Below are 57,343 nucleotides of genomic sequence, written 5' to 3'. Positions count from 1 at the left end.
TCCGCCGCGGTCGCCTGCGGATCGGTAACCACCGGGTGGCCGACGAAATCGCAGCGCATGCCAGCGGCTTCCATGTAGGGCGGTTCGAACGGGAAGAGCGCCAGCACCTGATCCACGTGCCGCGCCATCTTTGCCGCGCGGCCCGGACGCCAGGCCCAGACCGTAGGCGCCACGTAATGCACCACGCGGATGTCGCTCTTTTCCTTCACCAGCCTGGCCACGCGCAGCGAAAACTCCGGCAGGTCGATGGTCACCAGCACATCGGGTTTCGCCGCTATCACCGCTTCGGCGGTTTCGCGAATGCGGGCCTTGAGCGCGAAATACTGCGACAGGATTTCCGAGATGCCCATGATCGAGATCTCGTCCATGGGAAACAGGCTCTGCAGCCCCTCCTCGATCATCCGCGGCCCGCCGATGCCTTCAAAGGTCACGTTGGGGCGCAACGCGCGCAGCCCCTGCATCAGCGCCGCGCCCAGCTTGTCGCCCGACGCCTCGCCTGCGGTGACGAAGACCCGCATCAGGCCCGCGGCTCCCTAACCCAGAGAAAAAGTCCCGCGCGGTCGCATTCGCCCACCAGCCGCGGCAGGTCGAGCACGATGACGCCGCCGGCTTCGATCACGATACCGGTGAGCCCCGCCCGTGCAGCAGCGCGCGCGGTCGCGGGGCCGATTGTCGGCAGATCGGCGCGGCGGTCCTGGCCCGGCTTCGGCGCCTTGTAGAGCAGACCGCTGCGGCCCGCCGCAGGCCCCGACAGCCAGTCCGCCGCAGCCCCCAGAAGATCGCCCGCGCGGTCCATCATCCAGCTCGCCGGGTCGGTGGCATCCTCGCCGCCGCCCGGCCCTGCGCCCTGCGCGACGTCGCGCAGCATCGCATCGGTGCCGCGCGCATCTTCGCGCGCCACCACCCGGCCGTCGCGCACGACACAGGCCTGACCCAGGTCGGCCGCGCCCATCTCTTTCAGCGCCGCCTCACCGGCGCGGGCGTCGGCCTCGGCGCTGTCCAGCTGTGTCAATTCGGTCGGCACGCCGGACTCCGGCAGCAGCCCCGGCGCGGCCTCGTGCGCGGCCACGATGGCAAAGCCTGCCTCTTCGAAAATCGCCATTACCGCGCGCAGCGCGCCATCGTCGCCCTCTTGCAGCGCCGCATGCAGGCGCGCCACCAGCGGCAGCGTGGCGGCGTCGATGCGCGCCAGTTCGACCTCGGGCCGCCTGATCCGGCCGCAAAGGCAGATGCGCGTGACGCCGCGGTGGCGCAGGTCTTCAAGCAGGCTGCCCAGAGTCTCGATCCGGAAGGTCAGGTCGGCGTCGAGCCCCCGGGGCGCGAACCCCGACAGCACGCAGACCAGGGGCGGGCTGTCTTGCGCCCGGGCCACGGCGCCCGGCAGGTCGCCCTCGCCGCAGATCAGGGCCAGCATCGCATTCTCACCCCGGTGTCAGGAAATGGCGGTCCGACTCGCCGAGGATGAAATCGACGATTTCGCGCACGTAGTCGCTCTGCGTCTCGTCGCCCAGCCGCCGGGCGCGGTCGGCAAAGGCGCCTTCGCCCTGCGCCAGCATCTGAAAGGCGGCGCGCAGCGCGGTGATGTCGGCGCGGCTGACGCCCTTGCGTTTCAGCCCGACAAGGTTCAGCCCGTCGAGCACGCCGCGCGGCGCCTGCACGAGGCCATAGGGGATCACGTCGTTGGTCACCATCGTGACCGCACCGATGATCGCGCCGCGGCCGATCCGCACCCATTGGTGCACGCCGGAAAGGCCGCCGACGATCACGTCGTCCTCGATCACGCAATGCCCCGCGAGCGCCGAGTTGTTCACCAGGATCACCCGGTTGCCGACCTGCGCGTCGTGCGCCACGTGGCAGCCCGCCATGAAAAGCCCGTCGTCGCCCACGCGCGTCACGCCGCCGCCGCCCTCGGTGCCGGCATTCATGGTGACGTGTTCGCGGATGCGGTTGCGGCGTCCGATCTCGAGTCGGGTCTTTTCACCCTTGAACTTGAGGTCCTGCGGCACCTCGCCGATGACGGCGAAGGGAAAAATCATCGTGTCGTCGCCGATCACCGTGTCGCCGGTCACCACTACGTGGGATTTCAGCGTCACGTTCGCGCCCAGCACGACCTCGGGCCCGATGTGGCAGAACGGGCCGATCGTGCAGCCCTCGCCGATCCGGGCACCGTCCTCGACAACGGCGCTTGGGTGAATATCCATGCTCACTTCGGCAGGTCCATCATCGCCGTGAATTCGGCCTCTGCGGCCATCTCGCCCTCGACCGTGGCCACGCCCTTGAACTTCCAGACCTTGGCCCCGGCCTTGCCGCGCAGGGTGGTCAGTTGCATCTTCAGCTGGTCGCCCGGCACCACCTTGCGGCGGAACTTGCAGCCGTCGATGGACATGAAATAGATCAGCATCTGCTTGTCCGCGAGGTCGAGCGCCACGCCCACCATCACTGCGGCGGTCTGCGCCATCGCCTCGACAATGGTGACGCCCGGCATGATCGGGGTGCCGGGGAAATGGCCCTGGAAATGCGGCTCGTTCATGGTGACGTTCTTGAGGCCCATGGCGCTGGCGGTGCCGTCGATCTGCTCGACCCGGTCCACCAGAAGGAACGGGTAACGATGCGGCAGGATGCGCTGGATCATCTGGATATCCGCGCTTTGAAGCGTGTCGGTCATGGGCAGTCCTTTGCAAGTGCTGCATCTTGCTAACAATCTGGCGCCGCCGGAGCAAGCGCGTCAGGGCTGGTCCGCAGAGCCTTCGCCCAGGCTGGCGTCGATCCGCTGGATCGCGGAATCGGTGATGTCGATCACGTCGGCGCTGATGAAGACGATGCGCCGCTCGACAATCAGAGCCGCACCGGTTTCGCGCATGATCTCTCCGATCACCGGCTGGGCGGCGTTCAGGAACCGGCGCCGGGCCTCTTCTCCGCGGGTGCCGATGGCGCGAGCTTTCTCTTCCTGCTCGTTGCGCAGGTTCTGCACCTTGGTGTCGAAGGCATCTGCAAGCGCCTGGAATTCGTCCGCGGGAATCGTGCCGCGCAGGTCGGTGAGCCGCTGCTCTTCGGCGGTCAGCTCTTCGGTGATGCGGTCGTTTTCCTCGGTGATGGCGGTGCGTTCGGCCTCGATCTCGCGGGCGATGCGGCGGCCAAAGGCGCTTTCGGCGAACAGCCGGTCGCTCTCGATGGTCAGGATCGGGCTTTGCACCCGTCCCGCGGCGAACGGTTCCGGCGCGCGGGTCTCGGCCTCCTGCGCGCGTAGGCCGGGCGCCGGCAGCGCCAACAAGAGCGCCGCCGCAAGGGCGGCGCAGGTCGCGCGCGCCCGGACTGGCATCAGAAGCGCGTCGAGACGGTCAGCTCGAACTGCTGTTCGCGGTCGAACTCTTCCTTGACGAGCGCATCGGTGAAGTTGAACCGCAGCGGACCGATGGCCGTGTCCCAGAACAGCGACACGCCGATGACGTGGCGCAGGCTGGCATCCTCGTAAAGGACGTTGGCATTGGTCTTGTCGAGGCCCCAGAGCGTGCCGACATCGTAGAAGACACCGGCGCTGATGCCGTATTCCTCGGGCAGGCCCAGCGGAAACTCGGCTTCGAACCGGGCCACGGCGAAGAAGTTGCCGCCAAGGCCGTCGTCGATATCGTTGGCCTCGTCCACCTCTCGCGGGCCGATCCCGGCGTATTCAAAGCCGCGCATCACCGAAGAGCCCATGAAGAAGCGGTCGGTCACCCGGCTGCTGCCTTCGTTGTAGTTGAGCGCCCCGCCCTCGAAGGTCGCGCGCAGCGTCACCTCTTCGCTGAAGACCAGCTTTTGCGCGATGGCCCGCACCCGGGTCTTGATGAAGGAGGCATCACCGCCGAGGCCGGCAAAGTCCTGACCGAATTCCAGCAGCACACCGGCGGTCGGATCGAGCCCGGTGCGGCGGGTGTCGTAGCTGTAGGTATAGCCGATGGAGCTGTCCCAGATCGCGCCTTCGTCCGCTTCGGCGGTGACGATCTGGCCCGCATCGCTGCGTACGTCGGTGATGTCGGTGTAATTCGCCGTGTAGCGCACCGAGAACCGCCCGTTTTCCGAAACCGGGAAAGTCAGCGAGGGGCTGAAGGTGCCGGTCACAAGCTCGTATTGCGCGGTGTCGCGCTGGCTTTCGAAGTAGTTGAGGTTGAACCCCAGCGCCAGGTCGCGGCCCAGCAGGCCCGGCTCGACAAAGTTGAACGTATAGCGGCGGTTGTCGACGCCGGTATTGAAGCCCAGCGTCAGCTGCTGGCCGCGGCCCAGGAAGTTGTTCTCGCGGAATTCGATGGCAAGGCCGAAACCGTCGTTGGTTGAAAACGAGCCGCCGAAGCTCAGCGAGCCGGTCGGCTGTTCCTCGACATCCACGTCGACGATGACCTGCTGCGGGGTCGAGCCTTCGCGCGCCTCGACCTCGGCATTGGCAAAGTATCCGAGCGCGCGGATGCGCTCGGCGCTTTCGCGGATTTCGCGCGGGTTGAAGGGGTCGCCCTCGACCACCCGGAACTGGCGGCGGATCACCCGGTCGAGCGTCGTGGTGTTGCCCTCGATGTCGATGCGTTCGATGAAGATGCGCGGCCCGCGGGTCAGCTGGAATTCCACGTCCAGCGTCAGGTCGCGGTCGTTGCGGTTCACCCGCGGTTCGACCCGGACAAAACTCAGACCTTCGCGGATCGCCAGCCGTTCGAGGCGGGCAATCTGATTCTCGACCAGGCTGGGCGAATAGACCCGGCCACTGCGCAGGTTCACCTCGGACTGAAAGAGCGCGGCATCGACCTCGGGCAGGTCCGACGTCACGGTGACATTGCCGACCCGGAATTGCTGGCCTTCCTCGACGTTGAAGGTCACGAAATAGCCGTCGCGTTCCTCGGCCAGCTCGGCATTGACGCCGGTGATGCGGAAATCGACATATCCGCGCGAGGCGTAGAAATCCTGCAAAAGCTGCCGGTCGAACTGGATTCGGTCCTCGACAAAGGTGTCACTGCCGATGATCGCGCGGAAAAGGCCCGCCTGCTTGGTTTCCAGCACGCGGCGCAGGCGCCGATCGTTGTACTGCTGGTTGCCGACAAAGCCGATGCGCTCGACCTCGGTCACGGCGCCTTCGAAGATCTCGTAAACGAGGTCGACGCGGTTGTCGCTGCGGCGGATGATCTTGGGCTGCACCCGCGCCGACACCCGGCCCTGCTGCAGATAGGCTTCGGCGATGTTCGACGCATCGGCCTCGGCCTGGCTGGGGCTGTAGACCCGGCGCGGCTGCGCCTGCACGATGGCCTGCAGGTCTTCGTCGTTGATGCGGCGGTTGCCTTCGAAGTTGATCGCGTTGATCGTCGGGTATTCCTTGACCCGGATCACCAGCTGGCTGCCCTGCGGCACGATCTCGACCGTTTCGAAAAGCCCGGACCCCAGGATACGCTGGTAGGCGTCGTTGAGTTCGGCCGCCGAGACCGTTTGCCCGCGCCCGATGCCGGCGTAGGTCAGGATGGCACCCGGTTCGATCCGCTGGTTGCCTTCGATGGTGACGCTGTTGAACTGGTAGTTCTGCGCAGCGGCGCCCTGCGGAAGTGCCGTTGTGCCAAGCACCAGCGCGACGGACATGACCGTGGCCAGATGCTTTGCCCCGCGCGGCGCGCGTTTACCTGTCGTGTCGGTCATGCAGCCTACCCATCCATACAACCCGTTGTGGGACGTGAGTAGCGGGATTGCAGGATGATGTCAAAAGCCTCGCGGCCCTTGGCCTGCTGGTTTTTTCAGGCTGTGTTCAGCCGACCCAGAGCGAGCCGAGAAAGGCGCCGAAGAACAGCGCAAAGATGATGGTGCAGATATAGAGAAGCCGGTCCCAGTTCAGATTGACCAGAAGGCTCAGGCTCCGATATCCGCTCGTCAGCGTCTGCATGTCAGGTGCCCTTGGCTAGCATGAATTCTTCTGTCGCTAGCGGAGCAATCCGGCGAAATTACGGCGAATTATGGCTTAATTGTGGCATTTTGCCGGGGCCGGGGCTGGCCGCCCTGCCCCGGCGCGGTGCGATCAGGGGCAGAAGATGTCGTTGGACAAGGCAAAGACCATCAGGCCCAGCACCAGCGTCAGCCCGATCGACATCAGCACCTTGAGCGCGCGGTCGCTGGGCGGACGGCCCGACACCGCCTCGTAGGCGAAAAAGCACAGGTGGCCGCCGTCGAGCACCGGCACCGGAAAGAGGTTCAGCAGGCCCACGGCGGTGCTCAGGACCGCGATGAACCAGATGAAATTGCTGGTGCCCTGGCTCGCCATCGCGCCAGAGGTTTCGGCAATGCCGATGGGGCCGGACAGGTTGCAGGTGCTGATCGCACCGGTCACCATGTGCCACAGGCCCGAGATCGAGCCCTCGATGATGCGGCCGGTCTGCGACACGGCGCCGCCCAGGGCCTCGAAGACGCCGGGCGTTTCGGTGGCCGGCTCGAAGAACATGCCCGCGGCGATGCCGATGCGGTAGACGGCGCGGAAGGAATTGTCGGGCTGCGGCTCGTCGGTGCGGCGCGGCTCCAGCGTCAGGTTCAGCACCTCGCCATCGCGCCAGACCTCCAGCGCCAGAGGCGCGCCTTCGGAGGACTCGACCTTCTGCTTGAGCTGGTCGAAGGCAAAGATCGGATCGCCGTCGATGCTCTGGATCACGTCGCCGGCGCGCATGCCGGCGTCATCCGCGGCGGACAGCGGAATGATCTGGCTGGCCAGCGGCGGGTAGACATAGGGCCCCTCGACCACCTGCTCTGCCCCGTTGCGCTGCACCGTGTAGTCGAGCACCGGCTGTTCGGGCAGATTCAGCAGGAAGGAATCGAAGGACACGCCGTCGTCGAAGGCGGGCGGCGCCCGGCCCTCTATCTGCGCGATGACGTCGCCGGGCTCCAGTTCCTGCACGCTGGGCAGCGGGCGCAACTCGCCCACGGTCAGCGGTTCCGACACGACGCCGCGGGCGAGGAAGATGCCCGAGAAGATCAGGATCGACATGATGAAATTGAAGACCGGCCCCGCCGCCACGGTTGCCGCGCGCGCCCAGAGCGGCGCGCCGTTCATGGTGCGGCGCCGTTCCGCTTCGCTGAGGCCCGCCATCGCCGCCTCGTCCTTGCCGCCCGAGGCATTGTCGTCGCCCTTGAACTTGACGTAACCGCCAAAGGGCAGCAGCGCGAACTGCCATTTCGTCCCGCGCCGGTCGACGCGCGAGAAAAGCACCGGCCCGAAGCCGAGCGAGAACACGTCCGCATCGATACCCGACCACCGGCCCACGATGTAATGGCCGTATTCGTGCACGGCGACGATCACCGAAAGCGCCACGACAAAGGCCAGCAGGGTCCAGATCAGCCCGCCGAACTGCGGGATCAGTGTCACGATATCCAAATGCTCAACCTCTTGGTGCGCGTTCAATCAGCTTGTCCGCGGTCTTACGTGCGAAATGGTCCGCGGCCAACACGTTATCAAGTGAAACTTCGGCATCAATGAGACCATTCTGAGCCGATTGCATAGTCAGAACCTCTTCGACAACCTCGGCCATCTGCAGGAACCCGAGCCGTCCGGCGATGAAGGCGTCGAGGCTGCGCTCCTTCGCCGCGTTGAAGACCGCGCCCGCCAGCCCGCCCGCCGCCATCACCTCGCGCGCCAGCCGCAGCGCCGGCCAGCGCGTCTCGTCCGGCGCGCGAAAGCTGAGCTGGCCGATCCGCACGAGGTCCAGCCGCTCCACCGGCAGGTCGCGGCGTTCAGGATAATGCAGCGCAAAGCCGATGGCGTGGCGCATGTCGCTTGGCCCCACGTGAGCCATGAGCGCGCCGTCGCGGAAGCCCACCAGCGCGTGGATCAGCGATTCGGGATGCACCACCGCCTCGATCTGCCCCGGCTCCAGCCCGAAGAATTCGCGGGTTTCGATCAGTTCCAGCGCCTTGTTGAACATCGACGCGCTGTCGATGGTGATGCGCTGGCCCATGACCCAGTTGGGATGGGTCGCGGCCTGGGCGGGCGTGGCGTTGCGAAGCTGTTCCAGCGGCCAGTCGCGGAAGGCGCCGCCGCTCGCGGTGATGATCACCCGTTCGACTGCCGACATTTCCTCGCCGATGAGCGCCTGGAACACCGCCGAATGTTCGCTGTCCACGGGCAGGACCGTGCCGCCGTGTTTGCGGGCCGTGGCCATGACCAGCGGCCCGGCGCAGACCATCGATTCCTTGTTGGCAAGCGCCAGCGCCGCCCCCTGCTCCAGCACCTTCAGGCCGGGCGCGAGCCCGGCAGCGCCGACGATGGCCGACATCACCCAGTCGGCGGGACGGGCGGCCGCCTCGCAGATCGCCTCTGCCCCCGCCGCGGCCTCGATGCCGGTGCCGGCCAGCGCGGCGCGCAGCGGCTCCAGGCAGCTGTCATGCGCGGTGACGGCGACCTGCGCCTTCAGCCGGATCGCATCGGCCGCCAGTCGTGCGATGTTGTTGCCGCCGGTGAGCGCCACGACCGCGTAGGCGTCCGGGTCGCGGGCGATGAGGTCGATGGTGTTCTGCCCGATGGACCCGGTCGCACCCAGGATCGACACGCGCCGCGTCATGGCGTGGCGGTCGGCAGCCCCACCAGCTGCCCCACGAACAGGATGAAGAGGGCTGCGCCCAGCATCCCGTCGAAGCGATCCAGAAGACCGCCATGGCCGGGAATGAGGTTAGAGCTGTCCTTGACCTCGGCCTTGCGCTTGACCGCGCTTTCGGCGATGTCGCCGATCTGGCTGGCCATGGCGACCGCGATGCTGATGCCCATGAGCCCACTGCCCGCGGTGGTCGCGGCGGCAAAGCCCAGCCCCACCAGCGCCGCCCCGACCCAGCCCGCGACGGTGCCCGCCCAGGTCTTTTTCGGGCTGACGCGGGGCCAGAACTTCGGCCCGCCGATGGTACGCCCGGCGAAATAGCCCGCGATGTCGGTGACCACCACGACCGACACCAGCCAGGCCATCCAGACCAGGCCGAAATCGTCGCGCAGCGCCATCATCCCGTAGCCCGCGAGCATGATCGACGCGGTAAAGACCGCGTAGCGCACGCCGCCCTGCTCCATCCGGCCGAAACCGGCCATGGAGGGGAACAGCAGCAGCGGCAGCGCGAAGGAGATCGGCACCTCGATCGCCACGGCAAGGCATGCCCCGGCGATCAGCGCAAGCACCAGCGGCGCCTTGGACCGTGCGGCATCCAGCATGCCCACGAGTTCCCAGACCATGATTGCGCTGATGATGACCACCAGCCCGTGAAACCACAGCCCGCCCAGCCAGACGCCCAGCATCCCGATGCCGACCATCAGCGCGCCCGAGATCAGGCGCGGGGTCAGGTCGTCCCAGCGCGACGCCGTCATGCGGTCACCGCGCCGTAGCGGCGGTCGCGCAAGCCGTAGGACCCGGTGAGGCGGGCGAATTCCTCGGCGGTGAAATCCGGCCAGAGCGTGTCGATGAACTCGTATTCCGAATAGGCTGACTGCCACAGCAGGAAATTCGAGATCCGCGCCTCCCCGCTGGTGCGGATCACCAGGTCCGGATCGGGCAAAACGCAGGTATCCAGGTACTTTGGCAGCGTTTCTTCATCCACATCCTCGGGTTTCAGCCGGCCCTTGGCCACGTCCTCGGCCAGCCGCTTGGTGGCGCGCGCCACCTCGTCGCGGCCGCCGTAATTCAGCGCGATGGTGAGGTTGGTGCCGGTGCAATGGGCGGTCATCGCCTCGGCCTCGTCCATCAGGCCGATCAGCTTGCGGTCCAGCTTCACCCGGTCGCCGATGAACCGCACCCGGACGTTTTCCTTCACGAAATCCTGCATCTCCTTGAAGATGTAGCGCCGGAACAGGCTCATGAGCCCCGCCACCTCGACCTGGGTGCGTTTCCAGTTCTCGGTCGAGAAGGCAAAGATGGTCAGGTAGTCGACGTTGAGGGCCGGACAGGCCTCGACGATCTCGCGCACGCGGCGGGCGCCGGCGTGGTGACCGAAAAGCCGGGGACGGCCGCGCTGGGTGGCCCATCGGCCGTTGCCGTCCATGATGATCGCCACGTGCCGGGGTCCCGGGCCATTGCGTCCTGTCTGGGCCATACCGGCGCCTTTCGCTCGCAAAATCCGCTCAGACCTGCATGATTTCTTCTTGCTTGGTCTCCAGAGCCTGGTCGACCTTGGCGATGTAGGTGTTGGTCAGCTCCTGCACCTCGTTTTCCCAGAACTTCTGGTCGTCCTCGCTAAGGCCGTCGGCCTTGGCCTTCTTGATCTGATCCATGCCGTCGCGGCGCAGATTGCGGATGCTGACGCGGGCGTTCTCGGCATAATGGCCCGCGACCTTGGTCAGCTCGCGGCGGCGTTCCTCGTTGAGTTCGGGAATCGGCAGCATGATGATCGTGCCGTTGAGCTGCGGGTTGATGCCCAGGCCGCTTTCGCGGATCGCCTTTTCGACCTTGCCCACCAGGCCCTTGTCCCAGACGTTGACGGTGACCATGCGCGGCTCGGGGACGTTGACCGTGCCGACCTGGTTGATCGGTGTCATGGCACCGTAGGCATCGACCATCACCGGCTCCAGCATCGATGCCGAGGCGCGCCCGGTGCGCAGAGAGGCGAATTCGGTGCGCAGGTTGGCAATGGCCCCATCCATGCGTCGCGTGAGGTCGTCGGTGTCGAGTTCGAAATCGTCAGCCATCTGCTCTGTCACTCCGGCAGTTTCCGTTTTGCACGGGTTTAGTGCAGGTCAAAGGCCAAGTACAGACCGGGGCTGCAATTCCGTACCGGGACGCGTCCTGCCGCCAAAGCGCGCCAAGCCGACGGCGCGGACCGGTCACGGCACCTGAAGCCCGCGCAGAAGCCGGTGCCGAACCGGCACCGGCGGGGACCGCAGCAGCGGCTGGCCGTTGCGTGCATGACGCGCAACCAGTTCCGACCGGCGGCCCTTCGGCACCACCACGCGGCAAAGCGCGAGCGGCGCCCCGAGGCGGTCGAGGATGCCCAGCAGGTCCGCGGCGTCCCGCGTCGACAGGGCGCCGATGCTTGCCGGGCCGGGAAAGAAACTTTCGGCCGGAGCGCCTTCGGCCAGCAGCACCGCGTGCCGGGCCAGTAGGACGTGATGGTAGCTGACCGGAGCGAAGTCCGGCGCGCGCACGATCCCCGGCAGCCCGCAGAGCCATTTCGCCGCCACGAACGCTTCGCCATGGCCCACCACCCGTTGCACGATCGGCGACCTGAGCAGGATGCGGTGCTGCGGCGACACCACCAGCGGTGACCGCGGCAGACCGGAGCCGAGCGCGCCGGCGGCAATGCGCACCGGCGCGGTGGCGCCGAAGCCGGCGGCGCGCGTCCGCGCGGCCCAGATCACCGGCTGCGCGCCCATATCCAAGGTCTCGACCAGATCTCCGGGGCGCAACGCCTCGACCCGCGCGGTGCCGCCCGGGACGCTGATGCGCGTGCCGCGGCCGAAACAGACCACCTGCGCGCCATCGACGCTGCGGGCGGTGAACCACCCGCTTGCGTCGTCCTGCACCACAGTGCCGAGCGTGATCGACTGGATGTTCAGTCCGTCCAGCACCACGCCACCGCTGTTTTCGTTGATGAAGGTTGCACCGTCGGTCAATTGGATGACGTTGACGACCGTCGACAGTGTGCTGCCGTCGCCCAGCAGGATATCGACCGTGTAGGATGCCACCGAATCCTGCAGCGCCGTGACCGGACCGCCGCCGAGGTCATAGGTGATCTGGCTGGCGGACTGCCCCAGGTCGTCGTCATAGGCCACGCCATCGCCTTGCGGTGTGGTCACGTCGATGCGCAGCGATCGCAAAGCGGTCTTGCCGTGGGTTCCGGCAAAGACCCCGTCGTTTTCGTTGGTCCAGTTGCCTTCATCCGTGTCCGCGGACAGGAAGGTCCCGATGTAGATGACGCCGACATTGGCCATGGCACGCGCGTTTCCCTGAGAAAGCCCAGCGTCCGCCTTGCCACGAATGTATCAAGATTTCCTGAAAACCCGCCGCGCCGGGGCGCGCGGCTCACGCGCCGACGCGGGTATAGGTCCCCTCTCCCGCGAGGATGCCCTTGAACCCGCCCGGTTCGTCCAGTGAGAAGACGATGATCGGCAGGTTGTTGTCGCGCGCCAGAGCGATGGCGCTGGCGTCCATGACCTTGAGGTTCTTCTGCAGAACGTCGTCGTAGGAAATCCGGTCGTAGCGTTTGGCCTCGGCGTGCTTCATCGGGTCCATGTCGTAGACGCCGTCGACCTTGGTGCCCTTGAAGATCGCCTCGCAGACCATCTCGTTGGCGCGCAGCGTCGCGGCGGTGTCGGTGGTAAAATAAGGGTTACCGGTGCCGGCGGCGAAAATGCAGACGCGCTTTTTCTCCAGGTGCCGCACGGCGCGGCGGCGGATGTAGGGTTCGCAGACCTGGTCCATCGGAATGGCGCTGATGGTGCGCGTGTGGATGCCGAGGCCTTCCAAGGCGGCCTGCATCGCCAACGCGTTCATCACCGTGGCGAGCATGCCCATGTAATCGGCGGTGGTGCGCTCCATGCCTTGCGCCGACCCCTGCAAACCGCGGAAGATGTTGCCGCCGCCGATGACCATGCAGATCTCGACGCCCATGTCGTGCACGCTCTTGACCTCGCGGGCGATGCGCTCGACCGTGGGCGGGTGCAGGCCGTAGCCCTGGTCGCCCATCAGCGCCTCGCCGGAAATCTTCAGAAGCACGCGTTTGAAGGCGGTTTTCGAGGGATCGGTCTCGGACATGAGGGGCTCCGTTTCGCAGGCTCTGGAATTCCGCTCTTCAATGTCGCAAAACCGGCGCCACTGCAATGCCGCGCGGGCCGCTTGCCGCCCGCCGGCCCGGTTTCGCCGAAAGGCTCCGCATGACCCCGCTGTCCCGGATCGACCCCGACCGCCCGGTGCTGATCGCCGGCCCAACCGCCAGCGGCAAGTCCGAACTGGCGCTGCGCATCGCCGAGACGCAGGGCGGCACCGTGGTCAATGCCGATGCGATCCAGGTCTATGCCAACTGGCGGGTGCTGACGGCGCGGCCTTCGGCGGCGGACGAGGCGCGCGCGCCCCATGCGCTTTACGGGCACGTTCCGGGCGACGCCGCCTATTCCGTGGGCGCCTGGCTGCGCGATCTCGAACCGCTGCTGACCGGCTCCAGCCGGCCGATCATCACCGGTGGCACCGGGCTCTATTTCACCGCCCTGACCGAGGGACTGGCGCAAATCCCTCCGACCCCGCCCGAGGTGCGCGCAGACGCCGATGCGCTGTTGCGCGACCACGGGCTGGACGCGCTGCTGGCGGCGCTGGACCCCGAGACGCTGTCCCGGATCGACCGGCTGAACCCGATGCGGGTGCAGCGCGCCTGGGAGGTGCTGCGCACCACCGGACGCGGGCTGGCGGACTGGCAGGACGACACCCCGGCCCCGCGCCTGCCGCTGGCCGGCTGCCACGCCTTCGTCGTCGCGGCCGAAAAGGACTGGCTGACGCCGCGGATCGAACGGCGCTTCGGCCAGATGCTGGCGCAGGGCGCACTGGACGAAGCGCGCGCCAACCTGCCGGGCTGGGACCCCGCCGCGCCGTCCTCCAAGGCCATCGGTGCGCCCGAGCTTATCGCCCATCTCAGGGGCGAGATCACGCTCGAACAGGCAGCAAACCGCGCAACCATCGCCACCCGGCAATTTGCCAAACGCCAGCGCACGTGGTTTCGTGCGCGGATGAAAGACTGGCAGTGGCTGACACCTGGGGATCTGTCCGCATGAGCGCACCACCGGCATTCCTGCAGAAACCCGGACGGATCAATTCCGATCCGCGTGATATCCATGCGGCGACGCTGGCGCATTATACCGGCGGCGCGACATGGAAGATCACGCAGTTGCACGACCGGCCGCGCAACCTGCTGATCTGGGTCACCCGTGGTCAGGGCCGCGTGGTGCTGAACGGCGTGCGGCGCGGTATCGGCACGCATAACGCGCTCTTCGTGCCCGCCGGGACGCTCTTCGCACTGGACTTGGGCGCGCAGGGGCTGGCGCAGGTCGTGGACAGCCCGCCGGGTCTCACCGGTCGCCTGCCGACGAAGCCGGTGCACCTGCGCATCCGCGAGGGCCTCGCCCAGGCAGAGCTCACCGGTCACATCGAGGCGATGCAGCGCGAGATCTCGCAGAACCGCCCGCTCATCCAGGATGCGCTCGAAGGCTATGTGCGGCTGATCGCCGTCTGGCTGCGCCGCCAGCAGCAGGCCGGCACCATCGACGCCCCGCGCGAAACCGCGAGCCACCGGCTGGCCGTGCGTTTCGCGCAGCTGCTGGTGCGGGATTTCCGTAGCGACCGCAGCATGGCCGACTATGCCGAGGCGCTGGACGTGACGCCCACCCACCTGAGCCGCGTCTGCCGCGCCGCCTGCGGCAAGACCGCCGCCGACATGCTGACCGAACGGCGGCTCTACGAGGCACGGCTGCTGCTGGCGCGTCCACAGCCGTCGATCCAGGAGGTGGCGGCGAGCCTCGGGTTCCACAGCCCGGCCTACTTCACCCGCTTCATCCAGACCCACACCGGCCATACGCCCTCGGGCCTGAGACGGGCGGCGCTCGGCGCCGCGCGGCCCGCCTGACGCCTGCCCCGCGCGCAGCACGGCGATCCCACCACGAAGAAAATCGGACGATCGACCGGAATTGACCGCCGCACCAGCCGGATGCGGCACTGCCTTGTGCACCGCAGCAAGGACGTTGGTGCCTGCGCTCAATTGTCCCGATCCGGCGCGTCATGTCGCTTTTGTCGCAGGAGGATGTCGCTTTTGAAGAGGGGCGATGTCGCTTTTCGAGGCCAAATGGCCGAAACAAGTCGTTGACGCCATGCATATTCTCATGCGGAATGACCTAAAGTTCGGCATGGCGGCACGCTCCAAGGATATGCAGCGGCCGCCACACACGACCGGATTGAATAAAGACATAAAGACCATGTGTCACAGGGAGAGAACGATGACGCACCAGACCAGAACCGGCCGGGTCCACCCGGCCGCAGAAATGTACGCCGCCGAGCTGCGCAAGGGTCAGATCGACCGTCGCGAATTCCTGACCCGGGTCACGGCGCTTGGCGTCACGGCGACGGCGGCCTACGCTCTGGGCGGGCTGGCCGGACCAGACCGCGGTGCGGCTCAGGCGCAGGAAGGCGGCACGCTGCGCATTCAGCAGGAGGTCCGCGCGGTCAAGGATCCGCGCACCATGGACTGGACGCAGATCTCCAATTTCACCCGCGGCTGGCTGGAATACATGGTCGAATACAACCGCGACGGATCGCTGCGCGGGATGCTCATCGAAAGCTGGGACACCAACGACGACGCGACCGAATATACCCTGAACGTGCGTCAGGGCGTGACCTGGAACAACGGCGATGCCTTCACCGCCGATGACGTTGTTCGGATGTTCGAATACTGGTGCGATAAGGACGTCGAGGGCAACTCCATGGCCGGGCGCATGGCGACGCTGATCGACGCCGATACCAACAAACTGATCGAAGGCGCCGTGACCAAGGTCGACGACATGACCGTGAAGGTGATGCTGCCCGCGCCCGACATCTCGATCGTCGTGGGCATGGCCGACTACCCGGCCGCCGTGGTGCACAGCTCGCACAATCCCGACACGATGCTGGACAACCCCGTCGGTACCGGTCCCTACCTGCCCGAGATGCTCGAGGTCGGGGTCAAGGGCGTGCTGGTCAAGAACACCGACCACACCTGGTGGGGCGCCGAAGCCGACGGCATCGGCGGCGCCACGCTCGACCGGATCGAGTTCATCGATTACGGCACCGACCCGTCGGCCTGGATCGCGGCGATCGAATCCGAAGAAGTCGACATGCTCTACCAGAACGTCAACGAGTTCATCGAGATCGGCGACGCCATCGGCTGGGAAAAGTCCGAGGTCGTGACCGGCGCCACGGTGGTGCTGCGATTCAACCAGCAGACGCTGGTGGGCGACAAGCCGCCCTATGCGGACCTCAAGGTCCGCAAGGCGCTGCAGATGGCGGTCGACAACCAGATCTGCCTTGAACTGGGCTATGCCGGCCTGGGTGTCGAGGCCCACAACCACCATGTGGCCCCCGTGCACCCGGAATACGCCGATATCGGCGGCACCGAGCTCAACCCCGAAGGCTCCGTCCCGATGCTCGAAGAGGCCGGGATGGCCGATTTCGAACACGAGCTGATCACGCTGGACGACGGGTTCACCAAGAACACCGGCGATGCGGCGGCGGCGATGATGCGCGACGCGGGCATCAACGTGCGGCGCACCGTGCTGCCCGGTTCGACCTTCTGGAACGACTGGGCCAAGTACCCGCTGTCGATCACCGAATGGAACCACCGCCCGCTGGGCGTGCAGGTTCTGGCGCTGGCCTACCGGTCGGGCGAGGCCTGGAACGAGGCGGGCTATGCCAACCCCGAGTTCGATTCGAAACTCAACGCCGCCATGTCCATCGCGGATGCCGACGCCCGCCGCGAGGTGATGGCCGAGATCGAACAGATCCTGCAGGACGACGCGGTGATCATCCAGCCCTACTGGCGCTCGCTCTACCGGCACTACAAGCCCGGCGTGGTCGGGGCAGAGATGCACCCGAGCTTTGAAATCCACGTCTACAAGCTGGGCCTCGCCGCCTGACCCGACACGACACCGCCGGAGGCCGCGCGTGCGGCGGCCTTCGGCGCATGGCGTCCGGCAGGACACACTCTAGGGACACCGACCGGGACCGTGCCCCGGCCGAACCGGAGAGGAACAAGACGACATGGGACTGTTCATTCTGAGGCGGCTGTGGGTGATGATCCTCACCGCGCTGGCGCTGACCTACATCGTCTTCTTTCTGACGAACCTCTACCCGAACCTGGAAAAGCTGGCGAAAAGCCAGGGCAATTTCCGCATGACCGACGCACAGGTGGAAACCTACCTGGGCAATCGCGGCTATCTGCAATCGACTCCGCTGAAATACGCCCAGTGGCTTGGCGTGGCGCCGGGCTGGGTCATCACCGGCACCGACGGCGAGACCCGCGCGCGCTGCGCCGCACCCGGCGCGGCCGCCGAAACCGCCACCACCTTCTGCGGCATCCTGCAGGGCAACTGGGGCTTTTCGACCGTCTTCAAGGACGGTGTCGGCAGCATCGTCGCCACGCGGCTGGCGCTGACCGGCAAGCTGATGTTCTGGGTCATGGTGCTGATGGTGCCCTCGGCCCTGCTTCTGGGCGTGCTTGCCGGGATGCGCGAAGGTACGCGCACCGACCGGGCGCTGTCCACGGTCGCGATCACCACCACGGCGACGCCGGAATACGTCTCGGGCGTGATCCTGATCGCGGTCTTTTCCTCGAGCGCCGTGGGTCTCAAGTGGTTCAAGGGCACGGCCACCAGCGCCATGGAGAACGCGACCTTCGAGAATTTCTTCCTGCCGGTGCTGACCATCGCGCTTTACGGCATGGGCTATATCGCCCGGATGACCCGCGCCAGTATGGCCGAGGTGATGACCGCGCAATACATACGCACCGCGCGGCTCAAAGGCGTGTCCTTCCCCAATATCGTGATGAAACACGCGCTGCGTAACGCGCTGATCGCGCCCTTCACGGTGATCATGCTGCAATTCCCCTGGCTGCTGAACGGCGTCGTGATCGTCGAGACGCTCTTCAACTACAAGGGCTTCGGCTGGACCCTGGTGCAGGCCGCCGGCAATAACGACATCGAGCTGCTGCTGGGCGTCTCGGTCGTGTCGGTCTTCGTCGTGCTGGTGACGCAGCTGATATCCGACATCGGCTATGTCTATCTCAATCCCCGAATTTCCGTGTCCTGAGGAGCGCTGCCATGGAACCGCTGAGCTGGGCTGACATTCTGGGCCGCATCTTCGTGCAATTCACGCCGGTCTGGATCGCGCTGGTGGTGGTTTTCGCCGCGTCGATCTGGTTCAAACGCAACCTGGGCCTTTACGGCAAGCTCTTCGATTCGACCATCGGCATGATCGGTTTCGCGCTGGTGATGTTCTGGGTCTTCACCGGCATCTTCGGCGCCATGGACATGGTGGTGACCCACGACGCGCTGAACCAGATTTCGGTGATGAAGAACAAGGCGCCGGGCACGCCGGTCATGGGCGCGGGCGAAGATGTTTATCCCTACTACCTGCTGGGCGGCGACAACCTGGCGCGGGATGTGTTCAGCCGCATGGTCAAGGGCGCCTGGGTGGTGGTGCAGATCGCCCCTCTGGCGACGCTCTTCGCTTTCATGGTGGGCATCACCCTGGGCCTGCCCGCGGGCTTCTACGGCGGCAGGCTCGACACGCTGCTGTCGTTTCTGGCGAACCTCATCCTCGCCTTCCCGGTGATCCTGCTCTTCTACCTGCTGGTCACGCCCGAGATCATCGCCACGGGCATCCCCAACTACATGGCGACCTGTCTCTTCGTCTTTCCGCTGATCTTCGTCGCGATCCTGCTCAACTCGCGCTATCACACCCAGCCCGCCCTGCGCACGCCGCTGCTGATCGGGGTGCTGGGGGTGCTGGGCTGGCTCTACCTGTCGCTGATCTCCGAGGTCGGGTCCAAGGTCCAGGTGATCCCGGGATTTCTGGACCTCTTCGACGTGCCGGGCGGCATCTTGGTGGTCTTCGTTTCGGTGGTCTTCGTCAACTCGCCCACGGTGTTCCGCATCGTCCGGGGCCTGACCATGGACATCAAGACCCGCGACTATGTCGCTGCCGCCCAGACCCGCGGCGAAGGCCCGTGGTACATCATGCTGTGGGAGATCCTGCCCAACGCCCGCGGGCCGCTGATCGTCGATTTCTGCCTGCGCATCGGTTACACCACGATCCTGCTGGGCACGCTGGGTTTCTTCGGCCTCGGCCTGCCGCCGGAAAGTCCGGACTGGGGCACCACGATCAACGACGGGCGGCGGCTTCTGTCGATCTACCTGCACCCGGCCATCGTGCCCGCCCTGTCGCTGCTGAGTCTCGTGCTGGGGCTGAACCTGCTGGCGGACGGGTTGCGCGAGGAGTCATTGAAGGACTGAGAGTGGTGACGCCGGACCGGGGGCCAGCCCCCGGACCCCCGGAGGTTTATTGGCAAGATGAAGCAGGTGGGCTGCACTCCGTATGCGAGGGAGACACAAGAGATGAAAGACATTTACGACGGGCCGATCCTCGAAATCGACGTGCTTTCGATCTCGTTCTTCACGCGGTTGCGGGAAATTCCGGCGGTCATGGATTTCTCGGTCAAGGTCATGCCCGGCGAGGCGGTGGGGCTGGTCGGAGAGAGCGGCTGCGGCAAGTCCACGGTGGCGCTCGGGGTGATGCAGGATCTGGGCAAGAACGGCCGCATCACCGGCGGTACGATCAAGTTCAAGGGCCGCGACCTCGGGCAGATGAGCGTCGAGGAGTTGCGCAAGATCCGCGGCTCCGAGATCGCGATGATCTACCAGGAACCCATGGCCTCGCTGAACCCGGCGATGAAGATCGGCAAGCAGCTGATGGAAGTGCCGATGATCCACCAGGGCGCGTCGGAGAAGGAGGCCTACGACCGCGCGCTGCAGGTGGTGACGGATGTGAAGCTGCCCGATCCCAAGCGCATCCTCGATGCCTATCCGCACCAGCTGTCGGGCGGCCAGCAGCAGCGTATCGTCATCGCCATGGCGCTGATGTCCGAACCGGCGCTGCTGATCCTGGATGAGCCGACCACGGCGCTCGACGTGACGGTGGAGGCGTCGATCGTCGACCTGGTGAAGGACCTGGGCCGCAAGTACGGCACCTCGATGCTGTTCATCAGCCACAACCTCGGGCTGGTGCTCGAAACCTGCGACCGGCTCTGCGTGATGTATTCCGGCGAGGCGGTCGAACGCGGCTCCATCGCCGATGTGTTCGACGAGATGCAGCACCCCTATACGCAGGCGCTCTTCCGCTCGATCCCCCTGCCGGGGGCTGACAAAAACAGCCGGCCGCTGGTGGCGATCCCGGGCAACTTCCCCCTGCCCCACGAACGCCCGCCGGGCTGCAACTTCGGCCCGCGCTGCGACTATTTCGAAGCCGGGCGGTGTGATCAGGGCACCATCCGCATGCGGCCCGTGAAGGGCAACGACCGGCACGAAACCCGCTGTCTGCGCTTCGAGGAGATCGACTGGAACGCGCCGCTGGCCGCCGCGATCACCAAAGACAAGGGCATGATCGGCGACGTGGTGCTGAAGATGGAGGACCTCAAGAAATACTACGAGGTCAGCGCCAATGCGCTCTTCGGCAAATCCGGTGAAACCAAGGTGGTCAAGGCCAACGAAACCCTGAGCTTCGAGGCCCGCGAGAGCGAGACGCTGGCCATCGTCGGCGAATCCGGTTGCGGCAAGTCGACCTTCGCCAAGGTGCTCATGGGGCTCGAGACGGCGACCGCGGGGCAGATCCTGCTCGACAACCGCAACATCGAATCGACGCCCATCGAACGCCGCGACACCAAGACCATCGCGGATGTGCAGATGGTGTTCCAGAACCCTTTCGACACGCTGAACCCGTCGATGACCGTGGGCCGGCAGATCATCCGGGCGCTGGAGATCTTCGGCATCGGCAAGACCGAGGCGGACCGCCGCGAGCGGATGCTGCAGCTGCTGGACCTGGTGAAGCTGCCGCGCGCCTTTGCCGACCGGATGCCGCGCCAGCTGTCCGGAGGGCAGAAACAGCGGGTCGGCATCGCCCGGGCCTTTGCCGGGGATGCGCGGATCGTGGTCGCGGACGAGCCGGTGTCGGCGCTCGACGTCAGCGTGCAGGCCGCCGTGACCGACCTGCTGATGGAGATCCAGCGCGAAAAGAAGACGACGCTGCTCTTCATCTCCCACGACCTGTCCATCGTGCGCTATCTCAGCGACCGGGTGATGGTCATGTATCTCGGTCACGTGGTCGAACTGGGCACCACCGACCAGGTCTTCTCGCCCCCGTATCATCCTTACACCGAGGCGCTGCTGTCTGCGGTGCCGATCGCCGATACGCGGGTGAAGAAGAAACATATCGTGCTCGAGGGCGACATCCCCTCGGCGATGAACCCGCCGCCGGGCTGCCCGTTCCAGACCCGTTGCCGGTGGAAATCGCAGGTCCCCGGAAAACTTTGCGAGACGGAGGTGCCGCCGGTGCGCAGGATGGCCGACGGTCATCAGATCAAGTGCCACCTCTCGGACGCGAAATTCGCCGAGATGGAGCCGGTGATCGAGATCGCCGCCGAGTGACGGGGGGATCGCGCGTGCTGCACGATGCGGCCGAGTGAAGGTGGATCGCCCGTGCCGGGCGATGCGAGAGGCCAGCCTCTCGCGCTCTGCGAGGGTTATTGAGAACCGAATAAGGGGGGGACGGGGTCGCGATGGGAGCAAATGCGCGGCGCGGATTTCCTGTCTCACGGTCGGGCAGGACGCCGGGGCAGCGACCTGCGTTTCCCAATCTTCGCTGGCGCGGTGCCCGCTTCAGGGTTTGAATGCAGAGCGTGCGATCAGCCGCCCCAGATTACCTTCACGTAGTTCTTGGTCTCGCGGTAAGGCGGGATGCCGCCGTGCTTTTCCACCGCACCGGGGCCCGCGTTGTAGGCCGCCAGCGCCAGAGGCCACGACCTGAACCGCTGATACTGCAGCTTGAGGTAGCGCGCGCCCCCCTCGAGGTTCTGCTGCGGATCCTTGGGATCCACACCGAGCGTCCGCGCGGTGGCGGGCATCAGCTGGGCGAGGCCCAAGGCGCCCTTGTGGGACTTGGCCGAGGGATTCCAGCCGGATTCCTGCTGCACCAGGCGCAGGAACAGGTCTTCGGGAATGCCGTGCTGGCGCGCGGCAGCGCGGGCCATGGTGGCGTAGATGCCCTTGTAGCGGCCGCGGTAGGCCGGCGATGTCCCATCCTCGGGCGTGCCCCATTTCGTCGGCGTGACCACCTTGGGCGGCTGCAGGCGGACGGAGTTGTTGTATTGCTGCGCCGCGCGGGTATCGAGCACCTTGGTCTGGGAGGAAAAGAGCCTGACCCGGTTCTGGCTCGACAGGACATCCGCAAAGGCCGTTCCGGCCATGGACAGTCCGATTGCGACGGCCCCTGCCGCCCAAAGCACACGCGTTTTCCGCATTGTTACACCGTCACTTCCCTCAGTCCGCCGAACTATACAGGATTGAGCGGATTCGCCTACCCCGGACGGCCATGAAGCATTTATTAACCCTGTAGCTGTGGTGTAGGGTCCGATGAACCGAGACTGATAGATTCGAAAGAGGTCCCCATGGCAGGCTCCGTCAACAAGGTCATCCTGATCGGCAATCTGGGCGCCGATCCGGAAACCCGCACGTTCCAGAACGGCGGCAAGGTGTGCAACCTGCGCCTGGCGACGTCCGAAACCTGGAAGGACCGCAACACCGGCGAACGGCGCGAACGCACCGAATGGCATTCGGTCGCGATCTTTTCGGAGCCTCTGGCGCGGGTGGCCGAGCAGTACCTGAAGAAGGGCTCCAAGGTCTATATCGAGGGGCAGCTGGAAACCCGCAAGTGGCAGGACCAGTCCGGCAACGACCGCTATTCGACCGAAGTCGTGCTGCGGCCCTACCGGTCCGAGCTGACCATGCTGGATGGCCGTGGCGACGGCGGCGGCGGTGGTGGCTCCTATGGTGGCGGCGGCGGGTCCTACGGCGGCGCATCGGGCGGTTATGACGACAGCCGCGACGGCGGGTATTCCGGCGGCGGATCGGGTCCCGCACGGGCGCCGTCACGCGATATCGACGACGAAATTCCGTTCTGATCCGTCAGCGCTCGGCTAAAGCGCGCGGGTGCGCACCGTCTCTCCGGCGGTGAGGGTCAGACCGTTCACGGTGACCTCGGCGTTCAGCGCCCAATGCGGTCGGTACCTCACGCCCGGACCGGGCTCGAGGATGGCGTCCGACACCTCGCCCGGCTTCGGCATCTCCAGCGCAAGGTCCCAGCCCGCCGCTTCGCCCTTGGCGAGAGTCCGGTTCAGCTGAAGATCGGCGCTGCGGCGAAATTTCCAGTTCTGGGTCGCGGGCCGCGCGGCGTCGCGGGGATCGGTGCTGAAACAGGTCAGGGTGACGCGCGCCAGGTCCAGCTGGCAGGGGCGCAGCGCCTCGATCGTCAGACGCCCCGGCACCACGTCGCCGGGGGCGTAGGGGCCGCCAGGCACATCGACCGTGACGCGGGCCGTGCTCCGCGCGCGCAGCCGCACCGCCACGACAAAGACCACCCCCGCCGCGATGCCGGCGAGGGCGATGGCGGCGGGCAGGTTCACGGGCAGGCGCTCACAGGATCTCGATGCTGAAGAGCACGTCCTGGTAATCCCGGTCTCCGCCGCCGACCAGATCCTCGAAGCCGATGATCAGAGCGCTGCCATCCTCGGACAGACCCGAGATCGCGTGCTGCACACCGTCGGCGTTGAGCTCTGCCGCGTAGCTGTGGAACACCGGCGCATCCACCGCGGTGCCGTTCACGTTGAGGATGATCGGCGCGCCGGCTTCGGCATTGGCCGCCGCCCCGGTGTCGTCGACGAAGATCAGCGTGTCTGTGGGCAGCAGATCCTCGGCGATGTCGGCACCGTCCTGGATGATGAAGAAGCCCAGGGTGTTCCCCGCCTCGACCCCGCCGATCGCCAGTGCACCGGTGGTGGCGCTGGCGTCGTTTGCAAGGATCCGGACGTCCGAGATGGCACCGGAGGCATCGACCTCGTAGACACCCAGAACGTTGTCGAAGGCCGCGGCCGCACGGGCGTCTATGGTCGCCTCGAAACTGGCGGTGCCGTCGCCGGTCAGCAGATCCTGGTTGGCGATGCCGTTGACGTCTTCGGCGGCCAGCGCCCTGGCTTCGCCGATATCGGCCAGCTGTTGCTGGAAGGTCAGCCGCGTGTCCGCACCGCGCTGCCAGGCGAGGAAGCCGCCCGGCCCGTCAGGCGCGCTGCCCAGCAGGATCGTCGTGTCCGAGGTGCCGTCGCCGTCGGTATCGATCTCGATGGCGGGCGGCGGGCCGTCGACCAGCGTGACGTCATCGGCGCCGAAGGTCACCCCCTCGACCACCAGCGTGTCGTTCGGCGTGAGGTCCTGGATCGTGTCGCCATCCAGGTCCTGCGGCCGCCCGACGAACTGGTCCTGGCCCGGCCCGCCGGTCATTTCGTCGATGCCGCCTCCGGGCCGGAGGATGTCGTCGCCGTCACCTGCGTTGATCGTGTCGTCGGTGCCGACGGCCGTCAGAACGTCGTCATCGTCGGTGCCCTCGATCAGGCCCGAAAGCCCGCCGAAGAGACCGTCGATGGTGGCGAAATCGTCGCCCTCGCCATCGCCCGGCGTCGAATCCGGGTCGGTCTCGGACACCGCGACCACCTCGGCGGTGATCTCCTGCCCGCCGAGGCCCGCGATGGTCAGGCTCAGCGTCCGGGTCAGGTTGTCGCGCAGGTTGCCCAGCGACCAGATGCCCGTGGTGGCGTCATAGCTGCCCTGCACGGCGGAACTGCTGTCCACGGTGGCGCCCGCAGGCAGCGAGAGCTGCACCTGAACGTCCGAGGCGACCCCCGGCCCGTCGTTGGTGATATCGACCTCGAGCACGTTGGTCGTGCCCGCGGTCACCGTCGCGTCACGCAATGCGACCGACAGGTCGGCCTCGTCGGGCGTGGCGCCCTGCACCGTGCCGACGTTGATCTCCTCGTTGTCCGCGATGCCCTGGTCGAACCCGTCGGCAGAGATGCGCGAGGTGGTCAGCAGCAGGCCCGCCGAGGCCGGGGTGGCCGTGATCTCGACGTCGATGCTGTCGCCCGCGGCAATGGTCCCCAGCTGGATCCGGTAGGCGCCGCCGCTGAAGAAGCCGTTGGTGGGCGTGGCCGAGAGGTTGGTCAGGCCCTGCACCGCCTCTTCCAGCACCACGTTGGTGGCATCGGTGGTGCCGTTGTTGCTGACCGTCACCGTGTAGGTGAAAGGCGTGTTGATGGTCAGGTTCGACGCTTCGTCGATCTTGCTGTCGACCGACAGGTCGATGATGCCCGACACCGGCGCGTTCGGCACGATGACCTGCGTTGCTGCGCCGTCGTTCACGGTTTCGGGGTCGTAGGTGTCCGACAGCACGTAGACATCCGCGGCGAACTGGTCGCCCGGCGCAGCGCCGCCGCCGACGGTCGTATCCACGGTGATGGTCCGTTCTTCGCCCGGGGCCAGGTCGCCTACGTCGATCTCGTACTGGGCCACGTCGGACGGGTTGAGCGGTTCTGAACCGCCGGTCGCGGTGACCCCGGCATCGACGTTCAGAAGCGCCCGCGTGCCGGTGGCGGTCGTGTCGGTCGAGGTGTTGGTGACAACGATGGTCAGGGTGACCTGGTCGCCCGCCTGCACCTCGGGGGCCGAGGCTTCGATGGTGACCGAAAGGTCCGCCTCGGCGCCGACATCCACCGCCGTGGCAGTTTCGGCAAAGACGATGGGCCCCTGCCCGTCATCCACCATCGCGTAAAGGAAATAGCTCCCCGGCACGACGGTGTTGGCATCCCAGGTGAACTCGCCCGATCCATCCGCCAGCACCTGCGTGCCGGCCAGAAGGCCGTCCATCTCGGTCAGGTCGTCGTCGTAGAAAAAGCTGACGTTGGTCACGGGCGTCGTGGTGCTGGCATCGAAGGCGAAGGTGACGGTGCCGTCGGCATTGACCTGCGGCGTGCCGGTGAAGTCGAATTCCGGCACTTCAACGGCGCCGGTGGCCTCGTACTGGACGTTGCCCAGGCCGGTGGTGTCGACGATCTCGAGGTCCCAGGTGCCCTCCTCGGGCGCGTCGATGATCACGCTGCGGCTGTTGTCGCCCGAGAATTCGTCGATCACCATGATCTGGTTGGCGGCGAAATCCGCTTCTTCGATGATCGTGCCGTCCGGCTTGATCACCCGCACCGCGACGTCGCTGTCGGCGTTCTCCCAGATCGCCGAGAGGATCACGAAGTCCTGCCCGTCCTCGATGAACCAGGACGAGGTGGTCGGGATGTTGTTGGCGCCGATCCGGGCAATGGAGCCGTCGAAATTGATCCGCAGACCCAGGGTGATGTTGTAGCTGTCCCAGGGCGTGTTGACGGTGTACTGACCCCAGCCCGCGGCATAGTCATCCGACGAGGTGCCGTTGTTGGTGTAGTTGATCGCGAGGTTCGAATTGGCGATCTTGGCGCCCCCGTAGACCGGCACGAAATTCGGCAGCGACAGCTGGCCCGAGCGCGCCATGGAGAAGTCGAAATCCGCGTTGGCCTTGAAGCTGCCGGTGGTGACGAAGAAGCCGTCGAGCACGTTGGTGGTGCCGGTAAAGGACAGCTCGCCCTTGTTCCAGTCGAGCTTGGCGGTGGACACGTCCTTGACCAGGGTGAAAACCCCCAGATCGACGTCGAAGAGCCCGGCGTCGATGGTGAAATTGGCGGTCAGGATGTCGGTGGTCATCTGGCCCTGGAAGAACTTCGACGTCACCTTGGCGTCGAAGGTGGCCTTGGCCAGCGAGGTGCCGGCGATCTGCGGCCCGAGCGAGGCGCCGATGGTGAAGTTGCCCTCAACATCCTTGTTGTTCGAGGGCGCGAAGTTGTCCACCGACCCGCCGATGCGCTGGAAGAAGAACGCAGGATACGCCGGGATCGGCTTGTTGAGGTTGTCGAGGATCAGCCCGATCTTGTCGAGCTCGAAGGGATCGTAGACGAATTCCACCTCGGCCCGCGCGGTGGCACCCTCTCCGAACTTGACGCCGAAAGGCGTCCCCAGCGTGCCGGCGCCGCCGACTTCGCGGGTGGTGGTGTTGATGTTGAACTCCAGCCCCTGGATCGACCAGCCGCCGAACAGCGGCACGTTCCCGGCGGCCTTGAGCACGCCGATCACGTCGACGTCGCCATCGGTGTTCACCTGGATGTAGTTCATCCCGCTCAGGTCGGCCTCGACCTTGCTGATGCCGGTGCTGCCCTTGGCAAAGTTGGTGTTGGTGAATTCCAGCTTGGCCTGGAACCGGAACGCGTCCTCACCGGCGCGGTACTCGAGCGCCATGTTCGACGCCTTGACGTCGATGAAGCCGCCCAGCTTGAATTCCTGCGATCCCGGAGGTGCGATGCGGAAGCCCAGCACCGGCGCGGCGCCGTTGTCGGTGATGCGGATCGCCTGGCTGAAGAAATCCACCGTCTCGATGATCAGGCCACTGGCCGGGTCCGGCATGATGAACCGCGCGTCGAAAGCCAGCTTGTCGCTCAGGATCGCCATGCCCTTGAATTCGATGTCGATGCCCGCAAGCTTGAAATCACCTTGGGTCACGTTCGACAGCGACGCGATGCCGTTGTTGAGGTTGAGGTTGAAATCCGCGGTGAAGAGACGCTCGCTGACGCCGCCGATGCCGGAAAAGACCTGGCCGCCCTTCACCTCGAGCACATCCTGGTCGTAGGCCGCCTTGCTGGTGCTGCGCGCCGTGATCAGGGTCGTCGCGCCGTCGATTCGCCCGACGCGCACGTCGCCGGTCGTCTCGCACTTGTCCGTGTCGTCGTTGTGTTCGAACTCCTGATCGGCGGTGATCGTCCAGGGCCGGACGTCGTCGCATTCGATTGGCTCTGCGGTCACGGAATAATTCCAGGCCGTGCCCGCGTCGTCGGTGGCGACGATCACCTGTACCGTGTCGGCCGTGCCCGCGGGCAGCTGCACCGTGCCGCTGCGCGATCCGCCGGTGAAGCCGGTGTCGACGATGTTGCGCCCCTCGTAACGGATGATGAACCGGTCAGGGATGGTGAAATGGGTATAGGAATAGCTGATTTCGCTGCCGTTGGTCGATTCGAGCTGAAGCGTCTGGGAACTGCCTTCGAAGCCGCCGCTGTCGGACACGCTGGTGGTCTGCTCGATCGCCGTGTCTCCGCCGCCGGACAACACCAGCACGCCGCCGTCGTCCTCGGTCTGCGGCACCGGTTCGCCGCGCAGCGCCACCGCCAGCGCCTCGCCTTCATCGCCCGGACCGTCACCGCCCAGGGCCGCGTCCAGCCGGTGGCCCAGCTCTTCGATCAGCACGTCCACCAGCCGCTCCATCGACGCCCCGGCAACCATCGCGTCCGAGAGGTAGATCACATCGAGATCGGCGCTGTAGCCCGCATCGGCCCCCGGCAGACGGCTGGCCGGAACCACGTCGATGCCATGGGTCGGCACACCCGAGACGGCCCAGCTGCCCAGAACGGACTCAAGGGCGGCGCGGGTCCCGAAGACCTCGGCGAAAAGCTCCGGACGTTCGGCGATGGCGGTGGTGATCCTGTCGGCAGCTTCCTGAGATGCAAAGGAAATTTTCGCGGCGAAATCCTCGTCGAACATGGCAATACCGTCCCGTTCTTAAAGTTTATTGCTGAAAAATGATCCGAAACAAAAGATCGTTAACAGAACTTCGGTAGCACACCGCCCGTTCTGCGTCCAGACTTTCAACCGGAGCGGGAAACGCGTTCGATACCTGGTTGCCGGGCGGCCCATGCCCCCTTGCGGGAACTCCGACCGCGTTCAGACCGCGGCGATATCCAGATCCGCCGCCTTAAGCGCCGCGCGGCTTACCGGTCCCTGCCCCAGCCGCTTGCGCGTCTGCATGTGGGTCTTGGCGTTGTTGATCGTCTCGACCGAGGACAGCCGGTCCCCGGCAAAGCGGAAAACGGCCCCGTCGGCGCGCACGGCGGTGTCGTCCCCGGGTGCCGAGAGCCCCGCGATCTGCAGTTTCCAGTCGGCCTGGTCGGACCAGAACCAGGGCACCGCGCCGTAGCCATCGCTGTCTCCCTTGACCAGCCGCCGGGCAATGAGCCGGGCGTGATCCGTCGCCGCCTGCACCGATTCCAGCCGCACGGCACGGCCTGTCGCAGGGTCGGGAAAGACCGCGCAATCCCCGAGCGCCGAGATCGCCGGATCGCCCGTCAGCAGCTGCGCATCGACCACCACGCCGTTGTCCACCGCCAGCCCCGCCTCGGCTGCAAGCTCGGTGTTGGGGCGCACGCCGGCGGCCAAAAGCACCACGTCCGCCGCCACCTCGCTGCCGTCCGCCAGATGCATGGCGTCGCGGGTCACCCCCTGCGCCGCAGCGCCCAGATGCACCGCCGTGCCCAGCCCATGGTGCAGGTCCAGGAACCGCTGCGACATCTCGGGCGACACGACCCGCGCCATCAGCCGGTCCGCCGCCTCGGCCACCGCGACCTCGTGGCCCAGCCCGCGCGCGACCGCGGCGAACTCCAGCCCGATGAACCCGCCGCCGATGACCGCGCAGCGCTGCGGCGTGGAGAGGACCTCGCGCAGCTTCTTCGCATCGTCGAGCGTGCGCAGATCCAACGCCCGTTCCACCCCGTCGATGGGCGGGCGAAGGTTGCGGGTGCCGGTGGCGAGGATCAGGTGATCGTAGGCAAAGACCTCGGCCCCTGCATGGACCGTGCGCCCCGCCCGGTCGATCCGGTCGACCCAGAGCCCGCTGCGCAGGGTGATGTCGCTTTTCTCGAAGAAGGTCTCGGGCCGCAGGCGCAGCGCCTCGGCATCGCCTGATTTGAGATAGGCCTTGGACAGCGGCGGGCGCTGATACGGCAGCCCGTCCTCTGCCCCGATCAGCGTGATCGTGCCTTCATAGCCTTCTTGCCGCAGGCTGATCGCGGCCTGCAACCCGCCCTGCCCGGCGCCGACGATGACGATGCCCGCCATGGCTCAGACCTGGTCTTCGGGCAGATGCACCACCAGGCCGTTCAGCTCCGGCGTCAGCTGGATCTGGCAGGACAGGCGCGAGGTCTCCTTCACCTCGTCGGCGGCGCAGTCCAGCATGTCGTCCTCGCCGTCCTTGCGCGGACCGGCCGCGTCGGTCCAGGCGTCGTCCACATAGCAGTGACAGGTGGCGCACATCATGGACCCGCCGCATTCGCCGACGATCCCCGCCACGTCGTTGTCGAGCGCAGTCTGCATGACCGTGTCGCCGACCTGCGCCTTGACTTCCGTCCGCGTGCCATCCTTGGCCACGTAAATCACCTTGACCATGCGGTCCTCCCTTTGGCGTCTCTGCCCTGTCAGTTCAGCGTAATAGGCATGTTGATCGGCCCGCGAAACCCGAAGCCGCGCCATTTCACGGCATCGGGATCGGGCAGCGACATGTTCGGGAAGCGCTCGAACAGCGCCGGGATCATGATCTCGCCCACCGTGCGCCGGGCGATATGGGCGCCGGCGCAATGGTGCGGGCCACTGCCGAACGCCTGGTGCACGTTCTTGTCGCGAAAGACCACGTAGTCCTCGCCGTTCTCGAACAGGTCCTCGTCGCGGTTCGACGACGCCTGGATCGTCATCACCGTGTCGCCCCTCGGGATGTCGAAACCGCCGATCTGCACGTCCTCCAGCACCAGCCGGCTTGACGCCTGGATCGGTGCCACCCAGCGTATGCCCTCTTCGAACGCGGCCCCCCAGGCCTCCTGCCGCTTCACCTCTTCGAGTTGTTCGGGATTGGTCAGCAGCCCGAAAAGAATCGTCGCCATTGCGTCGCGCGGCTCGTTGATGCCGCCGCCGATGGCGATCTTGAGGTTGGCGTAGATCTGGCTTTTCGGGATCGGATCCTTGGCATTCAGCATGATGGAAAAGGCCGAATTGTTGGGCTCGGCAAGGTGCCGGTCCTCGAGGCTGGCGAAATGCGCGTCCATCTCGTCATTGGCCTTGTCGGAGACGGCGAAGGGCTCGGGCTTCCAGCCGAAATTGCCCGCCCCGTCGATCAAGTTCTGCGACCAGCGCTGCATCTGTTCGGTGGTCGCGCCCTCGAGCCCGAGGATATGCGTCAGGATCGCCGCCGACACCGGGCCGCAGATCTCGGTGAACATGTCCACCGTCTCGCCCCTCGGCAGGCGGTCGAGGTAGTCGTCCACGATGCCGCGGTAGAGATCGGCCCAGTCCTGCTTGATGACCTTGGGCGTATAGGCCATCTGCATCGCCATGCGTTCCCGCCGATGCTCGGCGCCGTCCTTGCGCATCAGCGTGTGCGCGCGGAAGGCCGGTTTCATGGGGGTGTTGGGATCGTTGGAACTGAAGATCTCCGGCGTGTCCTTCACGTACTTGGTGAAGGCCGCCTTGGTCAGGAAAGTCCTTTTGACCGAGGACACGCGCACCACCGGCGTCTCGGCCCGCATCCGGCGGTAGATCGGATAGGGATCGCGCGTGAGCTGATCCATCGTCACGTGGTCGTTCACCGGGGCCAGCGGCATGGGGTCTCCTCTCTCTTATGCATTCGCGACCCGGTCATAGCGCGAAGGCCGGCGAAACACACGGGGTCGCCGCAGCGGCAGTTTCGGTCGGCAGGCCTTGCCGGTCCCGTACTCTCATCAACGCGCCGCCAGCGCGTCGGTCAGCAGATCGCGAACCGCGTCGCGGGGCACGTCCGAGGTGACGAAGGCCTGCCCGATCCCCCGCGCCAGGATGAACCGCAATTGCCCGTCGATCACTTTCTTGTCCTGAGCCATGTGGTCAAGCAGAACATCAGCATTTGGCAAATCCCCTTCGATATCAGAGAGATCGGTCTTGAGGTTCATCTGTTTTAGATGCGCCCGCACCCGGCTGGGGTCCTCCTGCGCGCAAAGCCCCAGTCGCGCCGACAAGTCGAAGGCCATTGCACAACCGATGGTCACGCCCTCACCGTGCAGCAAACGCGAGGAATACCCCGTAACTTTCTCCAATGCATGGCAAAACGTGTGCCCCAAGTTCAGAAGCGCGCGGTCGCCCTGTTCGGTCTCGTCGCGGGCGACAATCTCGGCCTTCATCTCGACCGAGCGCTTCACCGCGTGAATGCGCGCGGCGCGGTCGCCTGCAGCCATGGATGAAGCATTATCCTCAAGCCATTGAAAAAATTCACTGTCGCCAAGCAGCCCGTATTTCACCACCTCGCCGTATCCGGCCAGGAAATCGCGCGGCGCCAGCGTGTCCAGCAGGCCGGTGTCCGCCAGCACCAGCGCGGGCTGGTGGAAGGCGCCGATCAGGTTCTTGCCCTGCGGCGCGTTGATGCCGGTCTTGCCCCCGACGGAGCTGTCAACCTGGGCCAGCAAGCTGCTGGGAATCTGCACGAATCTCACGCCACGCCGCAGGACCGCCGCGGCAAAGCCCACGAGGTCGCCGATCACGCCGCCCCCCAGGGCCACGACCACGTCGCGCCGTTCAATCCGTTGTTCCAAAAGCCATTCCACCGTGCGGCTGAACTGCGCCCAGCCCTTGGTCGCCTCGCCCGGCGGCAGCGCCAGCGCCACCATCTCGATGCCCTCGGCGGCAAGGCCCTGTTCGAGCGCATCAAGGTGCAGATCCGCGACGGTTTCGTCGGTCACCACGGCCACCCGGCGACGGTGCAGCAACGGCGCGATCTCCGCCCCCGCCTGCGCCAGCAGACCGTAACCGATCCGTACGTTGTAAGATCGGTTCAACAATGGCACGTTAACCGTTTCGATCATTCGATTTTCTCCAACACGTCCGGTCGTTCGAGCAGCGCATTGCGCACCTTGACCGCCATATCCTCCACGCTGAAATGCGGACGTGCCTTCACTGTGACATCGGCGCGCGCATAGACCGGCACGCGGGCCGCGTAGAGCTCTCTCAACGTGGCATGCGGGTCAGGCGTGCGCAGCAGCGGGCGCGTGTCCTTGTGCCTGACCCGCGACCACAAAAGCGGAAGCTCCACATCAAGCCAGACCGCTATCCCCTTGCCGGTAATGAGTTTCCTGTTATCGGCACTCATGTAGGCGCCGCCGCCGGTGGACAGGACCGAGGGCGGTGCCTCCAGCAGACGTTCGATGACCTGGCTTTCCTTGCGGCGGAAGAACGGCTCGCCGTCGCGGGCGAAGATCTCGGCGATGCTCATGTTCGCCGCCTCTTCGATGGCGCTGTCCGAATCGCGGAACGGCACCGACAGCACCTGTGCCAGGGCTTTGCCCACGGCGGTCTTTCCGGCGCCCATCATACCCACGAGCACGACTGTTTTCTTCAGCTGCGCCTGCATTTCCCTTGCACTTCGGCCATCTGCCGCCATTTTTCGATTCAGCTGCGTGAATGACGTGATCTTGGTGAAAAGGCTAGGTATAAGTTGGAAAAAACGCGCGGCAACGCAGTGGGCAGAAGGCAGAAACGACCATGGGCCGAATTTTCAAATGGCTATTCTATCTCGTGCTTCTGGGGGCCGTCGGCCTTGTGGCCTATGCCTATGTCGGCCCCTTCTTCGGGGCCGATTTCTCGCCGCCGCAGACCGAGGTCCGGCAACCGGTGGAGCTTGATGCGGATTGACCATGTTGTTCTGGCGGGGTTTCTGCTGACCGCTGCACCGCTTGCGGCGCAGGCGCCGCTGTCTTCCATCGACTGGCTGAACGCCCCCGAGCAGGCGCCGCAACTGGCACCCCGCGCCACTGCGCAGCCCGCCCCCCAACGCCGCGAGGAGCCGCCCACCGCCAGCGAGGTGCGCGTGCCCGAGGTCGAGACGATGGAACTGGGCGCGCCGACGGTCGAGGCGGTCGGGCTCTTGCCGATGCAGGTCACCGGCCTGCCGATCACGCTCTGGCAGGACAGCGCCAACGCCACGCTGATCGACCTCATCGGCGCCGTCGAACCCGCGGTTCCGGCGATGTCGGCGCTGCTGCACACGCTGCTGCTGGCCGAGGCCAACCCGCCGCGCGGCGCGTCGCGCGGTCCGTCCTTCCTCGCTGCGCGGCTCGACAGGCTGCTGGCGCAGGGCGTCGTCGACCCGGCCGAGGCTCTGGTGGAACGCGCGCAGGTGGACACGGCCCAGCTTTTCGAACGTCGCTTCGACATCGCGCTGCTCACCGGCACCGTGCAGCCGGCCTGCGAAGCGCTGATGGAGGACCCGACGCTGAGCCCGGATCTGGGCAAGCGCATCTTCTGCATGGCGCGCAACGATGCCTATGACGTGGCGCTGACCACGCTCGACACCGCCCGCGCGCTGGAGTCGGTCACCGAACGCGATGCCGACCTGCTGTTGCATTTCCTCGACCCCGCCCTTGCCGAGGAAAGCCCGGCGCCGCGCCACCCGGTCCGCCCCAGCGTGCTGGAATTTCGACTTTTCGAAGCGATCGGAGAGCCGCTGTCGACCACCGCCCTGCCGCGCGCCTTCGCGCATGTGGATCTGAACGGCGACACCGGCTGGAAGGCGCAGCTTGATGCGGCGGAACGGCTGGCGCGGGTCGGTGCGATCTCTGAGAACCGCCTGCTGGGCATCTATTCGCTGCGCCGACGCTCGGCCTCGGGCGGCATCTGGGACCGGGTCGAGGCGATGCAGGATTTCGAGGCCGCGCTCGACGCCGGGCGGCCCGCGCAGATCGGCCCGGCGCTCGAGGATGTCTGGGCGCAGATGCGTAGCGCCCGCCTGCTGGTGCCTTTCTCGCAGCTCTTCGGCGCGCGGTTGGCCGAGGTCGAGCTCTCGGGCCGCGCCGCGACCTTGGCCTGGCGCGCAGCACTCATGTCCGAAGCCTATGAAGACGCCGCCGCAACTCTGCCGACCGACGATCCCGAACGCGCCTTCCTTGCGGGGATCGCCACCGGCAGCGCGCCCGAGCGTGTGCCGCGCGGCTTGCCCCATGCCGAGGCGATTGCCGCTGCGTTCCGCGGCGCGGAGCCGCCCGAAGAGTTGCAGACGCAGCTGGACGAGGGCCGTCTGGGAGAGGTGATCCTGCGTGCCATGGCGCTGTTTTCCAGCGGCGCCGCCGGCAATGGAGATGATCTGACCGATGCGCTGGCGCTGTTCCGCACCGTTGGGCTTGAGGATACGGCGCGTCGCGCGGCGCTGCAGCTGATCCTGCTGGAACAGGAAGGTGTCCGTCAATGAGCGACCGGCACTGGAGATCGGCCTTTCTCGAGGCGCAGGTGGCCGAACGCGGCGCAGCGCAGAATACGCTTCTGGCCTATGACCGCGACCTTGCGGATTTCGAGGGCTGGCTGGCGGATCGCGGCAGCACCCTGTCCGACGCCAGCCGCGACACGGTCGAGGCCTATCTCGTGCATTGCGATGCGCAGGGCATGGCCAAATCCACCCGCGCGCGCCGGCTGTCGTCGATCAAGCAGCTCTACCGCTTTGCCTTCGAGGAGGGGCTGCGCAGCGACAACCCGGCGGTGCAGATCGCCGGACCCGGCCGCGACAAGCGCTTGCCCAAAACGCTCAGCCCCGAAGAGGTGGATCGCCTGCTCGAGGCCGCGCAGACCCATGGGCGCGGCCAGGTCGAGCGGCTGCGCAACACCTGCCTGATGGAATTGCTCTATGCCACCGGCATGCGGGTCAGCGAACTGGTGTCGCTGCCGCTGTCGGCGGCCAAGGGCGATCCGCGGATGCTGCTCATTCGCGGCAAGGGCGGAAAGGAACGGCTGGTGCCGCTGTCCCCGCCCGCGCGTGCGGCGCTGGCGGTCTGGGTGGCGCAGCGCGACGAGATGGAGACCGAGGCGCGCGCCAAGGGCAAACCGGCCTCGGCCTTCCTGTTTCCGTCGCGCGGCAAGGCCGGGCACCTGACGCGGCACGCGTTCTACATGCTGATCAAGGAACTGGCCGTCGAAGGCGGCGTGTCGCCCGCCAAGGTCACGCCGCACACGCTGCGCCATGCCTTTGCCACGCATCTGCTGGCAAATGGTGCGGACCTGCGGGCGATCCAGACCTTTCTGGGCCATGCCGACATCGCCACGACCGAGATCTACACCCATGTCCTAGAAGAACGGTTGCGCGATCTGGTGCTCGACCATCACCCGCTGGCCAAGGACTGATTCCGGCGGCGTAGCTCTGCCGGCAGAACGTCCTCGGACGGCCACCAGCCCGATGTCAGCGCAGCGTGATAGCCCTGCACCAGCCCCGCCGCCTGCATCGCCTGCACCGTGGGGGCGGGATCGTAGTCCAGCACCTCGATGCGCGGCGCGCCAGCCTCGGGCAGCAGCGCAAAGCGCGTCGCGATGCCGCCGTCATGGGGCGGCATGCCGAGCACGCCGGCATTGAGCCAGAGCACCTCGCCTACCTGCCGCTGGAACGGGATGCCGGAGTGGCCGGCGATGATCATGTCCACCGGGCCGACCTCTGCCCGCAGAGCCGAGATTTCCTCGGCAAATACGGACTCCGGTGAAACCGGCCAGATGAACCGCGCGATGTCCGTGGCGCCCCCGTGGATCACCGCCACCCGCCGCCCGCCATGGGTGAAGGTGGCGATGTCCGGGCAGGTGCCCATCCAGTCCCGCGCATCGGCGTCGCAGGCGGCGTTGGCATGGGCGTACCAGCCCGCCGACAGCAGGTCGCAGGCGGTGCCGTCCTCGAAGCCGCAGCCGCAATCAAGCGCCCCCGCCGCAAGCTGTTTCTCGCAGTTGCCGGCCACCACCTTTACGCCCCAGTCGCGGATCTCGGACACCGTTTCGGCGGCCTCTGCGCAATAGGCCACCACGTCGCCTGTGCAGATGACGTTGCCAGCGGGCAGGCCCATCCTGGCAGCCCTGCGGTGCAGCGCGCGGGTGGCGGCAAGGTTTGAATACGGCCCGCCGAAGGCCAGCACCGGGCCCCGCAGCTCTCCCAGATCGTGTATCTGCATCGGCGCCTCTTGATTGCCGGGGCCGCGCGCCCCATAACCTCGGTTCAGACTAGAGGAACCTCACGACAATGGAAGCAGCCGCTTCACCCTTCGACACCGCGTTCTGGATCACCTCGGCGGCCATCCTGTTCCTGCTGGTGATGTCGGGCTTCTTCTCGGGGTCCGAGACGGCGCTGACCGCCGCATCGCGCGGCAAGCTGCGTTCGATGATGGACAAGGGGTCGAGCGGCGCGGGCCGCGCCCTCAAGATCACCGAGGACAGCGAGCGGCTGATCGGATCGGTCCTGCTGGGAAACAACCTCGTGAACATCCTGGCCACGTCGCTGGCGACGGCGCTCTTTACCCGCGCGTTCGGCGAATCCGGCGTGGCGCTGGCGACGCTGGTCATGACCCTGCTGGTGCTGATCTTCGCCGAGGTGCTGCCCAAGACCTACGCGATCACCAACCCCGAAACCGCCGCGGCTCGGGTGTCGCCGATGATCGCGCTGGTGATCCTGGTCTTTTCACCGGTGGTCAGCGCCGTGCGGGTGCTGGTGCGCGGCGTGTTGCGGGTCTTTGGCGTGCAGACCGACCCCGACAGCCACATCCTCGCCGTGCGCGAGGAGATCGCTGGCGCGCTGCATCTGGGCCATTCCGAAGGCGTCGTGCAGAAGGAAGACCGCGACCGCATCCTCGGCGCGCTCGACCTGGCCGAGCGCACGGTCGAAGAGATCATGCTGCACCGCTCGGGCATCGAGATGATCAATGCCGACAACGATCCGCTCGAGATCCTGACCCAGTGCCTGGAAAGCAGCCACACCCGCCTGCCCGTCTACCGCGACGACCCCGAGAACATCATCGGCATGGTCCACGCCAAGGACCTGCTGCGCGCGATGTACAAGCTGATCCAGGACGAGGACGCATCACTGGACGCGCTCAAGGGATTCAAGATCACCGACGTGGCGATGAAACCCTATTTCATCCCCGACACCACATCGCTGGACGACCAGATGCGGCAGTTCCTGAAACGCCGGACGCATTTCGCGCTGGTGGTGGACGAATACGGCGCGCTTCAGGGATTGATCACGCTCGAAGACATCCTCGAAGAGATCGTGGGCGAGATCACCGACGAATTCGACAAGGACGCCGAAGAGACGATCAGCACCGCCGCCGACGGCCATTACCACATTGACGGCATGATGACGATCCGCGACTTCAACCGCGCGACCGACTACCAGCTGCCCGATGACGAGGCCAACACCGTCGCGGGCCTGGTCATTCACGAGGCGCAGATGATCCCGACGGTGGGCCAGGTCTTCAGCTTTCACGGCTTCCGCTTCGAAGTCACCGGCCGCGACGGCAACCGGGTCACAAAGCTCAGGGTGCGTCCTCTTGAAGTTCGGGCTTCGGCTGAGGCATCGGGCGCTTGACCAGCGTCATGCTGTAGCCGGTCTGAGCCGACTCAAGCACCATCTCGCCGCCGATCTGCTCTGCGGCGGACTCCATCAGGCGCTTGCCGATGCTGGTGATCCCGTCGGTCTGGGCAGGCACCTGTCCATCGGTGAGCGACCCGATGCCGTCGTCGCGGCACGTGAGCACGAAGCCGTCCGGCGCGACCCCTTCCAGCGTCACTTCGACAGTGCCCGCCCGGTCATCCGGGAAAGCGTGTTTCAGCGCATTGGCGACGCATTCACTGACAATCATCGCCAGCGTCGCCGCGACCCTCGAATCCACGGTGACCGGCGCGATGCGTGTCTTGATCACCACGTTTGGCGGCGTCGAGCCCTTGAGCAGCCCGACCACGCGGGTCAGGTAGCGGTCCAGGCGGATCTGGTCGTAATCCTCGGTCTGGTACAACTCGCTGTGCAGCTGCGCGATGGCCGACACCCGCCGCCCGATCGCCGCCAGCGCCTCGCGGGTCTCAACATGCTGCGTCCGGGACGCATAGAGGCGGATGAAAGACATCACCGTCTGCAGGGAATTCTTCACCCGGTGGTCGATCTCGTGACGCAGCACGGTTTCGTTGCGCAGGGACCGCTGCAACTCCATCTGACGCATCACCTGCTCGGCCAGCACCTCCAGCGTTTCGCGCTGCAATTCGGTCAGCGTGCGCGGGCGGAAGTCCAGCACGCACAGCGTGCCCAGCTTGAAGCCGTTGCGGCTGATCAGCGGCACCCCGGCGTAGAACCGCAGCGGCGGAGTCATCTCGATGCACAGCGGGTTGTCGGCTGTACGCGTATCCGACAGCGTGTCGGCGATCTCGGTCATGCCGTCTTCGAGGATCGCGTGGCTGCAGACCGACTGGTCAAGCGGGGTCTGATTGCCGTCGAAACCGTAGCGCGCCTTGAACCACTGCCGGTCCTCCTCGACGAGGCTGATCAGCGCAACCGGTGTTTCGCAATGCCGCGCGGCCAGCGCCACCAGCCGGTCGAGGCTGGGATCGGCGCCATGGGTCAGATCGGGGTAGGCCTGCAATTCGGCCAGCCGCTCCGTCTGGTTTCCTGGTTTTTGCGCAAGCATACGGAAAAAAGGATCCCTGGAAAAAGGTTCACGAGTCGCGCATGTGCCGCGAAGGCCCGGAAAAGTCAACTTAACCTCTGGTCTCCGGTCATCTTGGCGGGCGATTGCCGACTCAGATGGTTAATACCCCTCAGGCACAGGAGGCACAGCCCCGTTGCGACACCTCATGTCGCATTCCGGCTGGCACCCCCCTTTGGGCAACGCCAGTCTGACGGCATGGCTGCGCGAAAGGAACCCGTCCCGTGAAAACCTCTACCCGAGTTGTCGTCATCGGCGGCGGAGTCGTCGGCTGTTCCGTGCTTTACCACCTGACCAAGCTGGGCTGGTCCGACGTCATGCTGCTGGAACGGTCGGAGCTGACCTCGGGCAGCACCTGGCACGCGGCGGGCGGATTTCACACGCTCAACGGCGACACCAACATGGCGGCTTTGCAGGGCTACACGATCAAGCTCTACAAGGAACTCGAAGCGATCACCGGCATGTCCTGCGGGCAGCATCACGTGGGCGGCGTGACCCTGGCCGACAACCAGGACCGGTTCGACATGATGCTCGCCGAACGCGCAAAGCATCGGTACATGGGGCTCGAAACCGCGATCGTCACACCCGACGAGATCAAGAAACTGGCGCCCATCGTCAACCTCGACGGCATCATCGGCGGGCTCTACGACCCGCTCGACGGGCATCTTGATCCCTCGGGCACCACCCATGCCTATGCCAAGGCCGCGCGCATGGGCGGTGCCACCATCGAAACTCATTGCATGGTACACGAAACCACCCCACGGCCCGACGGCACCTGGGACGTGGTCACCGACAAGGGCACGATTCACACCGAACACGTGGTCAATGCCGGTGGCCTCTGGGCGCGCGAGGTGGCGGCGATGGCGGGGCTCTATCTGCCGCTGCACCCGATGGAGCACCAGTATATCGTCACCGACGACATCCCCGAGATCTACGAACGCGCCGAAGAGCATCCGCACATGATGGACCCGGCGGGCGAATCCTACCTGCGCCAGGAAGGCCGCGGGCTCTGCATCGGCTTCTATGAACAGCCCTGCCGTCCTTGGGCCGTCGACGGCACGCCCTGGACCTTTGGCCACGAGCTGCTGCCCGACGATTTCGACAAGATCGGCGACAGCATCGAGTTCGCCTACCGCCGCTTCCCGGTGCTGGAAACCGCCGGGGTGAAATCGGTGATCCACGGCCCCTTTACCTTTGCCCCGGACGGCAACCCGCTGGTGGGGCCGATCCCCGGCCTGCGCGGTTACTGGTCGGCCTGCGGCGTCATGGCGGGGTTCAGCCAGGGCGGCGGCGTCGGCCTGACGCTGGCGCAATGGATGATCGAGGGCGAGCCGGAACGCGACGTGAGCGCGCTGGACGTGGCGCGCTACGGGCCGTGGATCACCCCGGGCTACACCCGTCCCAAGGTGATCGAGAACTACCAGACGCGCTTTTCCGTCAGCTACCCGAACGAGGAAAAGCCCGCCGCGCGACCGAACCGCACGACGCCCATGTACGACATCTTCGACGGCATGGGCGCGGTCTGGGGCCAGCAATACGGGCTCGAGGTGGTCAACTACTTCGCCCAAGGCGACGAGCCGCGCTATGAAACCCCGTCTTTCCGGCGCTCGAACGCCTTCGAGGCCACCGCGCGCGAGGTCAAGGCCGTCCGCGACGGCGTCGGCATCAACGAGGTTCAGAACTTCGGCAAGTACCGCGTGACCGGCGCGGGCGCCCGCGCCTGGCTCGACCGGATCATGGCGGGCCGCATGCCGAAACCCGGTCGCCTGTCGCTGACGCCGATGCTGGCCCCCAGCGGGAAGATCATGGGCGATTTCACCGTCTCCTGCCTCGCCGAAGACCTGTTCCAGCTCACCGCCTCCTACGGTGCGCAGGCGATCCACATGCGATGGTTCCTCCAGCATCTCGAAGACGGCGTGCAGATCGAGAACGTCAGCGACCGGCTCACCGGCTTCCAGATCGCCGGGCCGCGGGCGCGCGACGTTTTGGCCGCGGCGGCAGGCCGGGACGTGTCCGGCATCGCCTTTCTCGATGTCCGCCAGATGGTTCTGGGCATGTGCGACTGCCTCGTGCAGCGGGTGAGCTACACCGGCGACCTCGGCTACGAGATCTACTGCGATCCGATGGCGCAGCGGCAGTTGTGGCAGACCTTGATGACCGCGGGCAAAGCGCAGGACATCGCTCCCTTTGGCATGCGCGCCATGATGAGCCTGCGGCTCGACAAGTTCTTCGGCGCCTGGCAGCGCGAGTATTCGCCCGATTACACGGCTGCCGAATGCGGCTTGGACAGGTTCATCGCCTTCTCGAAAGACGTTGATTTCATCGGGCGATCGGCGGCCGAGGCCGAGCGCGACGCGCCGCCCGAGCGGATGCTCGCGGTCTTCGAGGTCGACGCTCTGGATACGGATGTGCACGGCTACGAACCGGTCTGGATCGACGGCGCGGTGCAGGGCTTCTGCACCTCCGGCGGATATGCGCATCACAGCGGCAAAAGCATCGCGCAGGCGTTGATACCGCGCCGGCTGGACGATGCCGATCTGACGGCAGAGATCGAGATCCTCGGCGAGATGCGGCCGGCGCGTCGGTTGGCGACTCCGCTTTTCGATGCAGACGGGGCGCGGATGCGGGGCTGAGGCGCTATACTGCGCCTATGGATCCCGTTGCCATCCTGATTCCCGCCGCCGGTTTCGGCACCCGCATGCGCGGCGCCGACAAACTGTTGCAGGACGTGGGCGGCCTGCCCCTGATCCGCCGGCAGGCGCAGCGCGCGCTGGCCGCTGGCGATCACGTCGTGGTCACCCTGCCATCGACCGACAGCCCGCGGGCGCAGGCGCTGAGCGGCCTGCCCATCCGCATGGTCGAGGTGCCCGACGCCGCCGACGGCATGGCGGCCTCGATCCGGCGCGGCGTGGCCAGCCTGCCGCGCGCCTGCGCCGCCGTGGTGGTCGCGCCGGGCGACATGCCTGATTTGACCGAGGACGATTTCACAAGCGTGATCAAAGGCTTTCGCGCCATGCCTCAGGCAACTCTGCAACAAGGCACGGCAGAGGACGGCACGCCCGGCCACCCGGTCCTCTTTCCCGCCGACTGCTTTGTTGCCTTGCGGCAGATCACCGGCGATCAGGGCGCGCGAGACATCCTGCGCGCCAATTCCCACCGCCTGCGCCGCGTCGCCCTGCCGGGGCGCAACGCCCTCACCGACCTCGACACGCCTGAGGCCTGGGAGGCATGGCGCGCCGAGAACGCGGTGGGCTGAGGCAGACCCGGGCACGGCCTCGACACGATCTCCGACCACTCCCGGCATCCGTTGCCCGGCAAACAGGCTCCGACCCTCCCGAATTTCAAAGAGGGACCGCCCTGACACCCGGCGACACATGCCATGGCACCCGCGCCTTGGCACACTCCGAAGTTCTGCCACAAAAAAATGGAGCGGCAGAAGCCGCTCCATTCTCTGCGTCCCGGCCAAGGGTCCGGGCCGGGACAGCTGCATATAGCTGTCCGATCGGCCTCGGTTACTTGGTCAGAAGCTGTGCTTCGTGCTTCTTGAGCGACCGGCGCGCGGCCTGGTAGGACTTGATGCCTTCCGCATGCTCGAGCTCGGGGAAGAGTTCGAGGATCTCGTTGCGTTGCGCATTGCCGATCCCGTTCAGGCTATAGTCGCCGGGCTGGAAGCTTTCGGTCCAGGCCCCGTTCGACAGCACGACCTCGTGCTGGTCGAACATGAAGTGGATGTAGCTCACCCCCAGCGTTCCCACTTCGTCCACACCGTCAAGGCCGATGAGGTGCTTGGCCGCGGCCAGAACCTCGCTTTCCTCGAAGTAGAGCGCGGTCTTGTCGTTGTTGACCAGCACCCGGTGGTTCGGCGACACCAGCAGATCGTGCTCCGGCAGGCCGTTGCCCAGGCTACCCTTCTGGATCAGGATCGGGCGCATGTGCGGCTGGCGGGAGAGCTGGTGCCCGGTCAGGTCCTTGCGGCCGACCCAGCGGATCTCCTGGATGCCGTTGTCACGGGTGATGATCCGATCGCCTTCGCGCAGGTCTTCGACCAGACGCTCGCCCTGCGGCGTGGCGATCAGGGTTCCCGGCGTAAAGCACGGCACCACCTGTTCGATGTTGGTGAAATCCATCGTGCCGGTGACCATACCGTCGCTCAGGAATTCGACCGTGCCGTCGATGCCGTTGGGTTCGCGGTCCGGGCCGTCGTCGTCCAGCGTCACGTTCACCAGCCGCCAGTCGATGCCTTGTTCACCCACGCCGCTCAGGTCCAGAACGTCGAAGTCGTCGCCCTCGGAGCCGCCACCGGCCACGTCGCCGGCGCCATCGGTTGCGCTGTCGACCACGATCACGTCGCGATCCGCTCCGCCGTCGATGCTGTCGACACCGGCACCGCCGTTCAGCGTGTCGCCACCCTGTCCGCCGATCAGCGTGTCGTCGTCGTCACCGCCGAACAGCAGATCCTCGTCGATGCCGCCGTCGAGCAGGTCGTTGCCGGACCCGCCCAGCAGGGTGTCGTCGTCGTCGCCGCCGATCAGCGTGTCGTTGCCGAGCCCGCCGAAGATGCTGTCGCGGTCGTTCTCGGTGTTGACGTCGATATCGTCGGTCAATTCCAGGACGGCCGGGGCCGAGCCGTCGATATAGTCGTCACCCTGACCGCCATCGAGCGAGTCGGACCCGTGGCCGCCGAGGATGCTGTCATCGTCGTTGTTGCCGCGGATCGTGTCGTCGTCGATGCCGCCGTCCAGCGTGTCGTTGCCTGCGCCGCCTTCGATGTAGTCGGCGTCGTCGCCGGTCGAGATCGAGTCGTCGCCCAGTTCGCCGTACACGGTATCCATGCCGTCGGTCGGGTTCGGATCGCTCAGGAAGGTGGTGCCGCCGAAGGTCAGCGGGAAGTTCGGATCGTCGCCTTCGTAATCCGAGAAGGTGTCGACGCCGGCCACGATCGTGTCGTTGCCCTGACCGCCGCGAATGCTGTCGGACCCCTGTTCGTCGGTGATCAGGTCGTCGCCGCCGCCGCCGTCGATGACGTCGTCGTCGATGCCGCCTTCAAGCGTATCGTCGCCCGCGCCGCCCACGATGGTGTCCGCGTCGTCGCCGCCGTCGAAGGTGTCGGGGCCGGCGGTGCCGGTGTAGTCGTCGACGTTGTCGAGCGGATCGGGATCTTCGTCCAGGCCGTCGAGCGGATCGAATGCCTGGTCCTCGGGCGGCAGCGGGAAGACGTCGGTGTCGATTCGCGGCTCGTCGGCGGGCGGAGGCGGCGGAGGCGTGTCGACCGTCACGGTCACGGTCGCGGTGTCGGTGCCGCCATTTCCGTCGGACACCGTGTAGGTGAAAGTGTCTTCGCCGGTGAACCCGTCATCGGGGGTGTAGCTGACGGTGCCGTCTTCGTTGAGCACCGCGTCGCCGCCGGCGGAGTCGCCCAGCTCGGTGATGGTCAGCGGGTCGGCGTCGGGATCGGTGTCGTTGCCCAGCACGTCGATCACGACGGTGCCACCGGTCGAGGTCGCGGTATCGTCCACGGCTTCCGGCGGCCGGTTGCCGTCGCCCACGTTGATGGTCACGGTCGCCGTGTCGGTGCCGCCGTTGCCGTCATCGACGGTGTAGGTGAAGGTGTCGGTGCCGGTGTAGTCGGTGTTCGGGGTGTAGGTCACCGTGCCGTCGCCGTTGTCGGTGACGCTTCCGTTGGTCGGGGTACTCACCGAGGTGATGGTCAGCGAGTCGCCGTCGGGATCGGTGTCGTTGGTCAGCAAGTCGCAGATGACCGGATCGCCGGTGGTCGAGAAAGTGTCGTCGACCGCATCGGGGGCTTCGTTCTCGTCATCCACATCCACGGTCGAGAAATGCATGTCCGATACCAGCACCGCCTGTTCGGAGTTGCCGCCGTCGCCATAGCCGATCTCGATGCGCGACACGGGGCCCGCGATGTTGACCAGGACAGAGCCTTCGGCTTCGTCGAAATCGGTTTCGGTTTCGCCGTTCGTGGTCTGGCCGGAGACGGTCGCGGTACCGGAAGAGGTCAGCGACACCGGCACTTCGTTGCCGTCGGCGTCGAAGGCACGGACGATCAGGTCGTCTTCCCAACGCAGACCGTCGAAGGTGTCGACCGGACCCGCGAGGTCTTCGCCCATGCCCGCGTCCACGTCGTTCAGCCGGAAGGACACGTTCTGGATATTGTCGGTATAGGCGTCGTCGGACGACCGGAAGTTCAGCACCGTCATCGACGTCGGGTTCACGGCATCGAGATCGTCACCGCCGTCGCCGAACAGCTTGAGGTGGGAATTCGGATCGAACGGCTCGCCCGGGCCGACATAGCCGTCGGTCGAGAAGGTAAAGGCCTCGGCACCCGGATCGGCCTGGGTGAAGGTGATGTCGACGGCCACGCCGCCGGTGTCGACGGTGGCGGTGGCACCCGCTGTCAGCGCCGAATTGTACGGTCCCAGAAGACCCCAGTCCAAAATCAAGTCAGCCATGGTATTCGACCCTCTATCACTTTCTAACGGGGCATCGCCCCCAACCGCACTGGCGCGGAGACAATGCACGTCGCACTGCCCGTTTCTCGTTGCTCGTCATGCCTGCAAGTGTGCGAAAGGATCGCTTATCCATGCCCGCGTCATACGCAGGCGAAGATCGCCTTCTGGCGGCCGATCGGAGTCCCGATCTCGCGTCCCTTCACATCCTCGCGGATGCTTGACAGTTCAGCGGCCGCCCCCGTGGCCAGCAGTCTTCACCCCCCAGTCGGGCTTGAGACTTTAATACTTTGGCATTCCCCCAACACAAAGGAGAAAATGTCAGAAAATTGGTCATAAATGGGCTGGACCTGACTTGTCGGGTCATGATTTGGACGCGTTCAAAGCGTTGAAAACGTCTGATTGTTTCGAAAAATGCCCATATTTAGGGCGTCGCTTCCGGTGAGTACGCTGTTTTTCATGAACTTCGCCCTGAGACGTCTCCGCAACTGTTTCAAAACCGTGAACAGACACGACCTCGGGCCCGACCTGGCCCGAAAGCGCCACCTTTGCGCCGCGATTGCAGGCGGTTTGTTCGGAGAAAAGCATCAATCCGGCATTTCCCGCAAGACTGATGCGCTTCGCTCCACGGGCCCTGGCGAAAAGGCGAATCAAATGCCGCAGAATCGGGGCAAAGCCGCCGCATTCTCCGGCCGCATTGCGGCCACACCCGTGGCAGGGTAAGCGCGGCGGCCGCGCTGCACGGACATTCGGCGGTGGTACCCAAGGTCGGACTCGAACCGACAAGGCCGTTAAGCCGGGGGATTTTGAATCCCCTGCGTCTACCATTCCGCCACTTGGGCACTGCCCTGTCCTTAGCTTCCCGCCGCGACCGCGTCCAGTGGGTCGATGCGCGAAACCCGCGGATTTAGAACGCCGCGTGCACCAGCCACAGGGTGATCGACGGCGCCGCGACCAGGATCGCCACGCGGATCAGGTCCGACAGCACGAAGGGTGCCACGCCGGCATAGGTGCGCGCGATCGGGATGTCGCGGGCGACGCCGTTGATGATGAACAGGTTCATCCCCACCGGCGGCGTGATCAGCCCCACCTCGACCACGATCAGCGCCAGCACCCCGAACCAGATCGCCGTGTCCTCGGCGCTCAGGCCGAAGTCCAGCACTTCGATCACCGGCAGGAAGATCGGGATCGTCAGCAGGATCATCGAGAGGCTGTCCATCACGCAGCCGAAGAGCAGATAGGCCAGCAGCAGCGTGACCAGCACCGCAAGCGGCGCAAAGCCCTGCGTCGCAACCCAATCCGCCAGGATGTCGGGCGCGCGGGTGACGGCGAGAAACCCCTTGAGCACCTCGGCTCCCAGCAGGATGAAGAAGATCATGCCGGTGGCCTTGGCGGTCTCGAGGATCGCGTCCACGAAGCCGCGCCAAGTGAGCCGCCGGGTCAGAACGCCGTAAAGCCCGGTGGCGAAAGCGCCGAAGGCCGCCGCCTCGTTCGGGGTGAAGAGCGCCTGCGGCCCGGGCCGCGCCCAGTTCCAGTCGCCGACGATGCCGCCCATGGTCAGGCCGAAGATCACGATCACCGGCCAGGTGGCGGCCAGCGTCCTTATCCGCGCGCGCATCGGCACCCGCTCGGCGGTGTCCGCCGCGTCGGGGCGCAGGCGCACGTAGACCGCCACGGTGAGGATGTATCCCAGGGCCGCCAAGAGCCCCGGTATGAGCGCCGCCATGAACATCTTGACGATGTTCTGCTCGGCCATGATCGCGTAGATCACCAGGATGATCGACGGCGGGATCAGAATGCCCAGCGTGCCGCCCGCGGCCAGAACCCCGGTCGAGAGACTGTCGGAATAGCCGCGCTTGCGCATCTCGGGCAAGGCCACCTGCCCCATGGTGCTGGCAGTGGCGAGGCTCGACCCGCAGATCGCTCCGAACCCTGCGCAGGCGCCGACGCTGGCCATGGCGATGCCGCCCTTGCGGTGGCCCAGCCAGTCGCTCGCCGCCTTGAAAAGCGCCCCGGACATGCCGGTGCGGGTGGCGAACTGCCCCATCAGCAGAAACAGCGGGATGATCGACAGGCCCTGGTTGGAAAACGTCTCGTAGGCCAGCATCTTCATCTGCGCCAGGGGTGCGGCGGCGGTGCCCAGCACGTACCACGAGCCGAAAAAACCTGTCAGCCCCATGGCCAGCGCCACCGGCACACGCAGGAAGATCGCGACAAGCATCAGGGCAAAGGCGCTGAGCGCCAGCGCGAGCCCGGTCATGGCGTCCCCTCCTGACCCGCGACCACCCAGTCTGCCGCGCGCCAGACGCAATAGAGGCTGACGATGACGAAAGTCCCCGCACCGACCAGCGCCGCGCCATAGGGAATCCAGACCGGAATCTGCAGTTCATAGGTGGTTTCGGCAAAGAACGGCTTGTAGCCCATGCCAAGCGCCGTGCGAAACGCGTCGGAGCCATAGGGGAACTTCTCTCCGAAGGCGAACCACAGCTGCCGGGTGATGACGATCGCCGCCAGCGCCACAAGCGCATCGCCGATAAGGCCGAAGACCGCCTGCGCGCGCGCCGAAAACCGCGCGATCAGGATGTCGACCGTCACATGCCCACGTTTCAGCTGGCACAATGGCAAAAAGGCAAAGACCGCAAGCGCGCAGCCGTTGGCCACCAGTTCGTAATCGCCGCGCACCGGGCCAAGGCCGAAGCCCACCAGCGCCCGGCCCGTGATCGACACCATCGTCATCACTGCCATTGCGCAGAGCACGAGGCCTCCCAGCACAGCGAGCCCTGCGGCCAAAGCCTCGATCCCGCGCCCCACACGCTGCCTTGCGCGCCTTGCCAGTGCCATGCCGTCCCCGCCGTCGCATTCGTTGCGCGCCTCGTTACGCAATCCGCGCGGGAAAAGACAGGGGGCATGGCACCGCAGCCCGCGCCCCGCCTCCATCCACGGCCCCGGCCACGCGAACGTGCGCACCCCGTCAGCGCCGCGCGCTTGACCTTGCCCGGTGCCCATGGTCTCTGCCCGCAAACCGACCGAGGCGGATATGCTGCGCGATCTTTACTCCTGGACCCTGGCCAAGGCCGAACATCCGCAGGCGCTCTGGGTGCTTGCGGCGGTGGCCTTTATCGAAAGCTCGGTCTTTCCTATCCCGCCCGATGTGCTGATGATCCCGATGATCCTGGCCCGGCCCCGCCGAGCCTGGCTGATCGCGCTGGTGGCGACCGCCGCCTCGGTCCTGGGCGGCGTACTGGGCTACGGCATCGGCTATTTCTTCTACGACCAGATCGGCCAGCCGATTCTCGACGCACTTGGCAAGGGCGATGCCATGGCCGAATTCAACATCCGCTTCAACGACCTGGGCTTCTGGGCGGTTCTGACGGCAGGCATCACGCCCTTCCCCTACAAGGTCATCACGATCATGTCGGGCTGGACCGCCATGCCGCTGGGCACCTTCGTCGCCACCTCGATCCTCGCCCGGGCGCTGCGGTTCTTCATCGTCGCGGGGCTGCTGCGCGTCTTCGGCGCCCCGATCCGCGACTTCATCGAACGGCGGCTGGGCCTTGTCTTCACCGTCTTCGTCCTGCTGCTGATCGGCGGCTTTGTCCTGGTGCGCTACCTATGACCCGCAACACCCTGATCCTGATCGCCACCCTCGGCTCCGCCGCGCTGATGCTGGGCGCGCTCGGCTTCCAGTACCTGGGCGAACTGCCGCCCTGCAAGCTCTGCTACTGGCAGCGCTACCCGCATGTTGCGGCCATCGTGATCGGCGTCGCCGCTCTGGTCACCGGCCTGCGGTTCCTCCCCTGGCTGGGCGCGCTCGCGGCGCTGAGCACCGCCGGAGTCGGCGCCTATCATGTGGGTGTCGAGCAAGGCTGGTGGGAAGGCCCCACGACCTGCACCTCCGGTGCCATAGACGGGCTGTCGACGGATGCGCTGCTCGATCAGATCATGGGCGCGCCGCTGATCCGCTGCGACGAGATCGCCTGGCAGATGCTGGGCCTCTCGATGGCGGGCTGGAACGCGGTGCTGTCTCTCGCGCTGGCCGTGGTCTGGGTGCTGGCGGCGCGGCGCTGATCCCTCACCCGCGCGCTGATTTCCGCGTGCTCAACAGCAGCGAGGTTTCGCTGTTGGCCACCCCGTCCATGCGCCGGATGCGCGCCAGTACCGCGTCCAGCGCTTCCAGGGTCGGCGCGCCCAGTTCCGCGATCACGTCCCAGCGGCCATTGGTGGAATGCAGCGCCCGCACCTCCGGCAGCCCGTTCAGGGTGCGCAGGATGCGGTCGGTGCCGCGCCCCTCGATCCCGATCATCGTCAGCGCCCGCACCGGGTCGCGCGCCGCATCGCCGCGCAACACGACCGAGAACCCGAGGATCTCTCCGGACGCCCGCAGCCGCTCGATCCTTGCCCGCACCGTTGTGCGCGACAGGCCCAGAAGGCTGGCAAGGTCCGAAAGGGACGTCCGCGCATCGTGCCGCAGGGCCGAGATCAGCCGTTGGTCCATGTCGTCCAATTTGGCCATCCTCACCTCCGGTTTGATCATATCCTGTACAATCTGTGCAAATTGGCCGGTGGAATCCAGCCCGATTTGCGCAATACTCCGGGCAACACGAGATCGAGGGACCAGCACATGACCAACCAGACCATCCTGCTTGTCGGCGCACCAGTGGACAGCGGCAAGGCCCGCCAGGGCTGCCTCATGGGCCCCGACGCCTATCGCACCGCCCGCCTGCCCGGCGCCCTGCGCGACCTTGGCCACGACGTGACCGACCTCGGCAACGTCGCCGCCGATGCGGTCGAGATCGCGCCCCGCGACGGGCTCAACAACCTCGCCGAAACGATCGGCTGGACGCAGGCCCTGAGCCGCGCGGCGCAGGCTGCCATGGCGCAGGGCCTGCCGATCTTCCTAGGCGGCGACCACAGCCTCAGCCTCGGCACGGTGCACGGCGCCGCCGCCCAAGCCGCCGCGCAGGGCCGGCCGCAATTCGTGCTCTGGCTCGATGCACATTCGGATTTCCACACCTGCGAGACCACCACCTCGGGCAATCTGCACGGCACGCCGCTGGCCTATCTCACCGGGCGCATGGGCTTCGACGGCTTCCCGCCAGTGCCGCACCCGGTGCCCGAGGACCAGGTCTGCATCATCGGCCTGCGCTCGGTCGACGAGCCGGAGCGTCAGATGCTCGAAGCCAGCAACATCCGCCGCCACGACATGCGCGACATCGACGAACACGGCATCGCCAAGCCGCTGGACGCCTTCCTCGACACCGTGGTCGGCGCGGGCGGCGCGCTGCACGTCTCGCTCGACGTCGATTTCCTCGACCCCGCCGTCGCCCCCGCAGTCGGCACCACTGTGCCGGGCGGCGCCACCGTGCGCGAGGCGCACCTGGTGATGGAGATGATCCACGACGCCGGCGTCATGACCTCGCTGGACCTCGTGGAGCTGAACCCGATGCTGGACGAACGCGGCCGCACCGCGCAGCTGATGGTCGACCTTGCCGCCTCGGCGCTCGGACGCACCGTCTTCGACCGCCCCACCCCGCGCATTCTCTGACAGGAGCCCCGCCATGACCCCCTCCGACAAGGCTTATGTGCCCTTCGTCTCCGTCGATCACATGATGCAACTGATCCACCGGGTCGGCCTCGACGCCCTGCTGCGCCGCCTCGCCGAGGCCATCGAGGAGGATTTCCGCCGCTGGCCCGCCTTCGACAAGACGCCGCGTGTCGCCAGCCATTCGCCCGAAGGCGTGATCGAGCTGATGCCGACCTCGGATGGCGAGGTCTACGGCTTCAAATACGTCAACGGCCACCCCAAGAACATGCGCGAAGGGCTGCAGACCGTGACCGCCTTCGGCCTGCTGGCGAATGTCGGCAACGGCTACCCGGTGCTGCTGTCCGAAATGACCCTGCTCACCGCCCTGCGCACCGCCGCCATGTCGGCGGTCGCGGCGAAACATCTGGCCCCGAAAAACGCGACCACCATGGCGATGATCGGCAACGGCGCGCAGTCCGAATTCCAGAGCCTCGCCATGCAGGCAATCCTCGGCCTGCGCGAGGTGCGGCTCTACGATATCGACCCCGCCGCCACCGCGAAATGCGCGGCCAACCTCGCGGGCAGCGGCCTGCGCGTCGTGCCCTGCGACAGCGCCGAGGCCGCCATCGAAGGCGCGCAAATCCTCACCACCTGCACGGCGGACAAGCAATACGCCACGATCCTGAGCGACAACATGGTGGGCGCGGGCGTGCACATCAACGCCATCGGCGGCGACTGCCCGGGCAAGACCGAACTGGCGCGCGCCATCCTCGAACGCTCCGACATCTTCGTGGAATACCCCGAACAGACCCGCATCGAGGGAGAGCTGCAGCAGCTGCCCGAAGACCACCCGGTCACCGAACTCTGGCAGGTCATCTCGGGCGACGCGCCCGGTCGCCGCGACGCGCAGCAGATCACGCTCTTCGATTCAGTGGGTTTCGCAATCGAGGATTTCAGCGCCCTGCGCGTCATCCGCGAAACGGCGATGGAAACGGGGCTCTACCAACCGCTCGACCTGCTCGCCGATCCGGACGACCCGCGCGACCTCTACGGCATGCTCATGCGCGCCGCCCCCTCGGCGACCGCCGCCTGAAGCCACCACCCTTCATCTTGCCAATAAACCTCCGGGGAGCGCGAGGGGCTGGCCCCTCGCTCCCGCACTGTCCACCAGAAATGCGCTCAGAGGTAATCCGACCGCTGCAAGCCGTATTTCGCCATCTTCTCGTTCAGCGTCCGGCGCGGCAGGCAGAGCTCGTCCATCACCGCGGAAATCGAGCCCTTGTGCCGCCGCATGGTGTTGTCGATCAGCATCCGCTCGAAGGCTTCAACGTATTCCTTGAGCGGCTTGCCTTCGGTGGTCATCACCGGCTGCATCTCGTCGTGATCCGACATCAAGAGCGACGCGATCGTGCCCGAGCCGCGGCGCGACTGCAGCACCGCCCGTTCGGCAAGGTTGATGAGCTGGCGCACGTTCCCGGGCCAGGGCGCCTGCAAAAGCTGTGCCGCCTCCTGCGCGCTGACCTGCGGCGCGTCGCAGCCGTATTCCTCGGAATATTGCTCCGACAGCCGGGTGAAAAGCGTCAGGATGTCCTCGCCGCGCTGGCGCAGCGGCGGCACGGTGATCTTGAGCGCCGCAAGCCGGTAATAGAGATCGGAGCGCAGGGCGGATTCGCAGGTCCGGCCCTCGTCCTGAAGGTTGCAGATGGCGACGATGCGGGTCTCGGGCGGCGTGCCCTGGTCATTGATGACCGACAGGAGCCGCGCCTGCGCGGAATCCGACAGCGCCTCGATATCCTCGAGAACCATGGTCCCGCCCCGCGCCTCCTCGACCGCCGGAAGCCGGGTGTCGTCGGGCTGCATGGGTCCGAAGAGTCGGCGCAGCAGCGTATCCTCGTCCATGGCGGCACAGGACAGCAGCACGAATTTCTTGCCCGCGCGGCTGCCCACCGCGTGCAGCGCATGGGCGATCAGGGTCTTGCCGGTGCCGGTCTCGCCCTCGATCAGCACATGGCCGTCGGCCTGTCCCAGATCCAGCACGTCCTCGCGCAGCCGCTCCATCGCGGGGCTGGCGCCGATCAGCTTGCGCATGATCTGGCCGCCGTCCGACAGCTCCTTGCGCAGGGCGCGGTTGTCCAGCGTCAGGCGCCGGGCGTTGGTGGCCTTCTTCGCAAGCTCCGACATGCGGTCCGGGTTGAAGGGCTTTTCGAGGAAGTCGAAGGCCCCGATGCGCATCGCCTCGACCGCCATCGGCACGTCGCCATGGCCGGTGATCATGATGACCGGCAGGGCCGAGTCGCCGCCCATCAGCTTGCGCAGAAGCTGGATGCCGTCCATCCCCGGCATGCGGATATCCGAGATCACGATGCCCGGATAGTCCGGCCCGACGACGCCAAGCGCCTCTTCGCCGCTGGCAAACACCTCGGTGTCGTAGCCCGAGAGCGCCAGCCACTGGCTGATCGACTGGCGCATGTCCTTCTCGTCATCGACAATCGCTATTTTCATCGCCTTCGACATCTGCTGCTTACTCCGCGGCCCTGGTCTCTTCATTCAATATAGGAAGCTGCATCTCGAACACAGCCCCGCCGACTTCCGCATTGCGCGCGGTCAGGCGGCCGCCGAGGTCGTTGACGATCCCCGAGGAAATGGCAAGCCCCAGTCCGACACCGTCGCCCGGCTGCTTGGTGGTGTAGAACGGCTCGAAGAGTGCATCGAGGTCCTCAATCCCGTGCCCGTTGTCGCGCACGGTGAGCGTGGCCGTCTCTCCGGAGGCGAGGATGATATCGACCTGCGGATCGCGCACGGTCTTGGTGGCGTCGAGCGCGTTGCGCAGCAGGTTGATCATCACCTGCTCGATCCGCATCCGGTCGCCCATGACGCGGACCGGCTGGTCCGGCAGGATGCGGGTGATCTTGACCTTGCGGGACTTCAGCTGCGGCTCCATCATCGACAGGGACGCGGCCAGCGCATCGCCCATGTCCACGGGCGAGAACTCCGCCTGGCCCTTGCGGGCATAGGATTTCAGCTGCCGGGTGATGCCGCCCATACGCTCGATGAGGTCGTCGATGCGGTGGAACGCGGTCAGCGCCTCGTCGGGCCGGTTGCGGCGCAACAGGAGCCGCGCACCGGCGAGGTAGGTCTTCATAGCCGCCAGCGGCTGGTTCAATTCGTGACTGACGGCGGCCGACATCTCGCCCAGGGCCGCGAGCTTGGAGCTTTGCGCCAGCGTCTGCTCGGCCACGGCAAGGGTCTTCTGCACGCGCTCGCGCTCGGCGATTTCCCGCTGGAGCCGGGCGTTGAGTTGGCGCAACTCCGCCGACTCGCGCTGGAACAGCGCCATCCGCAGCGCGGTCTTGCGGCTGAGCGCATAGAAGGCGAGTGCGGCCAGAATCGCGAAGCCCATGATCTCCAGCGCCAGCACGCCGTTCACCCTCTCACGCACCGAGGAATAGGTGGTGAAGCTGGTCATCGACCAGCCGCGGAACGGGATGCGCCCGTCGATCCGCATCACCGCCTCGCCTTGCACATAGGCATCGGCGGGCAATGCGGTCCAATCGGCGGTGGCCTGGATGGCGCGTTCGATGGCGCTGTCGGGCGGTTCGCGGCGCAGCGCCTCGGTCGGCGTCAGCCCGCGCCAGCGCGGTTCCGTGGCAAGGATGATCGTGCCTTCGGAATTGGTGACCAGCACCGCGTCGGAAATCCCCGCCCAGGAGCGTTCGAACTTGGCAAGGTCCACTTCCACCACGATCACGCCGATGGTGCTGCCCTGGTCGTCGACGCGGCGCGAATAGGTGAAACTGTAGCCGCCGGTCTCTCGCTGGATCGTGGTGAAGACGGTCGCGTTCGAGCGCTGCGCATCCACGAAATAGGGCGCGTTCCTGTGCGATTCCCCCAGCCGGTTGCGGTCGGTGGCCGCAACGGTGCGCGCGTCGCCATCCAGCAGCATCAGCGAAGCCGCGCCGATCTCGTCCACGTAAGAGATCAGCCGCTGCGAGCTCTGGCTGAAATCGTTGGAATTGAGCGCGCCGATCAGCGCCGGATCGCGCGCCAGAAGCTGCGGTACGATGGCGTTGCGGCGTAGTTCGGACAGCAGGTTGCCGGAATAGAGCGCAAGCCGCAGCTCGGCGCGATTGCGCGTGGTTTCGGTGAACCGGTCGGTGAGCAGCGCATTGGTGATCCAGACCGTCGCCACCGCGAGCAGGAACAGACCGCAGAGCGCCACCCGCACCCGCCAGCTCAGCGGCGCGGTGCGGCGGGCCTCGTCCAGGGCGTCTTGCGGCTTGTCCATTCTGTCACGATACGTGGGCGCGCCCGCAGGCTCAAGCGGCGGCATGGGCCGTCACCGAAGGCGCGGCGGAAAGATGCCTCAGGCCGCGGTCAGCGCCTCGGTCAGATGACGGAAAAACGGCGCGCCGTCGGTGTTGCCTTGCGCCGCGTCGGCGGCGCGCTCGGGATGCGGCATCAGCCCCAGAACGCGGCGGTTTTCGGACAGGATGCCGGCAATGTCGCGGGCCGATCCGTTGGGATTGGCGCCATACCGGAAGGCGATGCGGTCCTCGGCCTCGAGCCGGTCCAGCGTCGCGGCATCGGCGGTGTAGTTGCCGTCATGATGCGCGATGGGAATGCGGATCGTGTCGCCGGCATCGTAGCCGCGCGTATAGACGCTGTCAGAAGTGGCCACGACCAGCGGGACAGTGCGGCAGATGTATTTCAGGCCGGCGTTCCGCAGCAGCGCACCCGGCAGCAGCCCGGTCTCGGTCAGGATCTGGAAGCCGTTGCAGGGGCCGAAGACATACCCGCCCCGGTCGGCATGCGCCTTGACCGCGCGGCAGATCGGCGAATTGGCTGCGATGGCGCCGCAGCGGAGATAATCGCCGAAGGAGAAGCCGCCGGGGATGCCGACGATGTCGACACCGGCTGGCAGGTCGGTGTCCTTGTGCCAAACCATGCTGACATCGCAGCCCGCCGCGGCGAAGGCCGTGGCGAGATCGCGGTCGCAGTTGGACCCGGGGAAGACAATGACGGCGGCTTTCATGGAACACACTCCTTGGGACCGGTCGGGAACACGCTCTGGCCGGCGGCGTCGCGGCAATCAGGCCATTTCGATCCGGTAGCTTTCGATCACGGTGTTGGCGAGCAGCTTCTCGCACATCTCGCGCACGGTCTCTTCGGTGGTGCCCTTGGCAAGGTCGAGTTCAATCACCTTGCCCTGGCGCACGCCCTCGACCCCCTCGAAGCCGAGCCCGCCGAGTGCGTGCTGCACCGCCGCCCCCTGCGGGTCCAGAACGCCGTCCTTCAGCATTACAAACACGCGTGCCTTCATCGTTTTCTCCGCTCGCGGGGACGCGCGGCGCCCCGGCTTCATCTTGCCGATAAACTCGCATGTCCCGACGCACGCGCCGGGCACGCCGTCAGTTGATCAGCGTCGGCTTCGTCATCTGCGTGGCGTTCTTGGGCATCACACCCAGCCGCCGCGCCACTTCGGTATAGGCATCCGTCAGCGAGCCGAGGTCGCGGCGGAATACGTCCTTGTCGAGCTTCTGCCCTGTCTCGAGATCCCACAGCCGGCAGCTGTCGGGCGAAATCTCGTCGGCCACGATCAGCCGCTGGAAATCGCCGTCATAGACCCGACCCACCTCGATCTTGAAGTCCACCAGCCGGATACCGACCGCCATCATCACGCCCGAGAGGAAATCGTTGACCCGCAGTGCCAGGCTCAGGATGTCGTCCATGTCCTGCTGGCTGGCCCAGCCGAAGGCGGCGATATGCTCTTCGGTGACCAGCGGATCGCCCAGCTTGTCGTCCTTGTAGCAGTATTCGACGATGGGGCGCGGCAGCGCCGTGCCTTCCTCGATGCCCAGTCGCTTGGACAGCGACCCGGCGGCGTAGTTGCGCACGATAATCTCGAGCGGCACGATCTCGACCGCGCGCACCAGCTGTTCGCGCATGTTCAGCCGCTTGATGAAATGCGTGGGCACCCCGATACCGTTCAGCCCGGTCATGAAGAATTCCGACAGCCGGTTGTTGAGCACGCCTTTGCCGTCGATCACGTCCTTCTTCTGGGCGTTGAAGGCGGTGGCATCGTCCTTGAAATACTGCACGATGGTGCCCGGTTCGGGGCCTTCGTACAGGATCTTCGCCTTGCCTTCGTAGATTTTCTTACGGCGTGCCATGGCAGCTCTCTTTGTCCGGGGGCGCGCGGCGGTGTCCGCGCCGTTGCGCTCTCTTAGTCCATGGGCGTCACCGTCGCAAGCGGCTGCATCGGCACAGGCGCCGGCCCTGCGCCCTTGCGAAAGGACCCCGCGCGTTGCATATCCTTGGGCAACATTCACGCTTGAGGGAGCACGAGGCCGATGGGCACGTTCGACGACCGCGAAAACGCATTCGAAAA

Annotated in this window: 51 protein-coding genes and 1 tRNA gene (2 of these 52 cut by a window edge); 18 read left to right on the top strand and 34 right to left on the bottom strand. The window is 66.2% G+C overall.

Annotated features, from left to right (window positions below; all coding sequences use genetic code 11):
- The 14 genes from lpxB to pyrH all read right to left on the bottom strand — a co-directional run.
- Positions 1-518, bottom strand: the start of a protein-coding gene (lpxB, locus tag DU478_RS07590) for a lipid-A-disaccharide synthase (RefSeq protein ID WP_114510352.1). The gene continues 649 nt to the left of window position 1, outside the view; only the first 518 of its 1,167 coding nucleotides appear in the window; its start codon is at positions 516-518; its stop codon lies beyond the left edge, outside the window.
- Entirely contained in the window at positions 518-1,414 is an 897-nt protein-coding gene (locus tag DU478_RS07585) for an LpxI family protein (RefSeq protein ID WP_114510351.1), read from the bottom strand. Before DU478_RS07585 ends, lpxB begins: the two co-directional genes overlap by 1 nt.
- Before the next feature lie 7 nt (positions 1,415-1,421).
- Positions 1,422-2,201 (bottom strand): acyl-ACP--UDP-N-acetylglucosamine O-acyltransferase, encoded by a 780-nt coding sequence (gene lpxA / locus DU478_RS07580; protein ID WP_114510350.1) that lies wholly within the window; start codon positions 2,199-2,201, stop codon positions 1,422-1,424.
- Positions 2,202-2,203: 2 nt separating this feature from the next.
- On the bottom strand, positions 2,204-2,665 hold the full coding sequence (fabZ, locus tag DU478_RS07575; RefSeq protein ID WP_114510349.1) for a 3-hydroxyacyl-ACP dehydratase FabZ: 462 nt from the start codon (positions 2,663-2,665) through the stop codon (positions 2,204-2,206).
- A 60-nt stretch (positions 2,666-2,725) separates the two neighbouring features.
- Entirely contained in the window at positions 2,726-3,319 is a 594-nt protein-coding gene (locus DU478_RS07570; protein WP_114510348.1) for an OmpH family outer membrane protein, read from the bottom strand.
- Complete coding sequence (gene bamA, locus DU478_RS07565; protein ID WP_233501151.1) at positions 3,319-5,646, bottom strand: outer membrane protein assembly factor BamA; 2,328 nt, start codon at positions 5,644-5,646, stop codon at positions 3,319-3,321. Before bamA ends, DU478_RS07570 begins: the two co-directional genes overlap by 1 nt.
- A 106-nt stretch (positions 5,647-5,752) precedes the next feature.
- On the bottom strand, positions 5,753-5,887 hold the full coding sequence (locus DU478_RS23555; protein WP_267897094.1) for a hypothetical protein: 135 nt from the start codon (positions 5,885-5,887) through the stop codon (positions 5,753-5,755).
- 132 nt (positions 5,888-6,019) lie between these two features.
- Entirely contained in the window at positions 6,020-7,363 is a 1,344-nt protein-coding gene (rseP, locus tag DU478_RS07560) for an RIP metalloprotease RseP (RefSeq protein WP_114510347.1), read from the bottom strand.
- Between the two features lie 4 nt (positions 7,364-7,367).
- Positions 7,368-8,546 (bottom strand): 1-deoxy-D-xylulose-5-phosphate reductoisomerase, encoded by a 1,179-nt coding sequence (dxr, locus tag DU478_RS07555; RefSeq protein ID WP_114510346.1) that lies wholly within the window; start codon positions 8,544-8,546, stop codon positions 7,368-7,370.
- On the bottom strand, positions 8,543-9,331 hold the full coding sequence (locus tag DU478_RS07550; RefSeq protein WP_114510345.1) for a phosphatidate cytidylyltransferase: 789 nt from the start codon (positions 9,329-9,331) through the stop codon (positions 8,543-8,545). Before DU478_RS07550 ends, dxr begins: the two co-directional genes overlap by 4 nt.
- A complete protein-coding gene (locus tag DU478_RS07545; protein WP_114510344.1) occupies positions 9,328-10,053 on the bottom strand; it encodes an isoprenyl transferase in 726 nt (241 codons plus the stop codon). The genes DU478_RS07550 and DU478_RS07545 overlap by 4 nt, the downstream gene beginning before the upstream one ends.
- 28 nt (positions 10,054-10,081) lie before the next feature.
- Positions 10,082-10,645 (bottom strand): ribosome recycling factor, encoded by a 564-nt coding sequence (gene frr / locus DU478_RS07540; protein WP_114510343.1) that lies wholly within the window; start codon positions 10,643-10,645, stop codon positions 10,082-10,084.
- 135 nt (positions 10,646-10,780) lie between these two features.
- Complete coding sequence (locus DU478_RS07535; protein ID WP_114510342.1) at positions 10,781-11,887, bottom strand: Hint domain-containing protein; 1,107 nt, start codon at positions 11,885-11,887, stop codon at positions 10,781-10,783.
- A gap of 91 nt (positions 11,888-11,978) precedes the next feature.
- Positions 11,979-12,710, bottom strand: a complete 732-nt coding sequence (gene pyrH / locus DU478_RS07530; RefSeq protein WP_114510341.1) for a UMP kinase — start codon at positions 12,708-12,710, stop codon at positions 11,979-11,981.
- 119 nt (positions 12,711-12,829) lie between these two features.
- Here pyrH and miaA point away from each other — a divergent pair, with 119 nt between their 5' ends.
- From miaA to DU478_RS07500, 6 genes are all read left to right on the top strand, one after another.
- The gene (gene miaA, locus DU478_RS07525) at positions 12,830-13,717 is read left to right on the top strand and encodes a tRNA (adenosine(37)-N6)-dimethylallyltransferase MiaA (protein WP_114510503.1); all 888 of its coding nucleotides are present in this window, start codon (positions 12,830-12,832) and stop codon (positions 13,715-13,717) included.
- The gene (locus tag DU478_RS07520) at positions 13,714-14,565 is read left to right on the top strand and encodes a helix-turn-helix domain-containing protein (protein ID WP_114510340.1); all 852 of its coding nucleotides are present in this window, start codon (positions 13,714-13,716) and stop codon (positions 14,563-14,565) included. Before miaA ends, DU478_RS07520 begins: the two co-directional genes overlap by 4 nt.
- A 367-nt stretch (positions 14,566-14,932) precedes the next feature.
- Positions 14,933-16,603, top strand: a complete 1,671-nt coding sequence (locus DU478_RS07515; RefSeq protein ID WP_114510339.1) for an ABC transporter substrate-binding protein — start codon at positions 14,933-14,935, stop codon at positions 16,601-16,603.
- Positions 16,604-16,727: 124 nt separating this feature from the next.
- On the top strand, positions 16,728-17,774 hold the full coding sequence (locus DU478_RS07510; RefSeq protein ID WP_114510338.1) for an ABC transporter permease: 1,047 nt from the start codon (positions 16,728-16,730) through the stop codon (positions 17,772-17,774).
- An 11-nt stretch (positions 17,775-17,785) separates the two neighbouring features.
- A complete protein-coding gene (locus tag DU478_RS07505) occupies positions 17,786-18,979 on the top strand; it encodes an ABC transporter permease (RefSeq protein ID WP_114510337.1) in 1,194 nt (397 codons plus the stop codon).
- Positions 18,980-19,081: 102 nt separating this feature from the next.
- Positions 19,082-21,166 (top strand): dipeptide ABC transporter ATP-binding protein, encoded by a 2,085-nt coding sequence (locus DU478_RS07500; protein ID WP_114510336.1) that lies wholly within the window; start codon positions 19,082-19,084, stop codon positions 21,164-21,166.
- A 257-nt stretch (positions 21,167-21,423) separates the two neighbouring features.
- On the opposite strand, the gene DU478_RS07495 is transcribed toward DU478_RS07500, so the two are convergent.
- Positions 21,424-22,038, bottom strand: coding sequence for a lytic transglycosylase domain-containing protein (locus tag DU478_RS07495; RefSeq protein ID WP_114510335.1), 615 nt, complete (start codon positions 22,036-22,038; stop codon positions 21,424-21,426).
- 147 nt (positions 22,039-22,185) lie between these two features.
- On the opposite strand from DU478_RS07495, the gene ssb reads away from it, so the two are divergent.
- A complete protein-coding gene (gene ssb / locus DU478_RS07490) occupies positions 22,186-22,698 on the top strand; it encodes a single-stranded DNA-binding protein (protein WP_114510334.1) in 513 nt (170 codons plus the stop codon).
- Positions 22,699-22,713: 15 nt separating this feature from the next.
- On the opposite strand, the gene DU478_RS07485 is transcribed toward ssb, so the two are convergent.
- From DU478_RS07485 to DU478_RS07455, 7 genes are all read right to left on the bottom strand, one after another.
- A complete protein-coding gene (locus DU478_RS07485; protein WP_114510333.1) occupies positions 22,714-23,199 on the bottom strand; it encodes a hypothetical protein in 486 nt (161 codons plus the stop codon).
- A gap of 10 nt (positions 23,200-23,209) precedes the next feature.
- Positions 23,210-28,231, bottom strand: coding sequence for a DUF4114 domain-containing protein (locus DU478_RS07480; protein ID WP_114510332.1), 5,022 nt, complete (start codon positions 28,229-28,231; stop codon positions 23,210-23,212).
- Between the two features lie 180 nt (positions 28,232-28,411).
- A complete protein-coding gene (locus DU478_RS07475; protein WP_114510331.1) occupies positions 28,412-29,581 on the bottom strand; it encodes an NAD(P)/FAD-dependent oxidoreductase in 1,170 nt (389 codons plus the stop codon).
- A 3-nt stretch (positions 29,582-29,584) separates the two neighbouring features.
- A complete protein-coding gene (locus DU478_RS07470; protein ID WP_114510330.1) occupies positions 29,585-29,908 on the bottom strand; it encodes a 2Fe-2S iron-sulfur cluster-binding protein in 324 nt (107 codons plus the stop codon).
- A gap of 29 nt (positions 29,909-29,937) precedes the next feature.
- A complete protein-coding gene (locus DU478_RS07465; RefSeq protein ID WP_114510329.1) occupies positions 29,938-31,113 on the bottom strand; it encodes a cytochrome P450 in 1,176 nt (391 codons plus the stop codon).
- A 117-nt stretch (positions 31,114-31,230) separates the two neighbouring features.
- On the bottom strand, positions 31,231-32,343 hold the full coding sequence (gene aroB / locus DU478_RS07460; protein ID WP_114510328.1) for a 3-dehydroquinate synthase: 1,113 nt from the start codon (positions 32,341-32,343) through the stop codon (positions 31,231-31,233).
- Entirely contained in the window at positions 32,340-32,918 is a 579-nt protein-coding gene (locus DU478_RS07455; protein ID WP_114510327.1) for a shikimate kinase, read from the bottom strand. Before DU478_RS07455 ends, aroB begins: the two co-directional genes overlap by 4 nt.
- A gap of 101 nt (positions 32,919-33,019) precedes the next feature.
- On the opposite strand from DU478_RS07455, the gene DU478_RS23110 reads away from it, so the two are divergent.
- Genes DU478_RS23110 through DU478_RS07445 form a run of 3 tightly spaced genes read left to right on the top strand, consistent with a single transcriptional unit; the run spans position 33,020 to position 35,644 of the window.
- On the top strand, positions 33,020-33,169 hold the full coding sequence (locus DU478_RS23110; RefSeq protein ID WP_199488299.1) for a hypothetical protein: 150 nt from the start codon (positions 33,020-33,022) through the stop codon (positions 33,167-33,169).
- Complete coding sequence (locus DU478_RS07450) at positions 33,159-34,721, top strand: hypothetical protein (RefSeq protein ID WP_114510326.1); 1,563 nt, start codon at positions 33,159-33,161, stop codon at positions 34,719-34,721. Before DU478_RS23110 ends, DU478_RS07450 begins: the two co-directional genes overlap by 11 nt.
- Positions 34,718-35,644 carry a site-specific tyrosine recombinase XerD gene (locus DU478_RS07445; RefSeq protein WP_114510325.1) on the top strand — a complete coding sequence of 309 codons (927 nt, stop codon included), beginning with the start codon at positions 34,718-34,720 and terminating at the stop codon, positions 35,642-35,644. Before DU478_RS07450 ends, DU478_RS07445 begins: the two co-directional genes overlap by 4 nt.
- On the opposite strand, the gene DU478_RS07440 is transcribed toward DU478_RS07445, so the two are convergent.
- Complete coding sequence (locus DU478_RS07440; protein ID WP_114510324.1) at positions 35,623-36,450, bottom strand: metallophosphoesterase family protein; 828 nt, start codon at positions 36,448-36,450, stop codon at positions 35,623-35,625. The genes DU478_RS07445 and DU478_RS07440 overlap by 22 nt on opposite strands.
- A gap of 68 nt (positions 36,451-36,518) precedes the next feature.
- Here DU478_RS07440 and DU478_RS07435 point away from each other — a divergent pair, with 68 nt between their 5' ends.
- Positions 36,519-37,859, top strand: a complete 1,341-nt coding sequence (locus DU478_RS07435) for an HlyC/CorC family transporter (RefSeq protein WP_114510323.1) — start codon at positions 36,519-36,521, stop codon at positions 37,857-37,859.
- On the opposite strand, the gene DU478_RS07430 is transcribed toward DU478_RS07435, so the two are convergent.
- Entirely contained in the window at positions 37,807-38,949 is a 1,143-nt protein-coding gene (locus tag DU478_RS07430) for a histidine kinase dimerization/phosphoacceptor domain -containing protein (protein WP_114510322.1), read from the bottom strand. The genes DU478_RS07435 and DU478_RS07430 overlap by 53 nt on opposite strands.
- Before the next feature lie 242 nt (positions 38,950-39,191).
- Between DU478_RS07430 and DU478_RS07425 the strand changes: the two genes are divergently transcribed.
- Both DU478_RS07425 and DU478_RS07420 read left to right on the top strand, forming a co-directional pair.
- Positions 39,192-41,600 carry a GcvT family protein gene (locus tag DU478_RS07425; protein ID WP_114510321.1) on the top strand — a complete coding sequence of 803 codons (2,409 nt, stop codon included), beginning with the start codon at positions 39,192-39,194 and terminating at the stop codon, positions 41,598-41,600.
- A 17-nt stretch (positions 41,601-41,617) separates the two neighbouring features.
- Positions 41,618-42,223, top strand: coding sequence for a nucleotidyltransferase family protein (locus tag DU478_RS07420; protein ID WP_114510320.1), 606 nt, complete (start codon positions 41,618-41,620; stop codon positions 42,221-42,223).
- A gap of 256 nt (positions 42,224-42,479) precedes the next feature.
- Here the strand turns inward: DU478_RS07420 and DU478_RS07415 are convergent, their stop codons facing one another.
- The 4 genes from DU478_RS07415 to DU478_RS07400 all read right to left on the bottom strand — a co-directional run bounded on the left by DU478_RS07415 (position 42,480) and on the right by DU478_RS07400 (position 48,272).
- Positions 42,480-45,434: a Hint domain-containing protein gene (locus tag DU478_RS07415; RefSeq protein ID WP_114510319.1), complete on the bottom strand. Its 2,955-nt coding sequence runs from the start codon at positions 45,432-45,434 to the stop codon at positions 42,480-42,482.
- A gap of 753 nt (positions 45,435-46,187) precedes the next feature.
- A tRNA-Leu gene (locus tag DU478_RS07410) sits at positions 46,188-46,273 on the bottom strand.
- 65 nt (positions 46,274-46,338) lie between these two features.
- Positions 46,339-47,691 (bottom strand): TRAP transporter large permease, encoded by a 1,353-nt coding sequence (locus tag DU478_RS07405; RefSeq protein WP_114510318.1) that lies wholly within the window; start codon positions 47,689-47,691, stop codon positions 46,339-46,341.
- A complete protein-coding gene (locus DU478_RS07400; protein ID WP_158545755.1) occupies positions 47,688-48,272 on the bottom strand; it encodes a TRAP transporter small permease in 585 nt (194 codons plus the stop codon). The genes DU478_RS07405 and DU478_RS07400 overlap by 4 nt, the downstream gene beginning before the upstream one ends.
- Positions 48,273-48,468: 196 nt before the next feature.
- Here DU478_RS07400 and DU478_RS07395 point away from each other — a divergent pair, with 196 nt between their 5' ends.
- Entirely contained in the window at positions 48,469-49,047 is a 579-nt protein-coding gene (locus tag DU478_RS07395) for a YqaA family protein (protein ID WP_114510316.1), read from the top strand.
- Positions 49,044-49,499 (top strand): disulfide bond formation protein B, encoded by a 456-nt coding sequence (locus DU478_RS07390; protein WP_114510315.1) that lies wholly within the window; start codon positions 49,044-49,046, stop codon positions 49,497-49,499. The genes DU478_RS07395 and DU478_RS07390 overlap by 4 nt, the downstream gene beginning before the upstream one ends.
- Positions 49,500-49,503: 4 nt before the next feature.
- Here DU478_RS07390 and DU478_RS07385 read toward each other — a convergent pair whose 3' ends face one another.
- Entirely contained in the window at positions 49,504-49,935 is a 432-nt protein-coding gene (locus DU478_RS07385; protein WP_114510502.1) for an Lrp/AsnC family transcriptional regulator, read from the bottom strand.
- Between the two features lie 117 nt (positions 49,936-50,052).
- On the opposite strand from DU478_RS07385, the gene rocF reads away from it, so the two are divergent.
- Both rocF and DU478_RS07375 read left to right on the top strand, forming a co-directional pair.
- Entirely contained in the window at positions 50,053-50,976 is a 924-nt protein-coding gene (gene rocF / locus DU478_RS07380) for an arginase (RefSeq protein ID WP_114510314.1), read from the top strand.
- Between the two features lie 13 nt (positions 50,977-50,989).
- Entirely contained in the window at positions 50,990-52,048 is a 1,059-nt protein-coding gene (locus DU478_RS07375) for an ornithine cyclodeaminase (RefSeq protein WP_114510313.1), read from the top strand.
- Positions 52,049-52,134: 86 nt separating this feature from the next.
- Here DU478_RS07375 and DU478_RS07370 read toward each other — a convergent pair whose 3' ends face one another.
- The 5 genes from DU478_RS07370 to purC form a co-directional block, all read right to left on the bottom strand.
- Positions 52,135-53,469 (bottom strand): sigma-54-dependent transcriptional regulator, encoded by a 1,335-nt coding sequence (locus tag DU478_RS07370; protein ID WP_114510312.1) that lies wholly within the window; start codon positions 53,467-53,469, stop codon positions 52,135-52,137.
- Positions 53,470-53,476: 7 nt separating this feature from the next.
- On the bottom strand, positions 53,477-55,240 hold the full coding sequence (locus DU478_RS07365) for a sensor histidine kinase (protein ID WP_114510311.1): 1,764 nt from the start codon (positions 55,238-55,240) through the stop codon (positions 53,477-53,479).
- 78 nt (positions 55,241-55,318) lie between these two features.
- The gene (gene purQ / locus DU478_RS07360; protein WP_114510310.1) at positions 55,319-55,987 is read right to left on the bottom strand and encodes a phosphoribosylformylglycinamidine synthase subunit PurQ; all 669 of its coding nucleotides are present in this window, start codon (positions 55,985-55,987) and stop codon (positions 55,319-55,321) included.
- Positions 55,988-56,044: 57 nt separating this feature from the next.
- Positions 56,045-56,275: a phosphoribosylformylglycinamidine synthase subunit PurS gene (purS, locus tag DU478_RS07355; protein ID WP_114510309.1), complete on the bottom strand. Its 231-nt coding sequence runs from the start codon at positions 56,273-56,275 to the stop codon at positions 56,045-56,047.
- 88 nt (positions 56,276-56,363) lie between these two features.
- A complete protein-coding gene (purC, locus tag DU478_RS07350) occupies positions 56,364-57,125 on the bottom strand; it encodes a phosphoribosylaminoimidazolesuccinocarboxamide synthase (RefSeq protein ID WP_114510308.1) in 762 nt (253 codons plus the stop codon).
- 180 nt (positions 57,126-57,305) lie between these two features.
- On the opposite strand from purC, the gene DU478_RS07345 reads away from it, so the two are divergent.
- Positions 57,306-57,343, top strand: partial view of a DUF1476 domain-containing protein gene (locus DU478_RS07345; protein ID WP_114510307.1) — the 5' portion only. Its footprint extends 274 nt past the window's final position; the window shows 38 of its 312 coding nt (coding positions 1-38); its start codon is at positions 57,306-57,308; its stop codon lies beyond the right edge, outside the window.

The organism is Thalassococcus profundi, assembly GCF_003344785.1.
Lineage (GTDB): Bacteria > Pseudomonadota > Alphaproteobacteria > Rhodobacterales > Rhodobacteraceae > Puniceibacterium > Puniceibacterium profundi.
This window is presented reverse-complemented; position numbering and strand designations above follow the sequence as displayed.

Bases quoted from the DNA above. Each gene is read 5' to 3' on its own strand.
- DU478_RS07585 (WP_114510351.1), bottom strand. From the start codon at position 1,414: ATGCTGGCCCTGATCTGCGGCGAGGGCGACCTGCCGGGCGCCGTGGCC.
- lpxA (WP_114510350.1), bottom strand. From the start codon at position 2,201: ATGGATATTCACCCAAGCGCCGTTGTCGAGGACGGTGCCCGGATCGGC.
- fabZ (WP_114510349.1), bottom strand. From the start codon at position 2,665: ATGACCGACACGCTTCAAAGCGCGGATATCCAGATGATCCAGCGCATC.
- DU478_RS07570 (WP_114510348.1), bottom strand. From the start codon at position 3,319: ATGCCAGTCCGGGCGCGCGCGACCTGCGCCGCCCTTGCGGCGGCGCTC.
- bamA (WP_233501151.1), bottom strand. From the start codon at position 5,646: ATGACCGACACGACAGGTAAACGCGCGCCGCGCGGGGCAAAGCATCTG.
- DU478_RS23555 (WP_267897094.1), bottom strand. From the start codon at position 5,887: ATGCAGACGCTGACGAGCGGATATCGGAGCCTGAGCCTTCTGGTCAAT.
- dxr (WP_114510346.1), bottom strand. From the start codon at position 8,546: ATGACGCGGCGCGTGTCGATCCTGGGTGCGACCGGGTCCATCGGGCAG.
- DU478_RS07550 (WP_114510345.1), bottom strand. From the start codon at position 9,331: ATGACGGCGTCGCGCTGGGACGACCTGACCCCGCGCCTGATCTCGGGC.
- DU478_RS07545 (WP_114510344.1), bottom strand. From the start codon at position 10,053: ATGGCCCAGACAGGACGCAATGGCCCGGGACCCCGGCACGTGGCGATC.
- frr (WP_114510343.1), bottom strand. From the start codon at position 10,645: ATGGCTGACGATTTCGAACTCGACACCGACGACCTCACGCGACGCATG.
- DU478_RS07535 (WP_114510342.1), bottom strand. From the start codon at position 11,887: ATGGCCAATGTCGGCGTCATCTACATCGGGACCTTCCTGTCCGCGGAC.
- pyrH (WP_114510341.1), bottom strand. From the start codon at position 12,710: ATGTCCGAGACCGATCCCTCGAAAACCGCCTTCAAACGCGTGCTTCTG.
- miaA (WP_114510503.1), top strand. From the start codon at position 12,830: ATGACCCCGCTGTCCCGGATCGACCCCGACCGCCCGGTGCTGATCGCC.
- DU478_RS07520 (WP_114510340.1), top strand. From the start codon at position 13,714: ATGAGCGCACCACCGGCATTCCTGCAGAAACCCGGACGGATCAATTCC.
- DU478_RS07515 (WP_114510339.1), top strand. From the start codon at position 14,933: ATGACGCACCAGACCAGAACCGGCCGGGTCCACCCGGCCGCAGAAATG.
- DU478_RS07510 (WP_114510338.1), top strand. From the start codon at position 16,728: ATGGGACTGTTCATTCTGAGGCGGCTGTGGGTGATGATCCTCACCGCG.
- DU478_RS07505 (WP_114510337.1), top strand. From the start codon at position 17,786: ATGGAACCGCTGAGCTGGGCTGACATTCTGGGCCGCATCTTCGTGCAA.
- DU478_RS07500 (WP_114510336.1), top strand. From the start codon at position 19,082: ATGAAAGACATTTACGACGGGCCGATCCTCGAAATCGACGTGCTTTCG.
- DU478_RS07495 (WP_114510335.1), bottom strand. From the start codon at position 22,038: ATGCGGAAAACGCGTGTGCTTTGGGCGGCAGGGGCCGTCGCAATCGGA.
- ssb (WP_114510334.1), top strand. From the start codon at position 22,186: ATGGCAGGCTCCGTCAACAAGGTCATCCTGATCGGCAATCTGGGCGCC.
- DU478_RS07480 (WP_114510332.1), bottom strand. From the start codon at position 28,231: ATGTTCGACGAGGATTTCGCCGCGAAAATTTCCTTTGCATCTCAGGAA.
- DU478_RS07475 (WP_114510331.1), bottom strand. From the start codon at position 29,581: ATGGCGGGCATCGTCATCGTCGGCGCCGGGCAGGGCGGGTTGCAGGCC.
- DU478_RS07470 (WP_114510330.1), bottom strand. From the start codon at position 29,908: ATGGTCAAGGTGATTTACGTGGCCAAGGATGGCACGCGGACGGAAGTC.
- DU478_RS07465 (WP_114510329.1), bottom strand. From the start codon at position 31,113: ATGCCGCTGGCCCCGGTGAACGACCACGTGACGATGGATCAGCTCACG.
- aroB (WP_114510328.1), bottom strand. From the start codon at position 32,343: ATGATCGAAACGGTTAACGTGCCATTGTTGAACCGATCTTACAACGTA.
- DU478_RS07455 (WP_114510327.1), bottom strand. From the start codon at position 32,918: ATGGCGGCAGATGGCCGAAGTGCAAGGGAAATGCAGGCGCAGCTGAAG.
- DU478_RS23110 (WP_199488299.1), top strand. From the start codon at position 33,020: ATGGGCCGAATTTTCAAATGGCTATTCTATCTCGTGCTTCTGGGGGCC.
- DU478_RS07450 (WP_114510326.1), top strand. From the start codon at position 33,159: ATGCGGATTGACCATGTTGTTCTGGCGGGGTTTCTGCTGACCGCTGCA.
- DU478_RS07445 (WP_114510325.1), top strand. From the start codon at position 34,718: ATGAGCGACCGGCACTGGAGATCGGCCTTTCTCGAGGCGCAGGTGGCC.
- DU478_RS07440 (WP_114510324.1), bottom strand. From the start codon at position 36,450: ATGCAGATACACGATCTGGGAGAGCTGCGGGGCCCGGTGCTGGCCTTC.
- DU478_RS07435 (WP_114510323.1), top strand. From the start codon at position 36,519: ATGGAAGCAGCCGCTTCACCCTTCGACACCGCGTTCTGGATCACCTCG.
- DU478_RS07430 (WP_114510322.1), bottom strand. From the start codon at position 38,949: ATGCTTGCGCAAAAACCAGGAAACCAGACGGAGCGGCTGGCCGAATTG.
- DU478_RS07420 (WP_114510320.1), top strand. From the start codon at position 41,618: ATGGATCCCGTTGCCATCCTGATTCCCGCCGCCGGTTTCGGCACCCGC.
- DU478_RS07415 (WP_114510319.1), bottom strand. From the start codon at position 45,434: ATGGCTGACTTGATTTTGGACTGGGGTCTTCTGGGACCGTACAATTCG.
- DU478_RS07405 (WP_114510318.1), bottom strand. From the start codon at position 47,691: ATGACCGGGCTCGCGCTGGCGCTCAGCGCCTTTGCCCTGATGCTTGTC.
- DU478_RS07400 (WP_158545755.1), bottom strand. From the start codon at position 48,272: ATGGCACTGGCAAGGCGCGCAAGGCAGCGTGTGGGGCGCGGGATCGAG.
- DU478_RS07395 (WP_114510316.1), top strand. From the start codon at position 48,469: ATGCTGCGCGATCTTTACTCCTGGACCCTGGCCAAGGCCGAACATCCG.
- DU478_RS07390 (WP_114510315.1), top strand. From the start codon at position 49,044: ATGACCCGCAACACCCTGATCCTGATCGCCACCCTCGGCTCCGCCGCG.
- rocF (WP_114510314.1), top strand. From the start codon at position 50,053: ATGACCAACCAGACCATCCTGCTTGTCGGCGCACCAGTGGACAGCGGC.
- DU478_RS07375 (WP_114510313.1), top strand. From the start codon at position 50,990: ATGACCCCCTCCGACAAGGCTTATGTGCCCTTCGTCTCCGTCGATCAC.
- DU478_RS07370 (WP_114510312.1), bottom strand. From the start codon at position 53,469: ATGTCGAAGGCGATGAAAATAGCGATTGTCGATGACGAGAAGGACATG.
- DU478_RS07365 (WP_114510311.1), bottom strand. From the start codon at position 55,240: ATGGACAAGCCGCAAGACGCCCTGGACGAGGCCCGCCGCACCGCGCCG.
- purQ (WP_114510310.1), bottom strand. From the start codon at position 55,987: ATGAAAGCCGCCGTCATTGTCTTCCCCGGGTCCAACTGCGACCGCGAT.
- purS (WP_114510309.1), bottom strand. From the start codon at position 56,275: ATGAAGGCACGCGTGTTTGTAATGCTGAAGGACGGCGTTCTGGACCCG.
- purC (WP_114510308.1), bottom strand. From the start codon at position 57,125: ATGGCACGCCGTAAGAAAATCTACGAAGGCAAGGCGAAGATCCTGTAC.